This is a genomic window from Salinimicrobium sp. TH3 (assembly GCF_026676115.1).
Classification (GTDB): Bacteria; Bacteroidota; Bacteroidia; order Flavobacteriales; family Flavobacteriaceae; genus Salinimicrobium.
The window spans coordinates 1-57,671 of sequence record NZ_JAPONB010000007.1; the positions used below are offsets into that span (position 1 = coordinate 1).

Annotated in this window: 51 protein-coding genes (1 of these 51 running past the window's edge); 14 read left to right on the top strand and 37 right to left on the bottom strand. The window is 39.9% G+C overall.

The window, feature by feature from the left end; translation table 11 throughout:
* Positions 1 to 1,145 precede the first annotated feature (1,145 nt).
* Positions 1,146 to 1,922, top strand: a complete 777-nt coding sequence (locus OU683_RS11445; protein ID WP_268138364.1) for a hypothetical protein — start codon at positions 1,146 to 1,148, stop codon at positions 1,920 to 1,922.
* 76 nt (positions 1,923 to 1,998) lie between these two features.
* Here the strand turns inward: OU683_RS11445 and OU683_RS11450 are convergent, their stop codons facing one another.
* Positions 1,999 to 2,202, bottom strand: coding sequence for a hypothetical protein (locus tag OU683_RS11450; RefSeq protein ID WP_268138367.1), 204 nt, complete (start codon positions 2,200 to 2,202; stop codon positions 1,999 to 2,001).
* A gap of 1,118 nt (positions 2,203 to 3,320) precedes the next feature.
* Here OU683_RS11450 and OU683_RS11455 point away from each other — a divergent pair.
* The 12 genes from OU683_RS11455 (at position 3,321) to OU683_RS11510 (ending at position 17,078) form a co-directional block, all read left to right on the top strand.
* Positions 3,321 to 5,909, top strand: a complete 2,589-nt coding sequence (locus OU683_RS11455; protein ID WP_268138370.1) for an SLBB domain-containing protein — start codon at positions 3,321 to 3,323, stop codon at positions 5,907 to 5,909.
* 11 nt (positions 5,910 to 5,920) lie between these two features.
* Positions 5,921 to 7,039: a hypothetical protein gene (locus OU683_RS11460; protein ID WP_268138373.1), complete on the top strand. Its 1,119-nt coding sequence runs from the start codon at positions 5,921 to 5,923 to the stop codon at positions 7,037 to 7,039.
* Positions 7,018 to 7,521 carry an FAD synthase family protein gene (locus OU683_RS11465; RefSeq protein WP_268138376.1) on the top strand — a complete coding sequence of 168 codons (504 nt, stop codon included), beginning with the start codon at positions 7,018 to 7,020 and terminating at the stop codon, positions 7,519 to 7,521. The genes OU683_RS11460 and OU683_RS11465 overlap by 22 nt, the downstream gene beginning before the upstream one ends.
* Before the next feature lie 3 nt (positions 7,522 to 7,524).
* A complete protein-coding gene (locus tag OU683_RS11470; protein WP_268138379.1) occupies positions 7,525 to 8,613 on the top strand; it encodes an iron-containing alcohol dehydrogenase in 1,089 nt (362 codons plus the stop codon).
* Between the two features lie 34 nt (positions 8,614 to 8,647).
* The gene (locus OU683_RS11475; RefSeq protein ID WP_268138381.1) at positions 8,648 to 9,910 is read left to right on the top strand and encodes an oligosaccharide flippase family protein; all 1,263 of its coding nucleotides are present in this window, start codon (positions 8,648 to 8,650) and stop codon (positions 9,908 to 9,910) included.
* Between the two features lie 19 nt (positions 9,911 to 9,929).
* The gene (locus OU683_RS11480) at positions 9,930 to 10,565 is read left to right on the top strand and encodes a LicD family protein (protein ID WP_268138383.1); all 636 of its coding nucleotides are present in this window, start codon (positions 9,930 to 9,932) and stop codon (positions 10,563 to 10,565) included.
* A 44-nt stretch (positions 10,566 to 10,609) separates the two neighbouring features.
* Complete coding sequence (locus tag OU683_RS11485) at positions 10,610 to 11,845, top strand: hypothetical protein (protein ID WP_268138385.1); 1,236 nt, start codon at positions 10,610 to 10,612, stop codon at positions 11,843 to 11,845.
* On the top strand, positions 11,845 to 12,612 hold the full coding sequence (locus OU683_RS11490) for a glycosyltransferase family 2 protein (RefSeq protein ID WP_268138388.1): 768 nt from the start codon (positions 11,845 to 11,847) through the stop codon (positions 12,610 to 12,612). Before OU683_RS11485 ends, OU683_RS11490 begins: the two co-directional genes overlap by 1 nt.
* A complete protein-coding gene (locus OU683_RS11495; protein ID WP_268138390.1) occupies positions 12,602 to 13,744 on the top strand; it encodes a CDP-glycerol glycerophosphotransferase family protein in 1,143 nt (380 codons plus the stop codon). The genes OU683_RS11490 and OU683_RS11495 overlap by 11 nt, the downstream gene beginning before the upstream one ends.
* Before the next feature lie 15 nt (positions 13,745 to 13,759).
* Positions 13,760 to 14,881, top strand: coding sequence for a glycosyltransferase family 4 protein (locus OU683_RS11500; protein WP_268138393.1), 1,122 nt, complete (start codon positions 13,760 to 13,762; stop codon positions 14,879 to 14,881).
* Positions 14,882 to 14,889: 8 nt separating this feature from the next.
* The gene (locus tag OU683_RS11505; RefSeq protein ID WP_268138395.1) at positions 14,890 to 15,666 is read left to right on the top strand and encodes a WecB/TagA/CpsF family glycosyltransferase; all 777 of its coding nucleotides are present in this window, start codon (positions 14,890 to 14,892) and stop codon (positions 15,664 to 15,666) included.
* 68 nt (positions 15,667 to 15,734) lie between these two features.
* Complete coding sequence (locus OU683_RS11510; protein ID WP_268138397.1) at positions 15,735 to 17,078, top strand: exopolysaccharide biosynthesis polyprenyl glycosylphosphotransferase; 1,344 nt, start codon at positions 15,735 to 15,737, stop codon at positions 17,076 to 17,078.
* 28 nt (positions 17,079 to 17,106) lie between these two features.
* Here OU683_RS11510 and OU683_RS11515 read toward each other — a convergent pair whose 3' ends face one another.
* Positions 17,107 to 18,765 (bottom strand): putative phage tail protein, encoded by a 1,659-nt coding sequence (locus OU683_RS11515; RefSeq protein ID WP_268138400.1) that lies wholly within the window; start codon positions 18,763 to 18,765, stop codon positions 17,107 to 17,109.
* A gap of 249 nt (positions 18,766 to 19,014) precedes the next feature.
* Between OU683_RS11515 and OU683_RS11520 the strand changes: the two genes are divergently transcribed.
* On the top strand, positions 19,015 to 20,430 hold the full coding sequence (locus OU683_RS11520) for a capsule assembly Wzi family protein (RefSeq protein WP_268138403.1): 1,416 nt from the start codon (positions 19,015 to 19,017) through the stop codon (positions 20,428 to 20,430).
* Between the two features lie 40 nt (positions 20,431 to 20,470).
* Here OU683_RS11520 and OU683_RS11525 read toward each other — a convergent pair whose 3' ends face one another.
* The 35 genes from OU683_RS11525 to OU683_RS11695 form a co-directional block, all read right to left on the bottom strand.
* Entirely contained in the window at positions 20,471 to 21,877 is a 1,407-nt protein-coding gene (locus OU683_RS11525; protein ID WP_268138405.1) for a capsule assembly Wzi family protein, read from the bottom strand.
* 122 nt (positions 21,878 to 21,999) lie between these two features.
* A complete protein-coding gene (locus tag OU683_RS11530) occupies positions 22,000 to 23,340 on the bottom strand; it encodes a hypothetical protein (protein ID WP_268138407.1) in 1,341 nt (446 codons plus the stop codon).
* Positions 23,341 to 23,919: 579 nt separating this feature from the next.
* Positions 23,920 to 25,050 (bottom strand): YjbH domain-containing protein, encoded by a 1,131-nt coding sequence (locus tag OU683_RS11535; protein WP_268138409.1) that lies wholly within the window; start codon positions 25,048 to 25,050, stop codon positions 23,920 to 23,922.
* The gene (locus OU683_RS11540) at positions 25,031 to 25,771 is read right to left on the bottom strand and encodes a YjbH domain-containing protein (RefSeq protein WP_268138411.1); all 741 of its coding nucleotides are present in this window, start codon (positions 25,769 to 25,771) and stop codon (positions 25,031 to 25,033) included. Before OU683_RS11540 ends, OU683_RS11535 begins: the two co-directional genes overlap by 20 nt.
* A gap of 58 nt (positions 25,772 to 25,829) precedes the next feature.
* On the bottom strand, positions 25,830 to 26,540 hold the full coding sequence (locus tag OU683_RS11545) for an outer membrane beta-barrel protein (RefSeq protein WP_268138413.1): 711 nt from the start codon (positions 26,538 to 26,540) through the stop codon (positions 25,830 to 25,832).
* A gap of 25 nt (positions 26,541 to 26,565) precedes the next feature.
* Entirely contained in the window at positions 26,566 to 27,651 is a 1,086-nt protein-coding gene (locus OU683_RS11550) for a hypothetical protein (RefSeq protein ID WP_268138415.1), read from the bottom strand.
* A 675-nt stretch (positions 27,652 to 28,326) separates the two neighbouring features.
* Positions 28,327 to 30,717, bottom strand: coding sequence for a GumC family protein (locus tag OU683_RS11555; protein WP_268138417.1), 2,391 nt, complete (start codon positions 30,715 to 30,717; stop codon positions 28,327 to 28,329).
* Positions 30,718 to 30,720: 3 nt separating this feature from the next.
* The gene (locus tag OU683_RS11560) at positions 30,721 to 31,497 is read right to left on the bottom strand and encodes a polysaccharide biosynthesis/export family protein (RefSeq protein WP_268138420.1); all 777 of its coding nucleotides are present in this window, start codon (positions 31,495 to 31,497) and stop codon (positions 30,721 to 30,723) included.
* A gap of 125 nt (positions 31,498 to 31,622) precedes the next feature.
* Positions 31,623 to 31,928 (bottom strand): hypothetical protein, encoded by a 306-nt coding sequence (locus tag OU683_RS11565; RefSeq protein WP_268138422.1) that lies wholly within the window; start codon positions 31,926 to 31,928, stop codon positions 31,623 to 31,625.
* Between the two features lie 51 nt (positions 31,929 to 31,979).
* A complete protein-coding gene (locus OU683_RS11570) occupies positions 31,980 to 33,119 on the bottom strand; it encodes a glycosyltransferase family 4 protein (RefSeq protein WP_268138424.1) in 1,140 nt (379 codons plus the stop codon).
* A gap of 76 nt (positions 33,120 to 33,195) precedes the next feature.
* A complete protein-coding gene (locus OU683_RS11575) occupies positions 33,196 to 34,278 on the bottom strand; it encodes a DUF1972 domain-containing protein (RefSeq protein WP_268138426.1) in 1,083 nt (360 codons plus the stop codon).
* A complete protein-coding gene (locus tag OU683_RS11580) occupies positions 34,271 to 35,359 on the bottom strand; it encodes a glycosyltransferase family 4 protein (RefSeq protein WP_268138428.1) in 1,089 nt (362 codons plus the stop codon). The genes OU683_RS11575 and OU683_RS11580 overlap by 8 nt, the downstream gene beginning before the upstream one ends.
* 3 nt (positions 35,360 to 35,362) lie before the next feature.
* Positions 35,363 to 36,331 (bottom strand): glycosyltransferase family 8 protein, encoded by a 969-nt coding sequence (locus tag OU683_RS11585; protein WP_268138430.1) that lies wholly within the window; start codon positions 36,329 to 36,331, stop codon positions 35,363 to 35,365.
* A complete protein-coding gene (locus OU683_RS11590) occupies positions 36,332 to 37,435 on the bottom strand; it encodes a phosphotransferase (RefSeq protein WP_268138432.1) in 1,104 nt (367 codons plus the stop codon).
* A 17-nt stretch (positions 37,436 to 37,452) separates the two neighbouring features.
* Entirely contained in the window at positions 37,453 to 38,706 is a 1,254-nt protein-coding gene (locus tag OU683_RS11595; protein WP_268138433.1) for a glycosyltransferase, read from the bottom strand.
* Between the two features lie 29 nt (positions 38,707 to 38,735).
* Entirely contained in the window at positions 38,736 to 40,031 is a 1,296-nt protein-coding gene (locus tag OU683_RS11600; protein ID WP_268138435.1) for a hypothetical protein, read from the bottom strand.
* A gap of 3 nt (positions 40,032 to 40,034) precedes the next feature.
* A complete protein-coding gene (locus tag OU683_RS11605) occupies positions 40,035 to 41,009 on the bottom strand; it encodes a glycosyltransferase family 2 protein (protein WP_268138438.1) in 975 nt (324 codons plus the stop codon).
* On the bottom strand, positions 40,969 to 42,168 hold the full coding sequence (locus OU683_RS11610; RefSeq protein WP_268138441.1) for a hypothetical protein: 1,200 nt from the start codon (positions 42,166 to 42,168) through the stop codon (positions 40,969 to 40,971). The genes OU683_RS11605 and OU683_RS11610 overlap by 41 nt, the downstream gene beginning before the upstream one ends.
* A 2-nt stretch (positions 42,169 to 42,170) precedes the next feature.
* Complete coding sequence (locus OU683_RS11615; RefSeq protein ID WP_268138444.1) at positions 42,171 to 43,058, bottom strand: glycosyltransferase; 888 nt, start codon at positions 43,056 to 43,058, stop codon at positions 42,171 to 42,173.
* A gap of 95 nt (positions 43,059 to 43,153) precedes the next feature.
* Positions 43,154 to 44,074, bottom strand: a complete 921-nt coding sequence (locus OU683_RS11620) for a sulfotransferase family protein (protein ID WP_268138447.1) — start codon at positions 44,072 to 44,074, stop codon at positions 43,154 to 43,156.
* Positions 44,074 to 44,622, bottom strand: coding sequence for an acyltransferase (locus OU683_RS11625; protein WP_268138449.1), 549 nt, complete (start codon positions 44,620 to 44,622; stop codon positions 44,074 to 44,076). The genes OU683_RS11620 and OU683_RS11625 overlap by 1 nt, the downstream gene beginning before the upstream one ends.
* On the bottom strand, positions 44,613 to 45,932 hold the full coding sequence (locus OU683_RS11630; protein WP_268138452.1) for a flippase: 1,320 nt from the start codon (positions 45,930 to 45,932) through the stop codon (positions 44,613 to 44,615). Before OU683_RS11630 ends, OU683_RS11625 begins: the two co-directional genes overlap by 10 nt.
* 21 nt (positions 45,933 to 45,953) lie before the next feature.
* The gene (rfbB, locus tag OU683_RS11635) at positions 45,954 to 46,967 is read right to left on the bottom strand and encodes a dTDP-glucose 4,6-dehydratase (RefSeq protein WP_268138714.1); all 1,014 of its coding nucleotides are present in this window, start codon (positions 46,965 to 46,967) and stop codon (positions 45,954 to 45,956) included.
* Between the two features lie 55 nt (positions 46,968 to 47,022).
* On the bottom strand, positions 47,023 to 47,904 hold the full coding sequence (gene rfbD, locus OU683_RS11640; RefSeq protein WP_268138455.1) for a dTDP-4-dehydrorhamnose reductase: 882 nt from the start codon (positions 47,902 to 47,904) through the stop codon (positions 47,023 to 47,025).
* On the bottom strand, positions 47,879 to 48,475 hold the full coding sequence (rfbC, locus tag OU683_RS11645) for a dTDP-4-dehydrorhamnose 3,5-epimerase (protein WP_268138458.1): 597 nt from the start codon (positions 48,473 to 48,475) through the stop codon (positions 47,879 to 47,881). The genes rfbD and rfbC overlap by 26 nt, the downstream gene beginning before the upstream one ends.
* The gene (gene rfbA, locus OU683_RS11650; RefSeq protein WP_268138461.1) at positions 48,462 to 49,358 is read right to left on the bottom strand and encodes a glucose-1-phosphate thymidylyltransferase RfbA; all 897 of its coding nucleotides are present in this window, start codon (positions 49,356 to 49,358) and stop codon (positions 48,462 to 48,464) included. Before rfbA ends, rfbC begins: the two co-directional genes overlap by 14 nt.
* A gap of 57 nt (positions 49,359 to 49,415) precedes the next feature.
* Entirely contained in the window at positions 49,416 to 50,204 is a 789-nt protein-coding gene (cysQ, locus tag OU683_RS11655) for a 3'(2'),5'-bisphosphate nucleotidase CysQ (RefSeq protein WP_268138464.1), read from the bottom strand.
* 75 nt (positions 50,205 to 50,279) lie between these two features.
* Entirely contained in the window at positions 50,280 to 51,536 is a 1,257-nt protein-coding gene (locus OU683_RS11660; protein WP_268138466.1) for a sulfate adenylyltransferase subunit 1, read from the bottom strand.
* A 137-nt stretch (positions 51,537 to 51,673) separates the two neighbouring features.
* Entirely contained in the window at positions 51,674 to 52,579 is a 906-nt protein-coding gene (gene cysD / locus OU683_RS11665; RefSeq protein ID WP_268138469.1) for a sulfate adenylyltransferase subunit CysD, read from the bottom strand.
* On the bottom strand, positions 52,572 to 53,174 hold the full coding sequence (gene cysC / locus OU683_RS11670) for an adenylyl-sulfate kinase (RefSeq protein WP_326493549.1): 603 nt from the start codon (positions 53,172 to 53,174) through the stop codon (positions 52,572 to 52,574). The genes cysD and cysC overlap by 8 nt, the downstream gene beginning before the upstream one ends.
* Entirely contained in the window at positions 53,167 to 53,604 is a 438-nt protein-coding gene (locus tag OU683_RS11675; RefSeq protein WP_268138472.1) for a DUF2061 domain-containing protein, read from the bottom strand. Before OU683_RS11675 ends, cysC begins: the two co-directional genes overlap by 8 nt.
* A 1,147-nt stretch (positions 53,605 to 54,751) precedes the next feature.
* Complete coding sequence (locus OU683_RS11680; protein ID WP_268138475.1) at positions 54,752 to 55,702, bottom strand: GDP-L-fucose synthase family protein; 951 nt, start codon at positions 55,700 to 55,702, stop codon at positions 54,752 to 54,754.
* Between the two features lie 72 nt (positions 55,703 to 55,774).
* Complete coding sequence (locus OU683_RS11685) at positions 55,775 to 56,164, bottom strand: GxxExxY protein (protein ID WP_268138478.1); 390 nt, start codon at positions 56,162 to 56,164, stop codon at positions 55,775 to 55,777.
* A 72-nt stretch (positions 56,165 to 56,236) separates the two neighbouring features.
* A complete protein-coding gene (gene gmd / locus OU683_RS11690) occupies positions 56,237 to 57,355 on the bottom strand; it encodes a GDP-mannose 4,6-dehydratase (RefSeq protein WP_268138481.1) in 1,119 nt (372 codons plus the stop codon).
* A 68-nt stretch (positions 57,356 to 57,423) separates the two neighbouring features.
* Positions 57,424 to 57,671, bottom strand: the end of a protein-coding gene (locus OU683_RS11695) for a mannose-1-phosphate guanylyltransferase (protein ID WP_268138484.1). The gene runs 754 nt beyond the window's last position; only the last 248 of its 1,002 coding nucleotides appear in the window; the start codon falls outside the window, past its right edge; it ends in the stop codon at positions 57,424 to 57,426.

Here is a 57,671-nt window from a genome sequence, read left to right on the forward strand (position 1 = left end):
AGCTAATGGCCAAAAGCCAACAGCAAAAGCTTTTCCATGTCACTCCATTACTCGGTCACTCCGTCACAACATCACAGAAAGGAACGGACAACTCACAACCGACAACTGATCCTTTGTCATTCCGAGCGCAGCTTTTGCGGAGCGAAGAATCTCTTTTATTTCCTGCTTACCAGTGGATTAAAACGAGAAGACCCTGAAACAAGTTCAGGGTGACGTTAGCTTGTCCTTTGTCCACTGACCTTCGTGCATTAATTAAGCTATTAGCTAATGGCCAAAAGCCAACAGCAAAAGCTTTTCCATGTCACTCCATTACTCGGTCACTCCGTCACAACATCACAGGAAGGAACGGACAACTCACAACCGACAACTGATTCTTTGTCATTCCGAGCGCAGCTTTTGCGGAGCGTAGAATCTCTTTATCTCCTTTTTTTACAAGTGGATTGCAACGTGAAGACCCTGAAACAAGTTCAGGGTGACGTTAGCACAAAAGTTTTAAATCATGGTTTTTTCTCTGTTTTTTGTCCACCTATCTCTATTCACTAATTAGAAGCTAACCAAAAGGCTTTTCTACCGACAGTCAGAACCGATTGATTATTTCTTGCAGATCCCGAAGATTTTCCCAAATGCTTTTCCCGGCTCCCTTTAGGGAGGGGCAAAATGGGAAAAGAGAATGCTAATGGATTGCAACGAGAAGACCCTGAAACAAGTTCAGGGTGACGTTAGCAGAAAAGTCTTACATCCCCGATTTTTTTACGGATATTCAGAAACATTAACTGATTATTTCTCGCAGATCCTGAAGATTTCGCCAATCCTTTTCCCGGCTCCTTATAGGGAGGGGCAAAATGGGAAAAGAGAATGCTAATGGATTAAAGAAGAAGACCCTGAAACAAGTTCAAGGTGACGTTCGCTATTTTTTCCGTCCTCTGCACCCCGACCACCGTCCACTAAATAACAGCCAACAGTTTCACAATATCCAGCATCACTTCTTCACAGCGTTAAAACGTCATCCCATCACTCTGCCTAAATATCAAATAAATTTTAACTAACTGGTTGTAATTCAATAATTTATTTATAAATTTAACATCCTTCCCCCTTTTTTTACTATTCCCTCATCATTTGGATTATTAACCCTATAAATATGAATTATGAAAAAGTTGGTGTATTGGTTATTCCTGATCCCATTGATGGTAATAGCCCAAAATTCGGAGCAAAGCAGTCAGCCTTACGCTGTATTTGAAAATGCCATTCTAACCCCGCAACCTGACAAAGTTCAGCAGTTCGAGCAGGGATTGGCTGCGCACAACAAAAACTTTCACGCTTCCGAACCTTATGGAGCGCGGGTTTACCATATCTCTAATGGACCCAATGTGGGTAAATATATGTGGACCATGGGACCACTGCCGTGGGGTGCTATGGATGAAAGACCTGATGATAAGGCACATGATGATGACTGGATCAATAACGTTGTAAAGTACATGACAGCAGATTCTGATCAGTCTTACTGGAAGTTTAACAATCAGCTTTCCAATTTCCCAAAAGATTTTAAAGTGAATAAGTTACTGGTAGATATGTACGATGTTAAGCGTTTTAAGGATGAAGGAGTGATGACAGCGGTGGAAAAAGTGGCTAAGGTGATGAAGGAGAAATTTCCAGACATGACCTATGGAATATACACCAATGAAATGCCTTCCACTAAAGATGGCCGGGATCTCTCCATGGTCTTCTTTTTTGACGATATGGCCTGGCTGGGAGAAGATCCCAAATTCGTTCAAGCCTATGAAGAGATGTATGGACAGGACAGCTGGAAGGATTTTATGAAAGAGTGGGGCGAGACAACAGATGGAAAACAATCTGAACTCTGGATCTTTGATCCCGAACTCAGCGGGCTGGGAGCTGATGTCAAGGCTATGGAAAGGCAGTAAAATGATGTAGATCAATAAAAAACCCACTTTTTTAAAAGTGGGTTTTTCTTTTGCAATTATGTCTAATTGATAACTGTCATATCGAAGGAACTGCTTCGGCGACTGAGAAATCTGCCACAATGATATCAGTGAGGGGATTTTCTCTGTTAAGAATGCTGTTTGCTACTATTGGTGAGATCTCTCGTCGTGTGTTTTTTTTGCCGTAAAAAAACACTCTGTCGAGATGACAAAGGTTTTTGACCTGCAACTTATTATCTCCCGCAGCCAAAATCTTAGTCATTCGGATCGGAGCTTTTGCTGAGTGGAGAATCTCCATCTAGAAGAGATTCCTCCTTCGTCGGAATGAGACAGAAATAAAATTCTGGATCTTAAACATTCGAAATGTTTTGTAATTCAGAGCGCAGCTGTAGCGGAGCGGGGAATCTCTTTTAAACGAACCTCCATGCCTTTCTCTCGAAACATTTCCCCTACGCTCAGCTCAGGAAAATAGTAATGAAGGCAATAGATGCTAACCAGTGAACAGTGAACTTCACTGATTAGTGTTGACCGGTTTTAGATATTAATTTTTCATTATCAAAAATAGTAATTATTGGTCGTTCTGCTGGTTTGAGAATTGGCCAGTAACGAATAAACTCTTAATGATTCCTCTTCTCTAAATGATCATGTGATCTTCTGTTATTGTAATTAGAGACGGCTTTTTTTCCTTTGCATCTTTAGTTGATCAAAATTTTGTGGCCTCTGGAGATCCAGATATTCTTCTTTTATTGTTCTGTTAATACTTTCTCCCTAAGCATTATCGTGTACAGTTAAAACCATACTTATAGTAGTTGTATTAGCTTTTAAAAGATTAACACAGACTTATAAGAGCACTGGCTTCCTCGATCTGAGTGATGGATCTTCGGTCTTTACATCATCTTGTGTCGAATGAAAGTGCTTTTGCGGGATGACAAGTAATTTTTTGCTAACAGCAAATGGATAAATCCGAACATCCTTTTCTATCACTGTACTTCTAAAATCCTATTTATTTTGTTAAAAACAACCATATGGGGTCATGCATAAATCTTGATCTCATTTAACTGTCTAAAAGTCACAATTCTCTGAGGGTCAACTTTAACCTCTTATGTGACTATTTTTACCGGTGTTAATCTTCTCTTAACGTTCACCAAACAAATTCTTAAAGAATTTAACATTTATAAGTTGTCTTAAAGGAATCTTAAAAAGATATTTGTGCCCTCTTTCCTACAGAGGATGGTATAAGAAATTTCGCTTATTCTTTTGTCAACTGATTTCTTAATTAAATGGGAGTCAGAATGGCGGAGCAATGAAAAAAATCGCTTGCCAGGTTTACTGGAAGTTCAATAGGTTTTACATAAGCTCCGGGATATATTACAGGTAGTTATGAAGAAAATTATTGTTGTCCTATTAATGGTCGTCGGTATTTCGGCAACAGGACAAAGTCTGCAGGATATTCAAAATGTCAAAGTTGATAATCTTTCTGATGCACAAATAGAACAGTTGATTCAGAGAGCAGAATCTTCCGGTTTGAGTGAAGATCAACTCGAAGTGATGGCAAGAGAACGAGGTATGCCTGCAATTGAGGTGGCAAAGCTTCGGCAGAGGATCATGAAACTTAAATCGGGAAGAAAAGAAACTTCTATAAGGGAGGAAATCAAATCTGGAGCAGGTAGAGTTGTTGTGGGGGCTGAAGATGTTCAGTTAATGTTTGATTCGATCCGGAAATCTGATCCTTATTATGATCTTAGCCCAATTCAGAAAAAAATATTTGGATTCACTCTTTTCCATAACAAAGAACTCGATTTTAATCCCAGTCTAAATTTACCTACGCCAAAAAGTTACATTATTGGAGCCGGGGATGAACTTCTAATCGATATTTATGGGGCTTCACAACAGAACTACGAATTAAAGGTGAGTCCTGACGGAAGCATCTTTATTCCAAATATTGGCCCTGTTCGTGTTGGAGGAATGAGCATTGAATCTGCGAGCTCTAAATTAAGAGCTTCCTTGACCAATATCTATTCGGGTATGGCTGGCAGCAATCCTAACACTTTTCTGGATATACGGCTGGGCGACATAAGGACAATTAACGTTTCCCTCGTGGGAGAGTTACGGAAGCCTGGAACATACACCTTGCCCTCATTTGCTTCTGTATTTAATGCAATGTTTGCCGCAGGGGGACCTAATGAAAATGGAACATTTCGAAATATTCAGGTTTACAGAGATAACAAGCTTTTAGGTAAGGTTGATATATATGACTTTCTTCTCAATGGAGGACAGGATTCGAACCTCATGCTTAGGGATAATGATGTGGTTATTGTGCAACCAATTAATAGCCGGGTGGAAATTACTGGACCAGTACGACGGCCGGGATTGTTCGAAATGGAAAATGGGGAAACCATTGACGATCTTATAAGATTTGCCGGTGGTTTTTCGGATAAAGCCTATAAGCAGCGTATCACTGTGCGGAGGTCTACAGCGACCGGGATGCGTGTTGACGACATTGGACAGGATTTCTATGATACCTTCAGTCCGCAGGACGGGGATGAATTCAAAGTAGGTGAAATTCTGGAAAGGTTTGAAAACAGAGTGCAAATCTCGGGTGCAGTAATGCGGCCGGGGGAATTTGCTTTATCTGATGAACTTACAGTATTGGATCTTATTGCGAAGGCAGGTGGTTTACGGGGCGACTCCTTTACTAATCGTGCCACATTACACAGAACAGGCCCTAATCTAAGACAGGAAATCAAAACTATTGATCTTGAGGGTATCATGAATAATACGTCACCCAACGTGGTCTTACAGCGTGAGGATATCCTGAACATCTCAAGTATTTTTGACCTTAATGAGGAATATTATATAAAGATTTCGGGAGAAGTTAACCGCACCGGTGTTTTTCCCTTTTCAGAAGGAATGACTGTTGGAGATCTTGTAGTTGAAGCAAGGGGGCTTAAGAATTCTGCTACCAATTCTTTTATTGAAGTCGCACGACGAAAAAAAGGAGATAATGATGGTGAAATGGCCGAAATCTTTATGATCGAAATAGACCCTGAGCTAAATATTCGAACAGAAGATGAGGAGCTGATCTTAAAGCCTTTTGATCATGTTTTCGTAAGAAAGAGTCCGGGTTTTCTTGAAGAAAAACTTGTGCAGGTAGAAGGAGAAGTACTTTATCCGGGAGATTTTGTACTGGAAAAACGTGATGAGCGAATATCCGATCTGTTAAAGAGAGCAGGAGGCTTTAACCAGTTTGCCTATCCCCAGGGAGCGACCCTTGTTAGAAGAACCGAAAGCTTCAAGGAATTAAATGAAGAACAAAAAAAGATCAAAAGGCTCCAATCTTTATTAAATAACATGGATCGGGGTGAAGAGGTGGTGAACTCAGATACCGAAAAGCAGTTTATTGAGAGGATTGAGCAAAGAATTGAACTTTTGCAGGAAGAGATCACCAAAAAAGGTCAAAGAGTGGTCAGAACAGAAGATATTATTCTTGAGAGGACCCAAAACCTTGACTCGGCCATCGCACAGACCCCTTTAAAAGAAACCGAATTGATTGGCATTGAGCTTAAGGAAATTTTGGCGCATCCAGGTTCAAAGTATGACTTGATTCTTCAGGAGGGAGACGTGCTGAGAATTCCAAAAGAACTTCAAACAGTACGTATGAGGGGAGAGGTTTTATTTCCAACAACAGCAAGATTTGAAGAAGGAAGAGGCTTCAGGAATTATATTTCAAGGGCAGGTGGATTTTCGGAAGATTCAAGAAAAGGAAAATCTTATGTCATTTATGCCAACGGAGAAGTGAAGCAGACACAAACTTTCCTTGGCTTCAAATTTTATCCGCGCATTGCGCCCGGGGCCGAGATCGTTGTGCCTAAGAAACCTGAGAAGAACGGGTTGTCCCCACAGGCATGGATCTCCATTAGTTCAGGTTTGGCGACCATAGCTTTACTTATTAGTCAGATCATTCAGTAGCATTCAATCAAATGAAAAATATTCCGGTATCCAACCAGCCTGAAGCCGAGGAAGAAATTGATTTTCTTATTCTAACAAAACTTGCCTGGGTAAACCGACTGCTAATTCTGAAGATCACAGGGTTATTTGTAATTATTGGTTTATTAATAGCTATTTTCTCTTCAGAAAAATACACCGCATCTTCAAGTTTTATTCCGCAAACAGAAGCGGCGGCCGGGGTGGGTAAGTTTGGCGGATTAGCTTCTTTGGCTGGCATTAACCTTTCGGCAATGGGAGCTTCTTCAGAAATTCCTCCCACGTTGTATCCCAAGATCGTAAAGGGAGTGAATTTTAAGCTTGCCCTTCTTGATACACCGGTTACTATAGGGAGAGACGGCACAAAAACCACCTATAGAGAATACTATGAGAAGTATCATTCCCAAAACCTGTTTAGCAGCCTTCTAACAAAAATTATTAATGCACCCCGTGCTGTTTTTTGCACCTTAAAGGGCACATCGGGAAAAGAAGTGGCGCAGTCATCGGGTGAACCTGGTATGGTGAGTTTATCGGAAGATGACGTTAAGCTATTTCAGTTAATTGAAGAACAATTATGGATCGAGCCCGATCAAAAAGAAGGGGTTGTGGAATTGCGTTACACGATGCCTGAAGCATTAATGGCTGCCGAAATGGCAAAGGCTTCAGAGGAGTTGCTCCAAAAAGAGGTTATTGCCTATAAAATTCAAAATGCCAGGGAGCAGTTGATCTTTACCCAAAACCAGTTTGAAGAAAAAAGATCTGAATATAAAAAGGCGCAGCAGTCTTTAGGGAGATTCAGGGATAGGAATCAACATGTTTCTAGTGCTGTTGCTCTTAACCAGATGCAGAACTTAGAAGCCGAATACAACTTTGCCTTTGACGTTTATACCGAGCTTGCAAAGCAACTGGAGCAATCAAAATTACAGGTTTCCCGGGACACACCGGTATTTTCAATTATCAATCCTGTAAGTATACCTTTTGAAAAATCTGCTCCTAAAAGAGGAATAATAGTAGTGGCTTTTGGAATTCTTGGAGTAGCAGTGGCCTTCCTGTACGTTTTTTCCAAAAGCTATCGCAATAAAATTAAAAATGAATGGAGACAAGCCGAACTATAGATCATGTTGAGAAAAGGCAACGTGATGTTGATGCCAAAATGACCCATTCCGGGAAAGAAAAAGAGGATAAGATCGTTTATGTGATTGGGGTTTTTGATCTTTTCCACAGGGGACATCTCGAGCTTTTGAAGCGGGCAAAGGAGCTGGGGAGCAAGTTAATAGTTGCTGTGAATAGTGATTCTATGGTAGCATCTTATAAGCGAAAACCTTTTTTCTCTGAAGAAGACAGGCTGGAACTGGTCAAAGCCTTAAAGTATGTGGATGAAGCCTTTGTTATTGATCAATACGACAACAGAGACTACATCAAAAATTATGGGATCGACCTCATTGTACATGGAGATGACTGGGAAGAGCAAAGTTATATGGAGCAAATAAGGGTTGATAAAGAATTTCTCGCAGCTCATAAAGCCCAGCTGGTCCTGCTGCCTTATACAAAAGGGATAAGTACTTCAGAATTGATCGGGAACATTAGAAACACCTAAGATATGGTATACAAGCAGCTGTCTTACCTGCCTATAATTTTCCAGGTGGATGAAGGTATAATTTTGAACATCGAAAAATACCTTCACAGGAATAAATTGCAGTTTCACAAGGTGCTTGTCGTATCGGGAAGTACCTACTCCTATTCACATGCCGTTGAGGTTGCCCAAATAGGAGGTTGGGATCTGTACATACTAGAAAGTAATACCCACACAGATGTTGAGCATTTAAGACGCATGGCAGAGACAGGAAGATTTGATCTTATCCTGGCTATTGGAGGTGGAAAAGTTCTGGATACCGTAAAACGTGTTTCTTACCTATCAAACATTAACCACATCTCTATTCCCACAATAATTTCCAATGATGGATTGATCTCTCCCATTGCTGTTATACAGAATTCTTCGGGTAAGACAGAGAGTTTGCCTGGGATGATGCCTATGGGGGTTGTTATTGACCTGGATATAATAAGAAATTCGCCGGTTGATTACATAAGAGCAGCTTCCGGGGATATACTTTCAAATCTTTCTGCGACCAATGACTGGGTCATTGCACAGAAGGAAAATAAAGAAAATATAAATGATATAGCTTTTCACCTGTCAAAAGGTGCCGCTAATTCTCTCGTTCATTTTTCCGGCATCGATTTGCATAAGAAATCTTTTTTAAGGATGGTCGTTCAGGGGCAGGTGAATTCGGGTATTGCCATGTCTTTGGCCGGAACCAGCAGACCCTGTAGTGGGAGTGAACATTTGATAAGCCATGCCCTTAATTATCTCGAGCTAACAGAAAATGTACTCCACGGGGTACAGGTAGCTTCTATTAGTCTTTTCACTCTGTTCCTGCAGAATAAACTTCATAGTATTCATGTGGAATATGCTGTTGCAACTCATGTGCCGCTGATTTTTACTGACCTTATAAAAAGAGAATACTGTTTAAAAGAGATCTTTTTCAAGGCCCTGGAAATGCGCCCCGGTCGCTTTACTGTGCTTGATCATCTCACAGCAGAAGAATTCGTTGAAAAGGTTGATGATTACACGGAGTATATCGGCAGTCACAAAAAGAGTAATTATAAACACCTACTAATGCAGTCGGAGTAAAGACTTCTTTTTTCCTAAAACAATTTTTTCCTTTTTGAAGATTTCAGCAGACTATAAGAGCCTCATTAGCAACTTTTTTTCCCTTTCTGCCCTCCAGGTGGTGAATATGATCTTGCCGCTGTTGACCCTGCCTTACCTCGTGAGGATACTAGGGGTGGAAACTTTCGGCCTGCTCAACTTTTCTCTTGCTGTGGTCATGTTTCTGAACATTCTCGTAAGCTTTGGGTTTGAATTATCCGCGACCAGAGACATATCTGTTAACAGGGACCAAAAGGAGAAAGTGACAAGGATCTTTTCAGCAGTGATGCTTATAAAGCTTATCTTGTTGATCATTTCTTTTGTATTGCTTTGTGCCCTGCTCTTTACTTTTGAAAAGTTTGGGGAGCACTATTTGCTTTACCTGGTGACCTATGGTGTCGTAGTGGGTAATTTCCTTTTTCCTGCTTGGTTCTTCCAGGGCATGGAGGATATGAAATATATAACCTTCATCAATGTGGGCTCAAAAGTGATCTTTACAGGGTTCATTTTTCTTTTCGTGCAAGAGAGAAATGATTTTTTGCTGGTTCCTTTGTTTAACTCATTGGGGGCCATACTTGGCGGAGTTTATGCAGTTTACCTTATTCTGAAGAAATATTCTATAAGCTTTGCTATGCCTACCAGGCAGGAACTATCTTCCCAATTCCGGGGCAGTACCCATTTTTTCTTTTCCCGTATTGCCAATGATGGCAGCAAGCATTACGCCGTAAGCATGATTGGGATCTTCTTTGGGAACACCATGGTGGGGTATTTCTCTATCGTGGCAAAGTTGTTCTATGCCTTTATGAGTCTGGGAGGGACTGTTTCCCAGACACTATACCCTTACATGAGCAGAACCAGAAATCTTAACTTTTACAAAAAGATCTTTTTCGGCATTCTTTCTGTTGCTTTGGTACTGTTAATACCTTTAATGGTGTTTAACGAACTTTTTCTGGATCTCCTCTTTGATGTTCAGAATGAAACTCTGTCGAAGATATTTATTATAATCTTTAGTGCGGCCTTGTTCGGTATTGCCAGTGCTCTGCTCGGTTATCCACTCCTCGCAGCTTTTGGATTTATTAAGGAGGCAAATAACAGTTTAATAGTTGCTTCGTTCGTTTTCGTAGGATTTATAACACTGGCCTGTATCTTCCAAAACATCTATTTTGTCTCTGCTTCTTTGTTGATCTTCAACCTTACAGCTTTTCTTCTTAGAACCAAGAGTATATATAAACAGGGACTTTGGAAAATTTCTTCCAAAGCAACTAAAGCCCTGACCTAATCCCATTTCTAAACCAGTTATGACTAAAGAAAAAATAGAAACGAGAAACGGAGTCTACGAGTTCGAACCCCAGCAATTTGCACATGGAATGAAAAAGATAGATCGTCCCGTTGCCGAAAAGAATCTTCTGGATTTCAACAGGATTCTGAAGGAGCAGGGGCTTGTTGGCGGATTACTTTATGGAACTTTACTGGGAGCTATTAGGGAAGGCCGGTTAATTGAACATGACGAAGATGTAGATATTTTCTTTACCGAGGAAAGCAGGGAAGATTTCCTGGCCACTCTGTTTCTCCTGAAGCAAGAAGGATTTATTGTTGAAAGATACCTGGGAGACCTTATCTCCCTTAGAAGGGACGGGGAATATATAGATGTCTACTTTTTTAGACGCGTGAAGTTTGGGATGAGGCAATGTGATCAAAATATCCTGAAGGCCAGGTATCTCGAAAATTTAATTGAATATGAATTCCTTGGGGATACATTTATGATCCCGGGGGCGTACGAGGAGGTTCTGGTAAAGCTATATGGGAAGGACTGGAGAATTCCAAGAGTTGATGCCCCGGCCGAAAATTATACGGTTTATGAAAAGATCAGGAGGTTTCTGATGAAAAAGTATCCCCGCGTCCACCAAATATTAGCAAAATTAAAATCTGCCTAAAATAGAAGGAAATGCAGTTCGTGTAGAACGGCCTCCCGTTAACTATGTTTAAAATTGATACTCCAGCAGCTCTCAAGTTTATTATTTTATTTTCCATAATAAACAGCTCTTTATTTCTGGCTTTCCATCCTTCGGGGGTTTTTAGACTGCTACTCGTATTTCTAATGATCTTCTCCGGGATCCTGCTTGTAGTTTTTTCCTACAAGTTGTCCAGGCGTGATTTTCCGGTAAACAAATATTTCAAGATACTTTTACTTCTCACTCTTGGCTGGAGTGGTTTTACAATTTTCAGAAGCATAGACCCTTCCCTAAATCCCGATAATCTAAAGACTCTTTTTGGGCATTATCTTATGGGCTGGGCATGGGTTGTACCTCTTGCACTTTTCTTTGGGCTTAAAGTATGTTACTGGAAAAAACTTTTTGATTTCTTTGCGGGCTTACTGCTGCTAGGATCCGTTTTGGCCATAGCCGGAGCCTTTATGTCCATAGATGTTGCTGTGGGCTTACTAAAGTGGATGGTATTTATTCCGTTTCTGTTGCTTACCTATTTTTACCAGAACAGAAAAAAGAAAATTATTCTCATCCTGGGTATTTTATCTTATTTGCTGCTCACGGTGGTTGTTTCGCAAAGAGCAAATTTCTTGTTTCTGGGGATCCTTTTCCTGTTCTTGCTCAGGGAATTCTTCCGTACCAACCAGGTTAAAAAATTCACTAAGAAGATCACCCTAATAATGATCGTGATCGTTGGGACCATCACGGTTTTCCAGATCAATTCTATTATTCAGCAGGCATCCCAAAAGGATGGTCTTACAACAGATACACGGTCTTTCCTTTTTACGGAGCTTTTTCTGGATATGTCGCCCAGGGAACTATTGATTGGAAGGGGTTCTATGGGAACTTATTACAGTCCTTATTTTGCTTATACCGAGAAGCACGGGCTGCCGGGAGATTCCTCAACCCGGAGTGTAAATGAAGTAGGTTACCTTCATATGATCTTTAAAGGCGGCTTCGTAATGATGTTGCTTTACTTGCTCATATTAGCTCCTGCCGCTTATCTTGGCATCTTCAGATCAAATAATATACTGGCAAGAATGTCGGGATATTACATTACTTCCTATCTGCTGCTATGGACGCTCACCTACTATCCGGTTTATTCGGCTGAACATATTCTGCTGTGGGTTTCAGCGGGCACGGCAATGTCAAGAAGCGCCAGATCGGTCTCTGATGAGGAGCTTTTTAATAACTTCAGAAGTTTACCTTCCAAAAAAGAGTTTTCCTGATGCAGCCTTTGATAAGTATAATAACAGTGGTCTATAATGGCGAAAGATATCTTGAACAAACGATTGCAAGTGTTCTAGGTCAAACCTATGACAATATAGAATACCTGATCATTGACGGCGGCTCCACTGATGGTACGATTGATATTATAAAAAAGTATGAGCAACATTTATCCGGGTGGGTAAGTGAAAAAGACCAGGGGCTTTATGATGCCATGAATAAAGGAATAGCACGGGCAAAGGGTGAGCTCATAGGAATGATCAACAGCGATGACTGGTTTGAAGCAACTGCGGTAGAGACAGTAGTAAAGGAGTACAGGGCTTTTCCAGATAAAAAGATCTTTCATGGGGACAGGAATGACATCCTTAACAATGGCAAGGCAAGATTAAAGAGATTCCACCCTTCCAATATAAAATTCAAATACCTCGGGATGACCTATAATCACCCTTCGATGTTTGTTCACAGGGAACTCTATGCCCGCGGCACTTACAATATTCACCTTCAGGCCCTATCAGATTATGAATTTGTGCTTGCCCATTACCTTAGAAACCCCGAGTTATTCCGGTACATTCCGGTAGCCTATGTGAACTATAGGTTAGACGGGATAAGTGCTAATATGAAACTCTTCAGAAGAATAAAGGAAGGTTACAGAGCCCGAAAAAATGCAGGATTAAACATTTTAGAAAACAGTTTTTCGGCCTTGTTCAGAATGACAGTTTTTTCTGCCCAGGGGCTTATGAGGAGAAAAGAGAGTAAGCATGAAGAGTAGGATCATAGGTCTGTTAGCGAACCTTATTTATCTCCTGGCCCGTATTCTTCCTAAAAATAACTGGGCTATAATCCAGACCTTCCCTATTTGGGAGGAGAACGGGGTTGTTCTTTACCGGCATCTGGTTCAAACCGGAATTGATAAAATTATTTGGCTGGTGCCGGAACTTCCGGAAAGGGAAGAAATTCCGTTTTCCATAAAAAAGGAGAAGACAATACTTGTAAAGAGAAGGAGCTTTAAAGGAATAGGTTATTACCTGCTGTCAAAGTATGTATTTATCACCCATGGCCTGTATGCGAGAAAGTTTCCTGCAAATCAAATTTCCGTTAATTTATGGCATGGATTGCCTATAAAAAAGATCGCTTTAGACAATAAAGGGGAGGCTTTGGTGACTACTTTTAATCTCTCCACATCCAGTTTTTTTAGTCCCATCCTGGCCAGGTCATTCGGGGTGCCTCGGGAGTCGGTGCTTAAGCTTGGGCTACCGCGTAATGAGAATCTTTTAAAACCAGAGCCAGATGTACTTAAAAATTTAAATATTCCTGAAGGGGCAAAAATTATTTTGTGGTTACCCACCTACAGGCAAAGTGCAGTTGGCGAAATAAGACTGGACGGCACAGATTACAACAACCCATACAATCTTCCCTCTTTTGATGAAGAGGAATTTGATGAGTTTCTAAAGAAAAACAACATGGTGTGTTTTCTTAAGCCACATCCCATGGCGCCACGCACCCCGGCCAGATCATTTTCGAACTTCCGGTTTATAGATGATGATTTTCTCTACCAAAACGATCTTCTGCTATACCAATTCCTGGGGCAAAGCGATGTTCTTATCAGCGATGTGTCGTCGACGATCGTGGATTTTTTACTGTTGAATAGACCTTTGATACTGTCGTTTTCAGATCATGAAAGCTACGTCAACAGCCGGGGGATCAACTGCCCCGAAATATATTCCCGTCCCCCCGGAGGCATATGTAAAGACCAGAAGAGCATTATGAAAGCCCTTTTTGAGATCCAAAGTGGAAAGGATGATCATGCAGAAAACAGAAGATATCTGCGGCAGCTATACCATGGGGAAACAGACGCTAAAAATTGTACAATAAATCTCCTTAAGGAGATCGACTTGAAATAGATCTTAATTAATATTTTGAATTCGCGCATTTTATTTCTCCTTCATCTTCCTCCCCCTGTACATGGTTCCTCAATGGTGGGAGAATATATAAAGAATAGTGGGAAAATTAAAAAAGAGTTTAGCTGCAGGTTCATAGACATGGGGACCTCGAGGACCACAGGGGAAGTTGGAAAGGGAGGCATAATGAAGCCGTTGAGGTATATGGGAGTCCTGGTCCGGGTGATCTTTACACTCATGAGATTCAGGCCGCAGGTGTGCTATATGGCTATTGCGGCAACAGGTCCTGCTTTTTATAAAGATACTCTGGTGGCCCTGCTGTTGCGAGCCAGCGGAGCAAATATTATCTACCATTTCCATAACAAAGGAGTGAGGACCAAACAAAAAAACAGGATCGATGATCTTCTTTATTCCAAAGTATTTAAAGATGCGAAGGCAATTCTCCTTTCTCCGTATCTGTACCATGACGTCGAGAAATACTTTGCAGAAAATAAAGTTTTCTATTGCCCCAATGGCGTGCCTGAAATAGCATCTAAAGCTTCAGTTGTCAAAAGAGGTAAGAGGGGGATAACCGAGATCCTTTTTCTTTCTAACCTCATAGCGTCGAAAGGAATATTAGATCTTTTAGAGGCGGTAAAAATACTAAAGGCCCGGGGGCTCGATTTTCACCTTACAGTAGTGGGAGGAGAAGGTGATGTTGACAGGAACATGTTGAGGGAAAGTCTTTTGAAGCTTGGAATAGAGGATCTGGTCACCTATGTGGGAAAAAAGTTTGGTGCAGAAAAGAAAGAAATATTCCTAAATGCCGACATTTTTGCCTTTCCCACCTATTACCATTACGAATGTTTTCCCCTCGTTCTACTGGAGGCAATGCAGTATTCCCTACCGGTGGTTTCTACCTTTGAAGGCGGTATTCCCGAAATAGTTGATAATGGAGAGACAGGTCTTTTGGTAAACCAGAGAGACATAGAAGGAATAGCAGATAAATTGGAATACCTTATAAAAAACCCCGAAATAAGAAGAAGTATGGGTGAAAAAGGAAATGAGCGTTACGAAAATAATTTTACCCTCTCAACTTTTGAAAACCGCATTACAGAAATTTTGAGGGAGGTCGCAGCTCCCGTTACACCTTCAGCATAGATGATATCATGATAATTACTACAGCCCCCCAGTTAAAAAAGAAGGACTTTATTGCTTTTGACATTTCTTTGGGAACTTATGCCGAATTTGTTTCAGAAGTGATTGAAATGGCAGAAAGCCGAACTTCAGCTTACACTTGTGTAGCTAATGTGCACATGTTGGTGGAAGCCTACAGAGATCCTTTATTTGCAAATATCGTGAAGCAGGCGCATTTAGTATCCCCAGATGGGATGCCGCTTGCCAAAGGCCTTAAATTACTTTACGGCCTGGACCAGGAGAGGATAGCTGGCATGGATCTGCTGCCAGATCTTCTTGCGGCTTCAGAAGAGAAAAATATCCCGGTCTACTTCTATGGAGGAACAGAGGAGATGCTCCAGGAAACAGAAAAATTTTGCAGGGAAGAGTATCCCGGGCTTTCCATAGCCGGATCTTACAGCCCTCCCTTTAGAGAGCTGGATGAGCGGGAAGATGCAGAAGTGGTTGAAAGAATTAATGGAAGTGGTGCCGCCCTTTTATTTGTTGCGCTTGGGTGTCCAAAACAGGAAAAATGGATGGCGGCCATGAAAGGCAGGATCGATGCGGCGATGATCGGGATAGGAGGAGCACTTCCGGTAATGATTGGCCTGCAGAAGAGAGCTCCTCTATGGATGCAGAGATTTGCCCTCGAATGGTTCTTTAGGTTATGCCAGGAACCACGCAGGCTTTTTAAGAGATATGCTGTAACAAATAATTATTTTCTATACTTATTACTAAAGACCTGGCTTAAACGCAAAGAATTAAATTAAATTAACTAACCCCCGGTATTCCCTACTTTACCTATTCTGGTTTATTACCTGATAGCTATGAAAGAAACGTGAAAAACTCCTATCTTATCATTCCCATTTCGGTTGTAATACATCTGTTTATTATCAACCTCACGCTTTTTGTTTTCTTCAGGGAGCTGTTTTCTTTTCCTTATATCATTGCTTTAATAGACCTGGCGTGGCTGGTCGTAGCCTTTGCGCTGGATTTCTACCCCACGGGCCGGAATGAGAAATTCATGGACCGGCTGGATCAATTGTTATACCAGTACCTTATCTTTTCGCTGTCCTATTTTACGATCTTCTTTTTTGCAGGATTTAATTTTTCCCCTAAAGGACAGTTGTATATTTTGACCCTGCTTTTTTTCAACCTCACGCTGTATCGCTGGTTCTTCTATATCCTGCGTAGTGTCTACAGGATGGAAGGTGGTAACTCTGTTAATGTTGTGGTGATAGGCAGGGACAGAACCCTGGAAAAGCTACAGAGCTTTTTTGAACAACCCGAGCTGGGGTACAGGTATAAAGGCTTCTTCTCAAACAAGAAATACAAAAGCAGCAAGTTCCTGGGAAGCCATAAAAATTGTTTCCAGTACATCCTCGACCACAGTATAGATGAAATATATTGTATGGCTTCGCAGTTGACAAACCTTGAACTTCAGGAACTAATTCGTTTTGCTGACAATAACTTTAAAAAGCTAAAGATCGTTCCCGATAATAAGGACATTTTCACAAGGGCCATGGATGTGGATCTTTTTGGGACCATCCCGGTACTTAATTTGAGAAAGTCTCCCCTCGAATCGGAGTATGCCCAGGTCATGAAAAGACTATTCGACATTGTTTTTTCCAGTCTTGTAATATTGTTGATCCTGTCATGGCTTACTCCTTTGCTCTACATTCTTATCAAACTGGAATCAAAGGGGCCGCTCTTTTTTAAACAGTCCAGGCACGGTTATAATAAGAAGACATTCTGGTGTTATAAGTTTCGGTCTATGACCGTTAATGGCGATGCAGATAGGGTCATGAACACTAAAAACGACTTGCGGGTCACGAGAATCGGGAAATTTATGAGGAAGACCAGCCTTGATGAACTACCACAATTCTTTAATGTTTTTCTGGGTAACATGAGCGTAGTGGGCCCCCGCCCGCATATGGAAGTACATACCAGTGAATACGGTGCTTCTGTCGACAAATACCTTGTAAGGCACTTTGCAAAGCCGGGGGTGACAGGCCTGGCCCAGATCAAAGGTTACAGGGGAGAGATCATTCAACCCTCAGATATGATAAATCGGGTAAGGATGGATATTTTTTATCTGGAGAAATGGTCCCCTTTACTTGATTTTAAGATCGTATATGCGACTGTTGTCAATGCAGTTGTGGGAGAAGAGAAGGCATATTAAGCAGCTTATTTTTTTCTATTATGAAGCCTCATTGTTTGCATTCGCCGGGATCAAAAACAAAATTTGTGTTGCCAGAAGGTTTAAGCTCACTATAGACCCTGTCGAAATCGCCGGTTCCTTTGTTCGCATAAAGACAAAAATCTGAATTTTGTCTGTCAAAGCCCACAAGGCTTAGTTCGTGTCCATTCTTCCCGGCCTCTATCTCAAAATTATTGTCGGCAATAATTCCTGAAGTGACGTCAGCAACAAAGAAGAGCTCACTGTTATTGGAAAGAGAAGAGCCTTTAAGGGAGATCGAATTATTTGCGATCCTGATATTTCTTACCGGTTTCGTTCTATTTCCCTGTACAAAAACAGCACGCGGATTATATCCATGAGCTGCTGTTGTCTCAATGCTGTTATTTTGTATTTCCAAATCAGAGAATTCAAAGGAATAGTCATACCCGTAGATAAGGACTCCAAAAGTGGCATTTTCTATTCTATTCTCCTTTATCTGTACGGCAGAATCATCTACTCTAATTCCATAGGTTCTGTGATCTTTCATTCTTCCCATCCATTCAAAACCAATGTCATTGTTGGTGATAATCACAGGATTTTTTTGTGCAGAGGATACAAACTCAGAGTTTGGTTGTAAAAAAATAGCCTCATATCCCATCTTTCTAATCTTGTTGTTTTGGACGATCACTCCGTTTCCCATTCCGTATAAAAATCCGTCAAATGGCTCCTGGGTAACGGTGGACATGATATCACCACCAGAATAACCTTCTGCATAACAATCCCTTATTGTTGTATTGACTGTTTTTCCATTGGTGTTGGAATGTAACCAGATAAAAACTGCGGGATCACGGTTCTCAAGAGCACTGTCTCTACCATTGGGAGCAAAAAATTTATTGTTTGTAATTACAAGATCCTCGGTGCCATTGGGAAGAATGGCTGTGGTAAAACCAGAGAAAGAACAGTTGCTTATGGAAAGATTTCGCAAAGGTTCACCGCCTCCCTGAATAGTTTGAATTGCGGTTGTCCTATGCCGGGGGAAATTTTGAGTATTTTCAAAACTGATATTTTTGATGTTCAGGTTTTCTCCCCCGTATTTTAGATAAAAGATCTTAAATCCTCCTTTTTCGCCGAGGGGGGTACTCAAGGTGGTTCCTGTCTCTCCAGAGATGGAGAAATTTGAAGGTTGGTTCAATTCGAAACCAGTTGTTGAGCTTTGTCCTGAAAGGATCATGTATTTTCCTGCCGGAATAAAGACATCTACAGAATTCCTTTCTCCATAAAGGAAGGCAGAGTTAAGAGCAGGAAAGTCGTCAGATGTACCATTGCCTTTGGCTCCAAACCACTTTACGTTGATCCCGTCCTTAAAGATCCTGATCCATCTTCCCTTTTCTCTAAACCTTGATGCGATGCTGGTGCCTTTGTCCGGCGCCTTGACAGAAGCTTCTTTCCACATAAAAGTACCGCCCCCGCCGTCACCTGGTTGATGGTAACCCAGCACATTGACCAGGTTGTGCTCCTTTGAAGGGATCTTCATGTTTTTTAATTGGGCAATATTATCAACTTCAATAGCTAAGGAAGCTGTTGATTGGGGGTGCTGAGAATTCGAATCGGCAACAGGTGCAGCTATTTCTTCAGGTTGGCAGCTTATCAAAAAAATAAAAACAATGATAAGGGTAGAAAATTTGCGCATGCTCCAATCTTTATTTTTAGGATTAATAGCTTGAAAGTTTATTTTTTATTGAAGTTAGCGGTAATTAATTGTGGTTTTAGTTAAGGAATTATTTAATGTGTTTATTTTTAATTTATTATTAACTTAATTTCTGATTATTTAATAATTGGGGGGCGTTCTTAATCTTTTTATAAACATCTTTAATTGCAGATGTCCTGATTCAGGCTGCTAAATGCTCCTTATATTTGCTGCTGAAATTCTTTGCTTACCATGCACCCCAATAAGATATTTTTCCTTCTCTTTTTTTTCATGTTCTTTGGAAATACTGCTGTCACGGCACAAGTCTATTATTCGGGCGAGATTCAACTGAAGGCTTTAATCGCTCAGGATGGGGAGCTGCCTTTTTGGATGTACCACAACCAGCGGGGAAGGATCTTTCAAGAAACAGATTTGAGCGGCTACCTGGGAGGTTTGGCAGGTTACCGGGCGGGCATGATAGATATAACAGCGGGTGCAGGGGCATTCTTTGTTAATGGAAGCAAGTCAAATTCATATCTTGATGAATTTTATGTAGCTGCCGGTTATTCCTGGTTTGAAGTAGTTTTAGGTCAAAGACAGAGAGAAGAATTTTATAAAGGATTAAGTGCTGCGAATGAAAGTATTTTATGGTCTCTTAATAGCCGACCTTTACCTGGTTTGAAGCTCGGAACACGCAGACCTGTCTATCTGGATGAGGCAAAGCGGTTAGGATTTGAAATGACCTGGGAAGAATACCTGCTGGGAGAAGATCGTTACGTACGCAATGCACACTTGCATCATAAAAGGATCAGCTTTATCTGGAACTTTGAACCGGGCTGGCAACTCAGGGCCGGGATAAGGCATTTCGCTATATGGGGAGGAGAATCGCCAGCTGCGGGCAAACTTCCTGAGAGTATTGAAGATTATCTGCGGGTGATCACGGGACAGGGGGGAGGCGATACGGCTTTAGAAACCGACCAGCTGAATGTATTGGGAAGTCACTTGGGGAGTTACGAACTTAGCCTCACAAAACAATTTAACAGCGGGAGTCTGACCTTTCTGTTTAACAGTATTTTTGAAGACGGCTCAGGGAGTAGGGGAGCAAACTTTCCCGACGGGCGGTACGGTGTTTTCTTTTCTGGCAGTGAAGAGAATAAATTGATCAACGGGATGATCTATGAGTTCTATTATCTAAAAGATCAGAGTCAAACCCTGCCGCACCTTTATGATAATTACTTTAACAATGGAGTTTATGCCTCGGGCTGGACGAATAACGGCAGAGTCATGGGGCTCCCATTTGTCACTCCCAACTATTATGAAGATTATCCCCCGGGACCGTCGGTGGTGAGAATTGGAAATAATAATTTACTGGCTCACCACATAGGTGTCTCCGGAGTAATAATAAACAACCTCCCATATAAGCTGCTGCTTTCCTACAGGAGAAACTATGGGCACTACAAGAACATTACCGGGGTAGGGAAATTTATTTATTATGCACCTGATGATCCCCGGGGACTATATGTTATACCTTCGGAAGTGTTTTCGGCTTATACCAACTTTACTGTGCTGCAGTCTCCTGTGAATATTAATTTGGAGTTGGGTACAGATCTTTCTGCGGAAGAAAATAAATTAGGAGCAGGAGTTTCTGTGAGGTATACGATCCCGTAGGGAATTTGAGGATTTGAAAAATGTGAAAATAGAGTCGCATTTAGTTTCCCGAAAACTTGTACTTCAGGGAAACACCTGCTCCATAAACCGGTGCGGATTGAGAATTGAATTCTACACCCGTTTGCAGATGTATGTCAAAAAGATTCTGAAATAATTGCAGCTCGAGTAACCCATAAAAAACATCCTGTTTCTCTTGAAATGGTTTGTTGTATCGTCCATGGTTCTCTGCATAGCTCAACAAAAGCTTATAGGGGAATGTTTGATAGTAGTCACCCAGGATTCCTTCAATACCCAGATGATGAGCGATAAATCTATTGCTGATAATTCCTGCAGAATTATCATCTAGAGTGAAGAAAGGAGTCCCTAAAACTTTATTCCGGTAGGTCCAGCCAGATTGATAGGTGCCGTTGTTAAGATAGTTATCATGTTTGTGAAAACCCTGTGAGTTCTTACTCTGGTGCATGGTATAGTAAAATTCATAGAGTACTGAGTTTACAATATTGTCATTATCCCTGGCTGTAAAATAGAGGCCATAACGACCGTCGGGAAAATTTTCCATTCGCCTGCCTGAAAGATCATCAAATATGCTGTTATAGAAGAATTGGAGACTGAAATCGAAAAAGGATCGGGTGAAAATTAATTCATAGCTTCCTAAATGATTGGCAATGATCTTCGGGCCGTTTTCGGTATCGGTTAATCCTTCCTTCCCGGCCAGGACTTTTAGGTAATTACCTAGATCATTGGGTTGTTGTCCTGTTTTAGGGGATTTCCCTCCCCACTGTGCAAAATGGCGAACCCCGGCGCTTAACTCCCAATTTTCCTTATTTAAGATTACCCTAAAGAATTTGTGGTGCAGGCGGGTTTCCTGTACATAGCCGTCATTGCCAAACCAGTATTCCTCCCAGGCTCCCTGGAAGCCGAGAGAAAACCTTTCTACGGGGAAGAGCAGCTTTTTTGTGCCCAGCTGTAATCCCGGAAGGGGTGGTGCGTTGGAAGACCACAGTATATTTTCATTGGAAGCGCTGAGACCATTGTAATAAAGCAGCCGATTCTTTTTTCCGAGGGTGAGGTATATCCAGGGATTATTGAAGTGCATGTATAATTCGGCAATATGAACTCCGGAACCGGTGCCGTCGTGGTAATTAATTCCGCCACCAAAAAATAGTTGACTATCGTATGTTAAAAAGGTCGAAGTCCTTCCCGAGATATTGGTGCTTATCTGGGAATCCCCGGCTAATAATCCATAGGTATTGTGATGCATCCAGAATGGCAGCTTGGTCTGTGTAGATGACATGGCCCGCAGATCCCATTCCAGGGAATAGTTGAAATCATCAACATAACCCAGGGAAGGGGCAATAAGTTTTAATTCAGATGCAGAAAGCTGGCAGAAAACGACTTCTGCATTAAAAACTAAAAGAAGTAAAATTAAACTTGATCTCTGAATCATTTATGGATATCCTGCAGTATTTTCAGGATGAATGGCACAAAGATAATAATTTTAACAAAGTTATTGTAGGAAGAAGTTCATGCTTTGGCGGGGAAGAGAAGCAAGAAGTGGGGAGAAAAAAACTAAAAGTTTGAAAAGTGCCAGCTCAAAGAAACACCTGCAGCATAGTTGGGAGATTGGAGACTGCTTAATTCAGCTCCTAATTGGAGATCCAGGGTAAAATCCTCATCGTAGAGACGGCTGGTATAGTAGGCGAAGAACTGTTGCTCCTTTTGGGGGAGATCAAAGCTTCCTTCCGAATTTAACCAGGTGAAGAGAACCCGGTAAGGATATGAGTTGTAATAATTTGAAACCTCACCACCTATTCCCAGATGATGGGCAGAAAAACGATTCCTGTCAATGATCCACTCTTTGGTATGAAAATTAAAAAAGGGAGTTGACAGCACCTCTTGTTTATGGATCCAGCCGGTATATGCATGGTGGGTAAGATAATCTTCAAAGGGTGCCTGGGCCATAGTGCTATAAAACTCATACATGACCGCTTGAAAAAGACCTTCCGGTTCTTCCCGCTGCCAATGGATTCCATAACGGCCATCGGGTAAATTTCCCAACTTTGCACCATGTCCACTCTCGAATGGCAGGTCCATGATCAATTCTATGGAAGAATTCCTATATTTCCTGGTGATCCTGCCTTCCCAGGAGCCAATGTGGTTGTTGGGCCCCGAGGGACTTTGTCTTCCGGTGATCACCCTTAGGTATTCTGAAAAGATACTGCCCTGTTTGTTACCGGGAGTAGTTGCTCCCCATTGTGCAAAATGCCGCAGGCCACCTTTTAAAAGCCATTTATCCTGCAGGTTCAGGAGGAAATGCAGGCTTTTGTGATGTACTTTAACATTTTTAACTTCTTGAATGGAACCGCTGTAATAATCTCCCCAGGAGGCTTCCATCCCGAATATGTTGTTCCTGGAAAAATAGAAGGGACTCGTAGTTCCTACTTTAATTCCGGGAAGAGGACGGGCGTTAAGGGACCACAACATGTTCATGTTTGTAGCACTAAGGCCGTAATATAATTCTTTCTGCTGTTTCATACCCGCTGTAGCCTGTATCCGGGAATTCTCGAAGTGGAGATAAGCTTCATCGGCAATGAACTTTTTGGAAGAGCCATTGCGGAAAACTCCACCAGCCCCTACTTCAAACAGGCCTCCATAGTACAAATCATAGACGGCCGTACCAGATGCCCTGCCGGAAAAATGAGTATCTTCTGTAAAGCGACCCCGGGAGTTGGCGTGCATCCAAAAAGGCAGTTGCTCTTCTGTGCCGCCCATGGCCTGTACACTTAGTTCTCCAGAATAAGTAGTTTGTTGTGCCAGGGAGTCGAAGTTGCCGCAAAAAAGAACTGCAAGCAGGACCAGGAATTTATATGGAGTGGGGGAGATAATAAAAAATTTTAAAAATAAGGCCATTTAAAGCAGGCTCAGTATGAAACGGAGGAGAAGAGGGAATATTATATTCTTTGTCACGCAAATTTCATGTTTTCTAATAGTCAAAAAAATGTTGAAGATTTCTCTTCAATTATTTCTCCCTCCGGTCGGGCTTATTGTGACAAACGCAATGTCAGACTGAGCCGCCGAAGGCGATTAGTCGAAGTCCTTTTTCAAACGAATGTTTATTATTGGTTAAGAACAGAAGAAGGTAATTCGACTAATCCCCCGGCTATCGCCTTGGGGCTCACACTTCGACTAATCCTCCCTCCGGTCGGGCTCAGTGTGACAAACGCAATGTCAGACTGAGCCGCTGCAACGAGAGTTGCTGCGAAAAGTCGAAGTCCTTCTGGGAACGAATATTTACTGGTAACAATATATTCAATACTAACAAGCGCTTCGACTAATGCCTAGGCTACACACTTCGACTAATCCTCCCTCCGGTCGGGCTCAGTGTGACATTGATGTGAGTACGTCATTGGGCTTACAATTCTACTATTCCTCCTGCCTGTCCTGAGCATGGTGAAACCGGGATAGATGAAGGACAGTTGCGCTCCAAATCTACCGTCCCCCGTCCAACCCCTTAACAAACTCTGCATTATACTGCCGTAATACATGGTCGAGGCGGGGGATGCCGAGGCGGTAACGACGGGCCACGGGCTCTTCGTTGTTATAACTGTATTCCCAACGGAATTCTTCAGATGTTCTTACCTCCAGTTTTTTAGTGCGTATTATCGTTCCCGGCCAGAGCGAAAACGCAAACTGGAATCCGCCGGTGACGCCGGCATCGGTGGCTGAGATGTGGAGTCCCAGGTCTACAGTTCCAAATTGCCTTATCAAATCTACCCTGCCTCCCAGGTCTTCAAATAAGAATTTTCCGGCACTCAGTTTCACACTTAGATTCTCGAATGGCAGCCGGTATTCCACGTCGGCTATGGCGTGAAGGTTGTTGACATCTTCAGAGTAGATACTGCCCGAGGTCATCCAGTAGAAACCGGTTAAGCCAGACTCCAATCCGAAACTCCACGGAGAGCTGAGATCATCATACCGGTATTGCAAGTCAATTCCATAGCGGTCATAGTAGAAGCTGCCAAGGCTGAGAGCGACGAAGTGGGAATTTGCCGGTTGCGCAAAATAGTGCAGCATACTGGGAGCCAGTCTTGGCTTTGTATCCTGGGCATCCAGATTATTCTGGATGGGAATTGCAATCCCTGTTTGTAAACTAAGCCCTGGAGCCAGGTAGATCCTGCTGTCCAGGATGAGGTTGAATTTGATCTGGAAAGGATCGCTGTAGTAACCGAATCTTGCAGAAAAATCGGGGTGTATCCTTAAATGAAAACGGTAAGCTTCCTGGAACGAGTTATACTGCCGGTAGAAACGCCGGTCCTCTTCTGACAGACTGCTGAACCGGTAGCTGTTGGCATGGTATTCACCAATAGGCGTATTGTGGTAGAGTGGGATCCACACAAGCGGTTTTTTTTCCATCTCCTGTAAAAGAAGATCGGCATAACGCATGGAATGGTATGGGCTACGGAATTCCCGGTGCTCAAAAAAGACTTTTAAGCTATCCTCTCCCTCCTTTACCTGAATATTTTCAAAACCGGCCTTGTAAAGCTTGTTTTGGATCTCCTGGGCCTGTATTCCTGCGACAAAAAACAGGAACAAAAAAAGATTATTCCAGTTCTTTCTCATAACGACGTAAGGTACGGGGAGCAAAGTTTAAAGGAAATTGAGCGCTTGCTGTGAAGCCTACTTCTTTGCCTTCAAAGGTATGAGCTTGCAGCAGTAGCCACGGCAAAGGCTGCAGGTAGGCTCCTGCATTAATTGTTTGAGAGTCATATTCCAGCATTATCCCTCCAAAGGAAAATGGATGGTAAGACATGCCGCCAAAGAATCCGGTGAGATATTTACTTCCTTTAAAATCTATTTTTTTTACAATTTCCAGATCAAGGGCAGAGTCTCCTTTGTTCTTCCTTTTTATAATGTAGGGAGAACCATACCCTCCGGAGAGAGTAAACCTTCCGAAGCTGGTATTGAAATTCTTGGTGGCCACAAGGTAATCATGAGCCAAAACAGGGGCGACTGAACCGGGCGGAGTCCATCCCAGCACAATGGCAGGAAGATATTTCTGCTCCTTTAAAAGCCGAAACCTTAGATCCAGTTGCCTGTCACCTACTCCTATATTTTCAGACATTAAAGGCCTGTGGGCGATACTCAGGCTTACTTCCATAAAAGAGGTTAAGCCTGCACGTACATTGTAGAAGTGGACTATGTTCCTGTCTCCGTCAGTATTAAAGATAGAATACTCATCGGGCAGATAAGAAAAAGATAATCCCAAAGGTCTGTCGACATTCCATTCCGCAGAGGGAGTAGCAATATATCCGGGTTTTCCTAAAAAATTAACCTGCCCCATGCAAAGCGAACTATAGAGAACGCAAAGCAGAGGCAGGTTAAGAAATTTAAAATGGCTTTTACTCATTGGCAGTTGCCTCGGCAGAGCTTCCGGAGAAACGGTAACGCAGGCTAAGACCAACTTCCAGACCCCGCACAGAAACTCTTTCCCTTACAGGCTCTTCAGTAGTTACAGCCTGGAAGGTTTGATTGTAATACCCGGCGTTATAACGGGTTTCCAGAGCCAGCCCTAATGCGTCTGTAAAATAGTACTCCAGTCCCGCTTTGGCATTAACCCCATAGCTGTTCCCGCTAAAGGTATCTTCTTCATTTGTACCTGTACCTCCCGTTATTGTACGGCTTACTTTATTCTGAATAAAGTACCTGTTCATTCCCGCACCTACAAAAAGATTTAGATCTTCTCTTACCAGGTTGGGAAAACGATAGACCAATCCTGCAGAAACAGGTATGATGGTTTGCTCGATCTTCTCATCCAGTCTTAGTTCTCCAAATTTTCCCTGGGCTTCATAGTCGGCTGTCCAGTAACCCACTCTTGCATCCAGGGCCAGGTTTTGAAAAAGGTTAAGTTCTGCCCCCAGGTGTGGCATGACCCCACCCTGGGTGAAATCCTCATTGGCATCATAGCTTATGAGGAAGAATTTTTCATTTTGTTCAGAGTAGGTGCGGTGCCAGTAGGATGCGCCTGCGCTTATATTATTCAATTTGACCTGGGCAATAGAAGAAAAGCTAAAGAAGCCTAGACAAATTACTAATAGTATATTTTTATTCATTGGTTTGGTTTTCTTGATTGTATAATTAGTTTCCAGAGCCCTGGTTGTGACAGTCTTCAAGGGATTGCTGTAGTATCGCATCGGCCTGTGTTTTTGCTGCTAAAAATTCGGTGGTAACTTCAGCAGTTTTTGCCTCACGTATTGCCAGGGCCTGTGCTTTTTCCTGGGTCATGCGTACTTCCAATAATTCAAGCACAAGACCGTTCCACTCAGCCAGTGCGGTGCGAGCATCCACGGCGTATAAAAGCGCCAGTTGTCTTAGTTGCGCAGCAGTCTCTGTTTCTCCAAGACTTTCTGCTTCTTCGGCTGCTGCAAGAATGTCTCCTGTGGCATCGATCATTTCGGTCCTTATCGTCTCCAGTCTGTCGGCTTGTGCATTTTGTCGCTCTACAAGACGATCATCGGCTTCGTCAAGACGACGGGCATAGTTACTTTCAATGATAAAGAAGTTAGCATCCCTTTGCTCTGTTAGTAATAATATTTTAGCGTCATAAGCAGCATAAGCAGCATCGGCACATGGCCCACTAACAGTTTGCATAAATGCATCAAAAGGGGTATATGAGGGCTGGGCTTGTGCATTGGCTTGAGCTGCAGTACCAGGCAGATCTTCAAAATCCACCGTTAGCTGGATCTTTGGCAATAATGCTCTAACAGAGGCAGGAGCAGACTTAAGGCTTTCTCTTAATTGTTCAAGATCGGCGTTCAATTCCTGCGCCGGGTCAAGGATATTTGCGATGTCTGCAGTAGTAAGGTTTTGAGCCTGCTCATTCACAGCAGCAGAAAGTTGCTGAGTGTAGGTCTCCACACTTTGCAGTTTCTCCTTTGATTCCTGGCTTATCTCTCCGGTGGCCCCTGCATTAAGAATATCACTGATCAAAGCCTGGGTCTCTGCCGACTTCTCTACAGTTCCTACTTCGGGCTCAACGATCTCAGGATCTTCATCAATAACTTCAGACAGGTCGGGGATCCCGTCGAAATCATCATTTACAAATTCATAAGGATCGATAAATTCCAGGTCCTGTGTATCACAGTTCCAAAGCAGAACCGACATAAACAGCATGCCGGTAAAAATAACAACCCTACGTGAATAGCGGGTAATTTTAGTTTTCATAGATTGGTTTTAAGATTAGCATTTAAAGTTTAAAAATGTAAATGATGGTTATTCCAGTAGGGAGCCAAATGTAAAATAAATCTCCCGACGTAAGAAAAGTCTATTTAAAAAAATCATAAAATAATGGGAAGCACCAAATTCCAAGCACCAAGTAACAAATTCCAAGCACCAAGCACCAAATTCCTAGTGGAGTATAAGAATTAGTTTTTCAAGGATATTTTTAAGCTTGTTTCCCTTTTTCTGCTTTGCCCCTCCCGATAGCTATCGGGACTATCCCGAAGGATCGGGAGGAGGCGGAAACCTTTTTCCGTTTTGCCCCTCCCGATAGCTATCGGGACTAAAGGGAGCCGGAAAAAAGTTTTTTTATTTCTTTGTCCGGTTTGTTCCTCCCAATAGCAGTCGGACTATTGGGAGGCGGAAAAATGTTTCAAGACTTTTAGTTACGGTTTTTGGTTGTTGAAAGAAAAACTAATTCTCAGCCTTTAGAGCGGGGCAAAAGAATTAGTTTTTCTACGAAGTTTTTGAATTAGCCACCTTCTTCCGGTGTGCCCCTCCAGATAGTTATCCGGACTACAGGGAGCCAAAAAACTTACATACTTCGACTAATCCTCCCTACGGTCTGGGTCAGTGCGACAACCTACTTCTAACTTCGTACTTCTAAAATCTAACTTCGTTCTACCAGAACGCAGCCCTGTTCTTTAATTTCTTCCAGAAGCTGTCCTGCTCTTCGCCATAAGCATAGTAATAACCGTATTTATTCCCGTAGCCAAAATGAGCGGCTTCCACATCATTGAGGATATAACCTACATCTCCAAGTTTGCCCTGTTGTTTTGCTTCTACCGCGAAGTTTAAAAGTTTCTTTTCGGTATAGCCTGCTCTTACGAGGTACAGGGTTAGGTCTGCATATTTGTTGATAAGAAAGGTGTCTGTTACCAGCATGGCGGGGGCTGTATCCACTATTATATAGTCGTACATCTCCTCCAGTTTAGAAAATAGTGTAGCTGTTTTCTCCTGACGCCAAAGTTCGGACGGATTGGGAGGGATGCTACCCGAAACCAGCAGGTCAAGATTATTATGCAGCTTTGAAGACTGAATAAGTTCTTTTAGTTCAAGACCCGTATTCACCAGGTAATCGCTCACCCCACGGTGATCCTTTGCGCCAGACTCAAAACGCTGTAACTGTGGGTTGCGCAGGTCACCTCCAACGATCAGGACTTTCTTTTCTGCTTGTGCCAGGGTAATGGCAAGGTTAAAGGCGACAAAGGTCTTTCCTTCTCCCTTTACGGTAGAGGTGATAAAGATGGTGTTCCCACCGGGTTTCGCGCCGGCATTTACTAATAAGTACTGTAGGTTTGTATGCAGGATCCTGAAGGATTCAGCAAGTACCGAGCGGTCCTGGTTTTCAATGATCTCCTTTTGTCCGCGGGACAATTTAGGGATCTCACCCACCAACGGGATCTGTTTTACCTCATTCTCCATATCGGCACGGCTCTGTACCTTATTGTTCATAAGGTTCTTGATGTAGATCACCAGGAAAGGGATCAACACTCCCAAAATAAGGGCAGCCAGTAGAATGATCTTTGACTTTGGAGAGACAGGTTGTTTTGAGCTGTAGGCAGCATCAACGATCTTGGCTTTAGGTGCGGTCGCGGCTAAAGACAGGTTGGTTTCTTCCCTTTTTTGAAGCAGGAACAGGTAAAGGGCTTCTTTAATGTTTTGCTGACGCAGAATGCCCCGGAATTGTTTTTCCTTTGATGGCACTCCCGCGATCTGGGAATTGATACTCGCTTCCCTTGCAGAAAGGTCTTTGCGGGAGATCTGTAAAGAATTGCGCAGGTTGACCAGGCTTTGCATTACATTCGCTTTCATATCGGCGATCTGGTCGTTCAGATTGACCACTACAGGGTTGAGTTCGGTTGAACCTGAAAGTACCCGGTTGCGTTCCAGCACCATCTGGTTGTAGGCCTGAATAGCAGATACCAGGCTGGCTTCACTAAATCCAAGATTTGCAGGCAATAAACCGTCCTTATCATTACGCAGGTAGTCTATCATGGTATTCGCCAGCTCCAGCTGGGTCTCCACTTCCAGCTGTTCTTTCCTGAATTCGCTCGCATTCTCAATGTACAATTGCGATTCGGCTTCTATGTTGGTAAGGCGGTTTTCTGTCTTGAATTCCTGTTTTCCTGTTTCTACCGAATCCAGTTCAGAAGAAATAATGGCAAGGCGTTCTTCAATAAATTCCGCAGTATTTAGCGAAACCTGGTTTTTGTCTTCAATGGCCTCGCGGTTATATTCATAGATCAACCTGTCCAGGATATCCTGTGCCTTTCTACGTACAGCATCCTGCAGCGCAAGCTCAATAAGAGTAGAATTCTTGTCGGTAAGATTTACCTGCAGGCGACTTCGGTAGGAATCCACGGCCCCTTCCAGACTTCCGAAGGAAACAAGGATGGTCTTATCAATTTTTTCTTTCCCTGCTTCAAATTTTGGGGTAAGGATAATGCCCCCAAAAGGTAGCTCCACGGGATTGCCAAAAGCAGCTTTTTTTGTAAAGCCCAGCTCTGGATTGGAAATCTCAAAAGAAGTAGCGTCCAGGATATTTACCTCAAAGAAGCCCAGGTCTTCCAGTTTTTCCTCATTGTACTCCAGTACCTGGATATTGAAGGGGCGATCCTGGTAGAGCTCGTTGGTGCGCACTGTTCCTTTTTCGAAATACCTTACCTGTAGTTGCAGATTTTGCCCCACACTATTTAACAACCGCCGGGATTTAAGGATCCCTATTTCATTTTCTATGGAATTGGTTCCCAATCCATTGAACATTCCAAGATCGGCAAAGGCTTCAAGGCCGGCGCTGCCACCGTTCTTGTCCTCATCCTTAATTATTATTGTAGCGACAGTATTGTAGACCGGAGTGGTATAACGCAGGTACAGGAAAGCTCCCAGTAAACATACTAGTACCCCGGCAACAAACCATGGCCAGTGTCTAAGGTATTTTGTAAGCTCTTCACGCAGGTCGATCTCCTCTTCCTGCGGCGGACGGTAATTGGGAGGGGTGTTTTGGGACATGATTTAATTCGTTAACAGGATCGCGAGCGAGATCAATACCGAAGCGATCGAGATATATACTGTAGCGTTGCGGTTATAGGCCGCGCCTTGTTTTTGAGCATTGTTGGGTTCTACGTACACTACATCATTCTGCTGCAGGTAGTAAAAAGGGGAATTCAGCAGGTTGGCATCTGTAAGATCCACATAGTTATATGTTTTGCCTTCCAGGGTTTCCCTTATGATGAGGACGTTGTCACGTTTACCGTAGATGCTAAGATCCCCGGCAAAACCTAAAGCCTTGTTCAGGGACAGGTATTCGTCGGGAATACTAAAGGTACCCGGATTGTTAACCTCGCCCAGTACGGTCACCTGGAAATTCACGATACGAATATTAATAATGGGTTCCTGCACATAAGCAGAGATCTTTTCTTCCAGCATTTGGGAGAGCTCCTGCCGGGTCATACCAGAAACTTTGAGCGTACCTAAAACAGGAAATTCGATGTGCCCTTCACTATCGACTAAATAAGTTTGTAATTGGGGTTGTCCACTTACTCTTGTTGCATCACCAGTGCTGGGCATTCCAACTACCGGCAAATTAAAAGGTTGTACCGATTCAAGATTTTTGGCAGCCACATTTATCACCAGCAGATCATTGGGCATTATTTCCAGTCCTTTTTTAGCTGCAGCTGCTTCTTTTTCCACCGCTTCCATGTTTTGGTAGTAGGTGATCTTCTTTCTTGAAACGCAGGAGCTTGCCAGCAGCAGAGCCAGTAATCCAAGTAGGGGTAATCTGAATTTCATGTTTTTATTTAGAGGTCGCGAAGATAGTTGAATAGTTAAGATTTTCTTAATGATAATTTGTTAAGTTTTTGTCGGTTGTCAGTTGTCAGTTGTCGGTTGTCTGCCTTTATAACCCTTTCCGCGGCTCAAAGCCCGGAAAGCGGTTGTTCTGTGGTTGCCAGTTGCCTGTTGCCAGTTGCCTGTTGCCAGTTGCCTGTTGCCAGTTGCCTGTTGCCAGTTGCCTGTTGCCTGTTGCCTGTTGCCTGTTGCCTGTTGCCTGTTTGTGGAGCTTTTTTGTTTTGCCCCTCCCGATAGCTATCGGGACTAAAGGGAGCCAAAAAAGCCGTTCCGTAATGAATTTGGAGCTGCGGTAGCAGAAACAAATTAGTATCGAGAACAAGGGGATTTGAGTAATAAGCTTTTTGTTTTACCCCTCCCCTAAAGGGAGTCAAAAAGCTTACCTGTAGAGTAATTTTCGTACCTCGTATTTCGTAGATCTAACTTCATCTACTTCCTACCACAGATCCCTTCGCCATTCTCGCACCCACTATTTTTAGCCATGCAAAAAGAACAAAAGCGGTAGAATAGAGGAGGACTACCAGGAAAAGCAGCCAGGGCTGACTAAGGATATTTGCCAGGGATAAATAGATCGAGATCACGATGAGATTTAAAAAGCCAAGGCTGAGGCTGGCTTTGAAATGGGATAATCCCAGGTCCAGTAAGACGTGATGGGCATGATTACGATCGGGAGAAAAAGGACTTTCTCCATTTATCTTTCTTATAATGATCACCCTTAGCGTATCAAAAGCAGGAATGAACAATACACAGGCCAGGAACAATAAGCGGTTGCCGGGATGATAGCCTTCAGCCAAAATAGGCGCGTAAGGCTCCAAAGCGAGGTGTTTTAAGGTAAGAAAAGCCAGAATAAGACCAACAAGCAGACTGCCGGAATCCCCCATAAAGATCTTGTTCCTGCTCCTTGAAAAGTTGAATCGCAGAAATGCCGCCAAAATTCCGGCGAGACTGATGCTCACCAGTACAAAAAAAGGCTCCCCTGTTAAGTAGAACACCAGGGCATAAACACTAGTGATCACAATGCCTACAATTGCAGCCAGGCCATCTATACCATCAATAAGGTTATATGAGTTAATAATGGCAAGGACCAGGAATCCCTTTAATAGAAAACCAAGAGCTTCCGGGATCTGGTGCAGCCCCAAAAAGCCGTGCAGGTTAGTTAGCTGCAGTTCGGGAGAGAAGACCAGGAAACAGGCGGCGGCGATCTGTCCAATAAATTTTACTTTGGCAGTCGAAATTACCAGATCATCCTTTAGGCCTACCATGAATAAAATGGTCATTGCCGCAATAAGATGGTTCCCTACATAGGTAAGGCGTAAGCTTTGAAGAATGGTAAGCACCATTATCATACTGATAAAAAAAGCTACTCCACCAAAAGTAGGTACCGCTAAAGAGTGGGAACTCCGCTCATTGACTGTTGCCATCAGGTTCTTTTCCTTACTTACCCATAGGACCTTAGGAATAATATAAAAAGTCAAACCAAAGGTCAGCAGGAAAACAAGCAGGATAAACAGCTCGTAATTTGCACGAAAAAGTTCCAGGATCACTTCCTGATCAAGAATGTTCATAATTGGAAGATTTTAATAGTTAGTTCCAATCGGGTAGGGGACGAAAGGGGAATAAAATTTTATTTTTCTAGGTGATTTAGCTACTAAGGATTCTGGCGTAGGATTCTGAAACCTTTTTCCATGTGTAATGTTCAACTGCAATAGCATTCATTTTCTTTCCAATTTTCTTTAACTGTATTTCATTGCTGCTTCTTAACAAACTAATTAATGAATCTTTATCATTGAAGTATTCTGCGCTCGATCCTGTAGTCTCTCTATTATAATTAACGCCAAAGGCAAGAATAGGTAAACCTAGATACATAGCTTCTACCAGAGAAGGATTAGTTCCCCCAGCACTATGGCCATGCACGTATAAATAACAATTGCTTCTAAGTTGGTTTAACTTGCCTTGATCATAAATAGGATCCAGAAGGAACAGATTTGGACGGGATTTAAACCTCAACCTCAATTTGCGAGCATAATCACTAACCTCCCAGTTACCGACAAGCACCAGATTTAGTTTTTTAAATTCTGAAAAAGCTTCGAGAATAAGTTCTATATTGTTTTCAGGCTCTATTCGACAAACTTTAAACCCATAAGCATCATTGAGAAATGGAAAATTCTTCAGAGTTTCAGAAGAAAAATTTTGAGCTTTGGTGTGGTCAGCCCCATAGGCTATTAGTTCCGCATTTTTCCCATAACTGTTCTTAATATGGTCTTGGATGACTTTATTGTCAGCAACCACGACATCCGCAAATTTTACAGCAATTTTTTCGGAAAAACGCAGATATCTTTTTGCTAATTTGCCCCACTTTTCTCTTTTCCATTCAAGACCATCGATATTAACCGTGATCTTCTTTTTGGAAATAAGTTTTACAAATGGGAGAATGATACATCCGGAGACACCCAGAACAAGTAAACTATCACTTTTTCGCAATCCATGTAGAATACCCCAAATATCGTAAGGAATACTTTGAATCCCATTAGCATTCAAAGGCAGGTATTTTAACGTGGCTTTGTTATAGGTCAAGGGTCCATCAGGGTAGGCCGCTTTACTGCAGTAAATTAGAAAATCGAATTCATTTCCTTTTTTATTTACCAGATGTTCAGTTAGAGTTTCAAAACCACCATATTTTGCGGGTAATCCAACAGTACCAACTACAGCTATTTTCTTAGTCATTTATAACTTCTAAAATTTCCTTATGGAAAGTGTCTTCATTAAATCTTAGTGATCTTTGAAGAGCATTTTCTGAGAGCTTTTTATACAACTCATAGTCTTCTGATAACTCAATAATTCGATTGGATATTTTTGAAACATTATAGGAGGATATTAAATATCCCTCTACTCCATCTCTTACAATCTCTGCTGGTCCGCCTACAGGGGGAACTATTACAGGAATACCGTAAGTCATAGCTTCTATGATCGTAAGACCGAACGTTTCAACCCATTCATCCGGTCTGGAAAGGTTTAACACAAGATCTGCCTTTGCATAAAAAGGGTGTACATCCGATTGTTTGCTTTTTAGAATAATATTTGAAGGTAATTCCCGACCCGAAAAATAATTCCTTATCTCATTCATTTCTGCATTCAGGACCAGTGTAAAAGAGATGCTATGACTATCACATTTTTTCGCGACATCGACGAACTCTTCAACTCCTTTATAGACTTTAAGTGAACATAGCATCAAAACATTGAATTGATCCTTTAATCTATCTGCTCGAATAGATTTATTCGATTTTAGTTTAAAATCTTCTTCTAGGGCGTTGTAAACAACTTGTTGTTTGATCCCGGAAAAATTTTCTTCTTTCAGCAGGGATTCTGATACATAGATCAATCTGGAAGCGGAGATCTGAATTACTTTTCTTAAAAATACCTTCAAAGCCTTTGGTTTGATGGATGTTTCGTGGATATGGTATATTACTTCTTTCCCGGTAAGTTTTCCCGCCAGGGCAGCCCCAAATGGTAGCATGGTATTTATGTAAACAACATCAATTGACTTTCTAATTGCTATGATCTTAAAAAAAAGGCTAGCCTGGGAGATCAGAAAACTTATGAGAGTCAAAATTTTATTTTCGTACCTCTTGTAAAAGTAGGTTTGATGGTAATCTGCAACATTATTCAAAAATCCGCTTTCGCTTTTTGCTGTAAAAAGCCCCGTTTCATGTTTTGAATGCACCCCCCGGATAACCTGAGATAAAACCTTAGGACTACCACTAAAATCATTCAACAAGTGAACAAAAACTATCCTTTTTTTGTTCATTCTTTAGTTTGTAATAAAGCGATGTTTGATCTCAATATAGCGTATCATCAACTTATAAATTTTTAAGGGACAGTTATCATAAATCCAATTCTGAATCCTACAATTTTTTGAGAGCTTATTTTTCTCTAGTTTCAGGTTCCAAGGAGAACTTTTCATGTAGCCAAGGAAAATATTCTTAAGTGGATGAGTACAATTGTGAAACCATGGACGATCAAAAAATTCAGTTGTAAAATGAATTACAACAGGATTATTCACAGCCTCTTTTAATTGTATTTGCGAATAATATTCTTGTATTTTAAATAGATCTTTTATTTGTTTGGCATTGAACAATAGCATAGGATTCATTAAATTAAACTTTGGGTGAAGTATTTTAATATAGCCTTTACAGATATTATTTATTGTTCCCTGATCGTTATGAGGTGGATTCCCATTGAATTTTTTTAAAAAGTCCAAACATTTTTGCTCTATTCCCATTTTCCTCCAAAGGGCGAGATTTAATATTAGAACTCCACCAGAGTTAATATATTTCTCACTAGTTTCCAGCCCTATTTCATGTAAATAATAAGGATTAACTGAATCTTGAATCCCTGCTACTAAGGCCTCTCCAAGATCAATATTAATAATTTCATGGATCGAATCGTTAATAATAGTGTCGCTATCGAAATAATAAACTTTATCGATGTCCAGGTAATTTGAGAGGAATAATCTCCCATAAGCACTTATTCCAAAAGAAGGAATCACATCCATTTTTGGAATAATATCAAAAATGTCAATAAATGTAATTTCCCTATTGAATTTAATAGCAACTTCCTTCAATTTTTCGATATTTTCCAGGCTAATGTTTTCACCAATAATGAAAATTTTCAACCGTTCAATTTTCTGGTTGTTAACTAAGAGTGAAAAAAGGGAGATTCCTGCGTATTTTGCATAATTATCATCAAAAGAGTAGGCTATATTAACTGCTTTCACCATTTATAACTTTTTGTTTACTATTAATCGTATTAGTGGTAACCAACGCTTATAGCATTTATCATCTTTGCCTAATGCCTTCTTATTGATTTTAAAATAAAAGGCTACAACAGCTAATAAATAGGATAAGTATTGAATAGAAAAGTTTTGTTTCAAATAAGGTATTCTGTGGGAGAAAATTTCGCAGCTATTATAAATATTAACGTGCGACGATTTTTTTTCAATAATCTCAATTTGAGTTATAAAGTGAAAGAAATCTAAATATGGTGGAAACGTAAATTTTGCATATTCGAAATCAAAAACAAATAACTCATCCTTTTCCACAAACATGTTCCAAGGAGTGAAATCAGCATGAAAGACAGAAAATTCTACAGTACCTTCACCAAAAAAATTTCTTACCGCTAAAAGTGCTTTTTTGATTAAATCCGAATCTACTGTTGGCATAGATGCTAAGAATCCCTCTAATACATTTAAGGAATGAGCGAAATCAGTTTCCTCAAATGGAATCTTAACTTGCGTCTTTTGGTGCAAGTCATTTAAAAAGGTAGTATGCAAATCACTCCATTTATTCGTGATTTTTGAAGAATTCGTTTTGATAGTATTCTGAATAAATACTTCAGTATTTTTATTAAGTGCTCCGGAATATAAGCATTCAGGGATGGAAGAGATTCCCCTTCTATTCAAAAACTCCAATACTTGATTCTCGTGGAAAAAAATCTTTTTTATTTCTTCATTCCTAGTAACTTTGCAGTAGCCCAGAATTTCGTTTCCTAAACTGATTTGAATTGTACTCTTCTGAAAAACAGAAGGAGTGCCGCAGAAAACCGAAAACTCAATATTTTTCTTTTTGAACAAGTTGCATAGTAAATGCTTTATTTCATCTTCTAATTCATAATTGTGCATTTCTGCTCCAATTACATTGCGAACAAAATTAATCTGATTTACATATGGAAATAAAGATTTTGCTAATTTTCCTTTCCAATGACTGGGTTGATAGAGATTCATTGCCGTAGACATCCTTCGTTTTGGCATTATCCATCGTTTACCATCATCATTAGAAAATGAATAAAATAGATTATCACCTCCTTTCTTTAGAACTCCCTTCATTACCCTTTCAAATAAGTCTAACTTAAATTTCTTTGAAACTCAGAATATTTTCTTGTGATTTCTTTGAAGATAAGCTCCCCCTTTTTTTGCCAATCAAAATGTCCACCAATTTCGTTTGCTTTCTCCCCTTTTACCTTCCTCATCATAGGATCTGATAGTTCCAAAATTCCGATTGATAAATTTTGTATTACCTCAGAACGTGTTGTACGAGGAATAACTACTGCGTATTCTTCATTGAAATAACGAGTATAGCCACCTGTATTGACACATATAAGAGGCTTACTAAATGACATTGAGTCAAAAGCTGTCGTAACCGCTCCCTCTTTTAAACTAGGATTAACTACGACGTCACAATAAGCCATTTTCTCATAATAGACTTCTTGGCTTACCTGACCACTCAATGTAACGAATCTTTCTAGTTTAAACTTATTCACAAGCTTATCAAGACGTTGCTTATCAGAGCCCTTTCCTAAAATTTCTAAATGAATGTTTTGATTATTCTTAACAGCTTGGGCAAAGGCTTCTATAAGTAGGTCGAACCCTCTCCAGGCATCCAGCCGTCCAACTGCCAAGTATTGAATTATTTTGCCTGTTCTTATTTTTTGTTCATTTTGTGCTCCTTCAATTCTTTCTACTGCTACATCTGTAAAAACTAAAGCTTTATTACGGTATTGAATAGGAATACTTTTGGATGCCGTTTCGGTTTTGCAAAAAATAAGGTTTGCATTCGCACATCTATTTTTAAAACCAGAGTTTAAGGGTAGGGTTTTAACTGAAAACCTACGTACCGACTCGATAATTTTACTTTTTACTTCATAATGTTTAGAAAATTCTTTTGGAATGGTATCTCCAACTCCGGTAGGTCCCCAAATGAAAAACTTCTTTTTCCCATATGAGCTTACAGGCCACAAGGCATTTCCATAAGTTAATAAATGGTAAATTTCAATATCATTTTCTTCCATTGTTCTTTTTACAAGAGAATTAGTTAGTTTCTGCCATAATAAATAGTACGTGCGAACTCCGCGTAAACCTTTCTTCCAGAAACGGAGATAATATGGCAAATCAAAATATAAAAATTTAATTGAGTTATACTCCGGATTATTTTTTATCCACGACTCAATATTCGCTTGGTTACTTTTCCTGGTTAACACCCAGAGGTCAAAGTATTTTGACATTTCTAATACCCAATGCCATCCCACTCCAATTTCGGAGCCGAGATTGGGTTCACAAGCATAGGCGGAAACAAAAATTTTTAATCGTTTTCTAGTCATTTTATGGAATCAAAAAAAGGGGGCTATTCTTAGCAGGCACGTTTGAGATTCTTTCTATGTTGATTCTCTACAACCACCATTAATATTTTTTGCAAAGCTTCATCAGCAGTTCCTTCATTTTTAATTAAATAATAGCCCTTATGTTGAGCTAAAAAATGAAGTTTTTCATTGATATCTTCAATACCTTTCTTATCTAATTCTTGCTTACGACTAAGTATAATATCTGATCCAGCTGTAACCAAGAAATTATAATCTATTTTGGGAATAAATAACTTACCCCAGGCGTAAAGAATTTTTGAATTGATATAAATACTGCTTCTTCTACTATCTGCTATAATGTCAGAATAGTAACGATCAAATATGATAAAACCTCTTCTATATAATGTCCTTTTTATTCTTAACCAGTAACCAATTATATAATCAAAACTGTAATAACTCAATCGTAAAAAAGAACTAAACAAATTATTTTTTTTACCTCGGTGCGGATCAGTATAATTATCATTTATGCTCTCCGTAACTCCAATATTTTTTGCTACAGCACCAATATTACCAATTACAGTGGGCCTGTGATGAAAAAGCTTTACTTCTGCATGGTTCCCCGAAACCCTTTCGATAAGTTTATCAATAACCGTCGTTTTGCCCACACCATCTGGCCCGGTAAAGGACATTGATATACCTTGTGATCTGAATATATTCGAAAACTCAAAAAATAAATTCCTCACTATAGAAATGAAATTGCTTCTTAAATTTTTAATTACAAATTTATATCTCAATTCCTGAGAAGATAAATTATCTAATTCATGAAAGTTTTTCAATCCAACAACAGATTGAATTGTCTCATCAAGTACTTTAGGGTTCTTTAATACGGAATGAAGAGTATCAGAATATTTTGAAGGGTAACTTTGATTTACAGCCTTGAGATATAGGTACTTGTCTAAAAATTCAAATTCCTTGGAGACGTGAAAAACCTTTCCATTGAATAATCTTTTTTCCAATACATCCTTAGATTTTAGAAAAATAATTCCATGCAATGAAGTATTAAAAAAGAAATCGAATTGTAAAAAAGAAAATTCTTTGTCTGATAAAATAAAAGTATACATTCTCTCACTTTTATAATATGTGACAATCTTATAATCAAAGGATAGGAACAATTCAATAATGCTTTTTTTGATCTTTTTGAAGTCCCTTCTATCAATAATTATATCTATATCCTTACTTAAATTTTTTTCTGGTAGCCCTTCAAAATTTCTTAATAAAGCATATAGAGCATTTTTATTAAGAAATTCAATGACTTGTGTTGTTAATAATTCTTCTTGAGTTTTCATATTCTATTTTAATAGACCTGAATTTGCTTTTAATTTTTGCATGAATTGTTCCGGATTCATAAAAATAGATTTCGATAAATAATATGTCCCTTTTATAAATTTTTTATCCTTTAAAAGGAAAAAGCCATTCCGTAAAAAATAACCAGCTCTAGCATTTTTATGTAACTGATCAATTTCAGCTGCTGTTACAGTTTCAATAAAATCGTTGAAATAAATTTCGTTAAAACCTGCCCTACGTAATTTTAAATTCTTTTTGATAAATTTCATTTTTAAAGACATCGCTACAGCATTTGAGGATACTCCTTCATTTCCTTTTCGATAGTAATAAAGTACTTCAGGAATAGTGATAATATATTTACCATCCTTATAAAGATCGCTCATCCTTGTCCATAAATCCAGGTCCTCACAAAAATCTCTATATCTTGGCTTTCCGATTGGAAAATTATCTAATCTAAAGCCTCCAACCTGCAATGCAATTTCTCTATTAAACAATGTTTGAATTGGTAGAAATATCAATTTTTCCCGGCGAGCCAAAGAATCAAATTCTTCCTTTGTTCTTGAACCGATAAAAAAGCCACCTTTGAGCTTATCACCTTTCTCATCTATATACCTTAACCAACTACTAACTGCTATAATGTTTTTGTCGGAGATTATCATTTCGTATTGCTTCTTAACTAAGGAAGGATGGGGCAAATCATCTGAGTCAATAAAAAGTAAATATTTAGTTTTTGCTTCAATTAAAGCTAACTGGCGGGCATTGGCAATTCCTTTATTTTCCTCAAGATTGATTAATTTGAATTGCCTTTTATTCTTTTTCAAAAAATCTTGAACAACATTGAAAGTATTGTCGGAAGAGCAATCATTAATAATTAATAGATCAAACTCTTGAAAGGTTTGTTTGAGAACACAAGCTAATGTCTCTTCTATAACATTTGCACTATTGTAAGCGCAAATCGCAATTGTTAAATTGTTCTGCATTTTTTAAAAAGTAATTTGATGTTGCAAATAACATTAGAATCCCCCAGACATATGCAATGTTATTTATTCCGGCTCCTAATAACAGAATAAAAATAAGTGCCTCTAAAGACAAAATTTTTCTGATACAACAAGTGAAAACAAAACTGATTGATACTATATAGCTTATTAGACCGTAATCGCTTATGCCTCCAACTTTTTGCTCCTCACTAAGATAATCTGCGGTTGCATTAGTATCTATTCCCTTTCCGAACCATGTGTCTTGCTCTGTGAGCTCAATTTCTGTCAAGGTATTTATTAGTGGCACTATCCTCGATGCAGCACTGTAATCTGTTTTTTTAATTACTTCCTGGTCGAATGTTTGCACTGCTTCAAAACTTGCTCTGGCTCTGTTTAAGGGTTCATAATTAATTGAAGGAATGAGAAAATAAAAAATAATAGAGCCGCTAAGTAATACAAAAACGAATTGTCTTTGCATAAAATATAAAGATAAGATTCCTAATCCCACAAATGCAGTCCCGCTCCCCATACTGATCATTGCCCATAAAAAACCTATGAATAACCATTTATTATTTCTAAACAGTTTGGATAAAAGCATATTTTCTTTTCCCCATACCACTTCGCTCATGCGAAAGAAAATCAGCATTAATACCGTCATTATTCTCGCGGCATGTGACGGTTCAATAGCCAGTGAATTTGCTCCAAGGCCCCTGTCTAAAAAATGAGTAAGATTAATTATAGGGAGTGAACGAATACCCGACAGAATAGCAACTTGTTGTACGAGCAAAACAATAATGTAGGCATAGAGCAATCCCTTGATAACACTTAAAAAGTGTTTTGGTGAAAAAATTTTTTCCTTGAAAATAAAATTGTAATACATGATAAACATGAAAACGAAGAAAAATTTATATAAAATTGTGGTTATGCGAAAACTTTCACTATTATATAGGATCGAAATTGTGATTGTAAATAAATAGATAGCGCCCCATATAACTGCTTTTGATATTTTTGGTGTAAAACTTAACCAAAAAAAAGGAGTAAATAGCAGTGCAATGATTTTAACATCACTAGCCTTATACCCCTCAATTGGTATATATTGAACACACATGAGTACCAAAAAAAAAGTAGCTATACCTTTTAGGGATATTGAAGAATTATTCATTATTAATTAAAAGCACCTTTTATTCGGTGAACAGTTTTAATTTCTAACAGAGATAAAGTCATTAAAATTCTCAATAACCCTGCTTTTAAACGCCCATACTTGCGACAGACAAGCGTATACTCAATAAGGCCGTTATGCCACAATTTATATTTACTATAAGTGTTGTGAAAGCTATTGATAGTTGCTGAATGATCATGAATATAAGATTCTTCAAGCAATACATAATTATTAAAACCCTGTTGCTTCACGGCATGCGCTACGAACCGTTCCTCAACATAGAGAAATGTTTTAGGATAGAAGTATCCTAATTGTTTGAATCGTTTGAAATCAGAAAACATAAAACTTCCTCCTATCACTTCTACTTTCATGGCTTGGTTATTTGTGTTATCTACAATAACCGGTTTCTTTTTATTTAATACTCTATGCAGCATTGATAAAGAAAGTATATCCTCCCAAAAAGATCTTAATGGCCCCAATATGGCCGCATTGCCATTTGGAGATCTTTCCATGGGAGCAATAATAGCAGGATTCTCTAGTGTTGAATATTTATCAATTAATTTTTCGAAACAATTATTAGGAAGAATTATATCATTATTCAGTATGGCTACATAATCCGGATGAATATTCTTTTCCAAATATTTTAAGCCAAAATTATTTCCTTTTGCGTACCCCAAATTTGCTCCCGTTTGTAGAACTTCTACATTGGAATATTTTAGTTTATACTTGAATAGCTCTTCGAAAGAACCATTTGGAGAATTATTATCAACTATAATTATATAGATATTCTGAGCTACAGTCTGGAGTTGTATATTTTCCACTAAACTTATAGTGTCCTGATAAGAATTATAGTTCAAAATTACAACTCCAATTTTACTCATTCTTTCTTTCATTCTGATAGCTTAATATTAAATTCCACATAGCAAGTTCAAGAGAACATTAAAGAGTAAACGTTACAAAGTTTATCTTTACAATTATTTTTGTAGAATTAAGAATATCTCCAGTGACTTAAATCTCTTTTTGTGAGTTTTTCGAGCTTATCAATTTCTTCTTTAAAGAAATTCTCGTAAGCGTATATCGCATCTGTATTAGACAATATTTTTGATTTTGGGTCTAATTCTTTTCTATTTATTTGTCTCAATTTCGACAAGATCGGCCTTGAAATCTTACTTAAAACTTCACTTCTTTTAAGATAATGTTTTACTCTGCCTGGCTTGGACAATATCTCTTCGAGTTTCCTATTTTTTATACCCGTGGCAGAATTACTTAAAGTCCCAAAATCAAGGTTTTCTGTATGAGAAACATTAAGAAATTGAAAAATATTTTCTATTTCAGTTTCTGTATTCTTTATAAGATCTTCAAAAAAAATTAATTTTATATTGTTATTCGGAACTTTATTGTCCAGATGTTTTAAAGTTTTTGAATATATGCTTCGGGATATATAACCAAAATTGTTTTTTTCGAAATGCCCCGGTTCATTACTTTCGTAATCAAAATGCCTTTTAGGATTAGCTATTCTAAACTCCTCAATTTCCAATGCTTCAATAAATGATTTATTCTCTAAGCAACGTCTGTGCGACATTAAATAATGAGAATAAGCTCGTTTAACCGGATCTCTTAGAATAAAAATGAATTTAAGATCCTTTCCAAAAGATTGGATCAGTCTGTCTATAGAGCGCGTTTCTACTTGTAAGTTAGGATTAATGTTCCCCACTATTTTTTCACCCACATAATCCTTATAATAATTTTTAAAAAAAAAGTCTAAACCTTTCTGGAATTTTTCATTTACATCAAAAAAATGAGCTTCCTTAGTTTCTGGAAGATATATATCAGGATGATCTTTTATAATATCATGGAGAGTTGTGGTTCCTGCTTTTTGAGCCCCAATACAAACAAAATCTAACCTCATTAACTTCTAAATTTTATAATTTTTGCTGGAACACCTCCCATAATTGCATTTTCAGGAACATCCTTTGTAACTACCGCATTTGCACCTATTATAGAGCCACTTTTAATAACCACGCCTTTTGTTATTACAGCGCCGTGGCCAATCCATACATTGTCTTGGATTATAACTGGTGCTGTTGTTATTCCCTGACTATTCATTGGTCTATTTAAATCAGCGAAGGCATGATCTGTATCTCTTATTGAAACGGCCTGAGCAATCATGACATCTTCTCCTATTATTACTTTATCATTAGAACCTATTACGGAATATGAACCTATAAAAGATTTAGATCCAATTTCAATGTAGCCAGATCCCTGAAGAATTACACCTTCATTTATTGTTGAATTATCCTTCATTTTTATCATGAGCTTATTCTCCTTACCCCTAAAGGGATAAATTTTCACGCCATGTTTTATAGTTGTTTTCTTTCCGAGAATCAGATAAGATCTGTAATAAATTCTGAAAAATAGCGTACTTAACTTACGTAATATTTTATCAATTAGAACCATTTATAAAGTTTTAGCCCAATTCTTATTCTAACAAAGTAATAGCATAGAATCATATTTAAAATGGTAGTTATGGAAGTCGCATAAGCAGCTCCAGTTGCACCATAACGAGTAATAAAATAAAAATTAAGGAGTAAGTTTAATAGGACAGTTGTTGCAGTTATATTTCTTAAAATTTTTTCATGACTGGTCATTACTAACAGGTTGCCCACAGGTCCTGAGGCAATATTGAAAAATTGACCTATAGCTAATATTACTAATACAGAATAAGCCGGAGTGAAATCTTCTCCCCAAAATCCCAATACTGTTTTTCCAAAAATCACCAAAATTATCAAAGACAAAAAACCTAGGATAAATAGGGCCTTAGAAACTGATTGAAGTAACTTTTCTAGTTCTGGAGTTTTCTTATCGTTATACAGCACAGCAATTTTCGGTCCCAATACGGAAATAGTAATTTGTAGAAGAAAACTGGTAAGTAGGGCAAGTTTCGCTGCGACAGAATAATATCCTACCTCTTTAGTTGTACTTAACCAACCAAGCATTATAGTATCAGCACTTGTGGAAATCAATAGAGAAGCATTGACTATAAGTAATGATCCTCCGGTTTTCAACATTTCCTTACCTTTAAAAGTTGTAGGCCTGAAAAAATTATAAGATCCATAAATATTTTTCCAATAAACAATTCCAAAGACCATTACTACAAGTCGGGATAATCCAAATAATAATGCTATGCCCACAAGATTGAATGGAAAATTACTTAACCAATAAACTATTAAAAAAATACCCCAAATTATACCGCTTGAGGTTTGATCTAACACATTGCTCTGCCAAATCTTATCAAAGCCTATTAGGGAAGAAGATAAAATTCTTGTTATTATTTGAGGAATTAAGAAAGCTGAGAAAATAATTAGTGGAAAAGTTAGTGCGAATGAATCGAACACCTTTGTGGCAATAAATGACGAACAAAGAATCAAAATAATTGTACACACTATTCCAATTACTCCATTTATAATATATGCGGTACCAAGCATGTTTCTGATATGCTCTTTATCTCTGGAACCAAAACCAATTGCCACTTCCTTAATGAGTACCTGGGGTAAGCCCCACATTGAAATTACTAGTATAAATGAGGTGATTTGAATAGCAAGATTCATAACACCAAAATCTGACGGACCTAAGAGTCTTCCAAGAAACATACTCACAAGAAAACTTACTATTAGGCCTACTACTCTTACGATTAGTGAGCTAGAAAATTTAGAAAAAATGTCTTTTAAAGAAGAATTCTCGGAAAAGAACTTGTTAATTGATTCCAATGGGATTTCTCTGTTGGTATTTTAATTTGAATATTTTTCCTGATACCATGCAATAGTCTTTTTAATACCAGATTCGAAATTTTCATCAGCCTTCCAACCTAATTGAGATTCGATCTTAGTGGCATCTATGGCATATCTTCTATCGTGACCTGCACGATCCTCTACATTAGTGATCTGGTCCTTATAGCTTCCTTCAGCTTTTGGGTTCATTTCATCAAGAAGCTCACAAATAGTATGAGCTATATAATTGTTATTACGTTCATTTCTACCGCCAATATTATAGACTTCCCCGGCATTTCCAGTTCTAAATGCCAGGTCTATTCCCTTTGCATGATCCAAAACATATAACCAGTCCCTTACATTTTTCCCATCTCCGTAGATAGGAATATTTTCACCACTAATAGCTTTCCGAATCACTGTTGGGATCAGTTTTTCATCATGCTGTTTAGGTCCGTAGTTATTGGAACAATTTGTAATTACCGTATTCATTCCGTAAGTATGATGATAAGAACGCACGATCATATCAGATCCTGCTTTACTTGCTGAATATGGAGAGTTTGGGGCATAAGGGGTTTCCTCGGTAAACAAACCGGTTTCTCCTAAAGTACCATAAACTTCGTCTGTTGAGATATGCAAAAAACGGCTGTTTTTATATTCTTCTTTATGAGTGAAAGGTTTATCCATCCAGTATTTATAAGCTACATCTACAAGGGTAAAGGTTCCCCTTACATTTGTTTCTACAAAAACTCCCGGATTTTTGATGGAGTTATCTACGTGAGACTCTGCTGCAAAATGGATAACGCCATTAATATTATATTTTTCAAAAAGTTCTTCAACAAGACTCCTATCACAAATATCTCCTTTTACAAAAGTATATCTATCATTATCCTCCACTTCTTTAATGTTTTCCATATCTCCTGCATAGGTAAGCAGATCCAGGTTAATGATAGAGATGTCCGGGTTATTCTCTAAAAAAAATGGTATAAAATTGGAACCTATAAAACCAGCTCCACCGGTTACCAAAATTGTTTTTATTGACATAATTATCTTGAATTTAGTTCTCGATACAAATTCATTCCTGCTACCGCAGTTATGAATTCACTCGAACTGACGTAGGTTTTACTTTTTGAATACAGTCTCTTAAACTATCTTTCCAGTATGGAATTGTATAACTAAATGTATTTTTTAGTTTATTAAGATCCATAAGCGAATAATGAGGGCGTGCTGCCGGAGTTGGATAAGCAGAGGTCGGTATCGGGCTTAACTTACAATTCAGCTTTGCCGATTCAATAATTTCATTCGCAAAATCATACCAGGAACAAACTCCCTCATTTGAAAAATGATAAACCTCTAAATTTTCATTTTCCGCTTTAACTGCTTTCTTTAGAATAAACTCTGCCAGGTCACGGGCATAAGTAGGAGCTCCAACCTGGTCACTAATCACATTTAGCTCTTCCCTTTGTTCCCCCAATCGCAGCATGGTCTTCACAAAGTTATTTCCGAAAGAGGAATACACCCAGGAAGTACGTATGATCATTGAGTTTACTGGATCTATTTCCAGCATTGCTTTCTCCCCTTCCAGTTTTGTCTTCCCATACATGTTCAGCGGTGAGGTAGGATTATCAACAAGGTATGGCTTATAGCCTTTCCCGTTGAAAACATAATCGGTAGAGATATGTATCATTTTCAACCGGTTTTCTCTGGCTATTTCAGCAAGATTTCTAACCGAAAGATGATTTGTTTTGTTTGCCAGTTCAGGTTCAGATTCCGCTTTATCTACGGCTGTGTAAGCTGCGCAATTGATAATGACATCTATACTGTTTTTTTCGATAAAAACCTTTGCAGATTCTTTGTCAGAAATATCCAGATCCTCCCTCGAAGTAAAAATGAAATCATATTTAGGAAAATCAACTGAAAGATCCCTTATTTCTGAACCCAGTTGTCCTTTAGACCCTGTTATGAGCAGCTTCATTCTCGTATAGGTTTTCGAAAAAATCAAATTTGTCAGCTTCATTAAAAAGAGGCTGATTTTTATCCTTATCAGATAACATCAATTTATCTGCAGGTAATTCCCAATCGATATTAATAGCAGGATCATTGAAGAGGAAACCACGGTCGAATTCAGGAGCGTAGAAGTTATCACACTTATAAGCAAAGACGGCTTCATCTGAAGTAACAACAAAACCATGAGCAAATCCTCTTGGCACAAAAAGTTGCCTTTTATTCTCAGCACTTAACTCAACTATCACAGATTTACCAAAATATGGAGATCCTTTTCTAATATCCACTGCTACATCTAATACCGTACCCTGAAGAACCCGAACAAGTTTAGATTGGGTAAATGGAGGTAATTGGTAATGCATCCCTCTTAAAACACCATAAGAAGATTTTGATTCATTATCCTGACAGAAATTCACTTCATAACCAAGAAATTCCTCAAGTGTATCCTTTCTAAAGGTTTCGCTAAAGTATCCCCTGTGATCACCGAATATTTTAGGCTCACAAATAACAACGTCCGGGATTTCCGTTCTAATAAACTTCATAAGCTATCTTTTTTTCAGCTCTTTTTAACAAATATTGACCATAACCATTCTTTTTTAAAGGATCTGCCAATGCTATTAATTGCTCTCGGCTGATATAACCTTTTTCAAAAGCTATTTCCTCCAGACAGGCTACCTTTAGGCCCTGCCTTTTCTCGATGGTATGGATAAAATTAGAGGCTTCCAGCATAGACTCATGAGTTCCGGTATCCAACCAGGCGTATCCTCTTCCCATAAGCTCGACCTTAAGTCCTCCTTTTTCTAAATAAGCTTCATTTACAGAAGTAATTTCCAATTCACCTCTGTGACTTGGCATTACATTTTTGGCCACCTCAACGACAGTGTTGGGATAAAAGTAAAGCCCAACGACCGCATAGTTGCTTTTAGGTTGCTTTGGTTTTTCCTCGATGCTGGTGACGTTTCCTTCATTATCGAATTCAGCTACACCATAACGTTCCGGATCATTTACATAATATCCAAAAACTGTAGCCTTACCTTCTTCTTCTACATTTTTCACTGATTGCCTAAGGAGTTCAGAAAACCCGTGACCATAAAAAATATTATCCCCTAATACCAGGCAAACATCATCATCTCCAATAAACTCTTCTCCAATGAGAAATGCCTGGGCTAAGCCATCAGGGCTCGGCTGCACTTTATATTCGAATCTCATCCCCAATTCTGCACCATCCCCAAGCAATTTCTCAAAATTTGGAAGATCTTCAGGAGTAGAAATTATAAGTACTTCCCTAATACCTGCGAGCATCAGCACCGATAAAGGATAATAAATCATTGGCTTATCATAGATACAAAGCAGTTGTTTTGAGACTCCTTTTGTAATGGGGTAAAGTCTGGTGCCGGATCCACCGGCTAAAATTATTCCTTTCATTTAAATGCGAATTTGCGCGAATTAAGATCGAATTTCACGGGTCGTTTTATGTTACTTTTAGTTTACAAGGAACCAGTTATTCAAAAGGTTTTCCCGGTTGTAAAGCATTGGCTCTTTTGTGGTGTGGTCTGTTACTGTTTTGCCGGCATACATGCAGATCGCCTGGCCTGCAGCCGTGTCCCATTCCATAGTAGGGGCGAAGCGGGGATAGCAATCGGCCTGTCCTTCGGCTACCATACAAAGTTTTAAGGAACTACCTTTGGAAATGCTGGTTACTTTCCCGTGTTCTTTTTCCAGAGTGAGGATATATTCTTCAGTCTCCGGGGAGAGATGAGATTTGCTTGCTACTACACAGTAGCTGTCATCTTTTCTGGGAAGTGGAAGCCGCTGTGCTAATTGATCCAGGCGATCCAGCTTAGAATCAGCAGTTATTCCGGCAGCTTTAAAGGAGCCTGTTTCTTTTTCAGCATAGTACAGTTCTTCAAGAGCGGGAACATAAATAACACCCAATACCGGTATCTGATCTTCAACCAAGGCTATATTCACGGTGAATTCACCATTCTTTTTAATGAATTCCTTGGTGCCATCAATAGGATCAACGATCCATAATTGGTCCCAGCCTTTCCTTTCCTTATACGGAAGATCCTTTCCTTCTTCCGAAAGTATTGGAATGTTCGTCTCCTTTAGGTACTCTATGATGATCTCATGGGAAGCCAGGTCTGCTTTTGTCAGCGGGGAATCATCACCTTTAGCTTCCACTTCAAAATCCTCATTGTCGTAGATCTCCATGATTCGCTTTCCGGCGGCCAGGGAGGCTTTTATTGCAGTTTCGAGTAGGTTATTCATTTGTAATCTTTGCTAGTTAGAGACCCCTCGCTTCTCGACTCCGCTCGAAGTGACAGCTCGAGGCGACATTGGTAATTAGACAATCATTCCGGCAGCCACAGTTTCATTTGTAGCCTGGTCTATTAAGATTATGCTTCCGGTATTTCGATTGTCCCTGTAAGAATCGATCATCAGCGGTCTTGTACTGCGAATTTTGACGCGGGAAATGTCATTCATGTTCAAATCCTTGTCTTCTGTATTACGCTCAAAGGAATTGATGTCCATTTTGTAGACGACTTCTTTAATCATTGCCTGCTCCTCATTGGAAGTGTGGCGAACAATGTATTTAGCTCTTGGTTTGGCAGACTCATTGGCCAACCAACAAAGCATTACATCAAATTCCTGTGATGGCTCCGGTTGATTGTTTTTCTTTACGATCATATCGCCTCTGCTGATATCAATGTCATCCTCTAGTGTAATTGAAATTGACATAGGAGCATAAGCTTCTTCAAGCTCCTGCTCTCCTGCATTAATGGACTTTATTTTTGAGGTAAATCCCGAAGGTAAAACGGCCACCTCATCTCCAACCCTGTAGATCCCACTGGCCACTCTGCCCGCGTAACCGCGATAATCAATAAAACCTTCCCGCTGCGGGCGAAGAACTGTTTGAACTGCAAACCGGGAATCAATCTTATTAATATCACTGCTAATGTGAAGAGTTTCCAAAGTATTAAGAAGCGTGCCACCCTGATACCATTTCATATTTTCTGATGAATTCACCACGTTATCTCCTAGTAAAGCACTTATTGGAATAAACCGTACATCTTTAACAATCAGTTTGGATGAAAACTCTTCAAACTGGGTTACAATTTCATTGAACCGATCTTCAGAAAAATCGACCAGGTCCATTTTGTTTACACAAACGATAAGATGCGGTATATTCAGTAGAGAAGCAATAAACGAATGTCTCTTTGTCTGTTCAATTACTCCGTGACGGGCATCAATAAGAATTATTGCTGCATTTGCGGTAGAGGCTCCCGTTACCATATTTCGGGTGTATTGGATATGCCCTGGAGTATCTGCGATAATAAACTTTCGTTTTGGAGTGGTAAAGTAGCGGTAAGCCACATCTATAGTAATTCCCTGTTCTCTTTCATCCCTCAGCCCATCTGTAAAGAGAGCCATATCCACTCCGTCATGTCCTTTCTTTGCACTCGTAGCAGTTATCGACGCCAATTGATCCTCAAAAATTGATTTGGAATCGTATAGTAGTCTCCCAATCAAAGTGCTTTTTCCATCGTCCACACTTCCGGCGGTAGTGAATCTTAGTAGTTGGTTGTTATCTATTTGCATAATATTGTTCTTCTCGATTTTCCGTTTTGCCCTTCCCGATAGCTATCGGGACTAAGGGAACCGGAAAATTTTATAGTATATAAGTGATTGTAAATTAATTTCCCTCCCTTTAGGGCCGGGGTAAAGGAAATTAATTTCTAAAAGTAACCCTGTTTTTTTCTGTCCTCCATTGCCGTTTCAGATCTTTTATCATCTGATCTGTCTCCACGTTCTGTCTTTCTCATGGCAGAAACTTCCAGAGCTATTTTCTCTAAAGTATCGGCGTCAGATTCTATGCCACCGGTGATAGTAATATCTCCCAAAGTCCTGAAACGGATCTTCTTTTTTACCACCTGCTCATTTTCTTCCAACTTCAGGAATTCTGACATAGGGATCCAGGAATTGCTTCTGAAAACAACATCTCTTTCATGAGCATAGTATAAGGATGGAATGCTGATGTTTTCTCTTTTGATATAGTTCCAAACGTCCATTTCTGTCCAGTTGCTTATAGGAAAGGCGCGGAAATGTTCTCCTTCGAAATGTTTTCCATTCAGATGATTCCATAGTTCAGGCCGTTGATTTTTTGGATCCCATTCCCCGAAGTCATTTCGGTGAGAGAAGAAGCGTTCTTTTGCACGGGCTTTTTCCTCATCCCGTCTTCCTCCGCCAATTGCACAATCTACTTTGTTATTATCAATAGCATCAAGTAGGGTTGTAATTTGCAAAGCATTTCTGGTGGCATTTTTTCCCTTCTCTTCGGCTACTCTTCCCTGGTCAATAGAATCCTGGACAGAGCCAACTATAAGCTTTACGCCCAACTCCTTTATGAGATCATCGCGAAACTGGATGGTCTCCGGGAAATTGTGTCCGGTATCTACATGCATTAGGGCAAATGGAATTTTGGCCGGGTAAAATGCTTTTTTAGCCAGATGAGTTACCAGGATTGAATCCTTACCCCCGGAGAACAAAATAACCGGATTCTCAAATTGCGCCCATACCTCCCGCAAGATGTATATAGCTTCCGATTCCAGTTCGTCTAAATAATTCAGGTAATATTTATTCATTGTGCTTAAACTGTATTATAGGTAAAATATGAGCAAGTACTCTTTGAGCTGATCTTTCTATTGTTTCTTCTTCTGTTCTTATTTCCACAGCGGGATTATTGGGTTTTTCAAAAGGGGCGGATATTCCGGTGAAATTTTCAATTTCTCCCGCTCTTGCCTTCTTGTATAGGCCCTTTACATCTCTTCGCTCACATTCCTCAACCGAAGTGTTTACAAATACCTCTACGAAATTGTCCTCTCCAACGATTGTTTTGATTATTTCTCTGTCAGATTCCATAGGGGTGATAAATGCCGAAAGAATAACCTCGCCGGCATCCATAAACAATTTCGCTACTTCGGCAATACGTCTTAGATTTTCAGTTCTGTCCTCCTCAGAAAATCCGAGGTTTTGATTCAATCCGCCGCGAATATTATCCCCGTCTAATGAATAAGTATGTATTCCTTGTTCAAATAGTTTTTTTTCTACCACATTCGCGATAGTAGATTTTCCCGAGCCGGAAAGACCGGTAAACCAAACGACGAGAGGCTGATGTCCTTTTAAATCACTTCGGTGATTTTGGGTAACATTGTAATCCTGAGGAATTATATTATTCATCAGCTACTGAATTAGAAGGGGTTTTTCTGTGACTAAGTCCGTAATTAGATCTGTACCAGACTTTTTCGTGTAAATAGTATAGCAGCATTTTAGTTATAATCTCTACCATTCCCACTTTTAGTCCTATTAAAGGATCTCCTGAAATCCACCAGGCAAGGATCATAGTGTCGACAGTTCCCACAACACGCCAGCTGATAGTTTTCGCAATATGCCGCCAATTGGTTGTTTCTTTATCCAAATTGAGCCTAAACCATAAGCGCTCGTGAAGGTAGTAAAGCACCATTTTAGTGACTACTTCGGCTAAACCAATTTGAACTCCAATTAAAGCATCCCCCGTGATGATCCAGGAAATTAACATGGTATCCAAAGTGCCGATGCATCTCCAGGTAATGGCTTTTGCTATATGGCGTTTGTGGGATGAGTCTTTCATTAAGTTATAAATTCCTGAGGTTATATCTTAGATCTCACTCCCCTAAGCGGCTTCCAACTCCGCCGGTTAGTAAGACGTATTTAATGAAGAGCAATTATTTCAGTTATGAGTTAGGAGTGATGAGTTATGTCTTTACAGTTGCCTGTAGCCAGTTACGAATTACCTGTTGCGGGTTGCGCGTCATTTCGTTTTCTGTTTACCTTTTTTACTGAATAACCGCATTCTGAATCTTGAATTTTAAATCTTGAATTCGAAATGCCGCCTGCGGCGGCACGGCTTCGCCGCTCTGAGTCCCACAATGAGTGCGGTCAGATCGATGAAAGGTTCAGAAAATCAGATAAATGACATCCGAACCCGCGAGCCGGCAAATATATTCGTTAACTTTACTTTAAGACAAACAATGAATGTTAAATAATAGAAGTTTTTTATTAACAATAGGCAAAAGCTTCAATCTTTACGGAAAACCGTAATGGCATTGGGGTTTATAGTGGGAAAGAAAGTGGAAAATGAGAAAAAGGAGGAGAAGGGAATGTTAAATTTTTTGTAAGAATACAGAAAGAATTTCTGATAGAATTTAAGAAAACGTTTGCGGTGTCGGTTGTCAGTTGTCTGTTTTGAGTGGTGGGTTAATTCGGTAAATGTTTAAGTGGTTAAATGGGGATTGGTTAATTGGGGAATGGTGAATTGGGGAATGGTTATTAGTTAATCGGGGAATGGTTTAATGGGGATTGGTTGTTCTCGATACTAATTTCCCCCTTCTCTCGCAGGTTTAAATTCACTCGAACTGATGGGGAATGGATAAATGGGGATTGGTGTTCTCGATACTAATTTCCCCCTGCTCTCGCAGGTTTAAATTCACTCGAACTGACGGGGATTGGTTAACTGGGGAATAGTTGTTCTCGATACTAATTTCTCCCTGCTCTCGCAGGTTTAAATTCACTCGAACTGATGGGAAATGGATAAATGGGGAATGGTTAATTGGGGGAATGGTTGTTCTCGATACTAATTTCTCCCTGCTCTCGCAGGTTTAAATTCACTCGAACTGACGGGGAATGGATAAATGGGGAATGGTTAATTGAATTTTTTTTACTGGTTACTGATTACTGATCACTGAATACTAGCCCCTAATCTCTAATCCGCAGATTTTTTATAGCTTGACTTCTTTAAAACTGTATTTGTTCTTCAGGAACCACTGGTAAGTCTTTTTTATCCCATCTTCCAATGAAGTTGAAGCTTGCCAACCTTCTTTTTTGATTTTTGATACCTCCATTAATTTACGTGGGGTGCCGTCAGGTTTTGAGCTGTCCCAGATAATATCGCCTTTGTGACCGGTGATCTCCTGGATAAGTTCTGCCAATGCTTTAATGGTAAGATCTTCTCCTGTACCTATGTTGTATAGATTTTCTTCCAGCTTATTGTCCAGGGCAAAGAATACAGCAGCGGCAAGGTCGTCCACGTGTAAAAATTCACGCATGGGTTTCCCCGAGCCCCATAAAGTTACCGGCACATGCCCGTTCTCCTTTGCGTCATGGAATTTCCTGATCATAGCAGGAAGTACGTGGGAGGTTTCCAGGTCAAAATTGTCATGGCTCCCATAGAGGTTAGTAGGCATTAGAGACACAAAGTCTTTCCCATATTGTTTTCTAATAGCTTCACAAGCTTTTACTCCGGCTATCTTTGCGATGGCATACCACTGGTTAGTGGGCTCGAGGCTATCCGTCAACAGGTATTCCTCCTTTAATGGCTGTGGCGCATTTTTAGGATAAATACAGGAGCTACCCAAAAAGATGAATTTTTCTACATCATTTTTATGGGCTGCATCGATCAGGTTGTTTTGGATCTGTAGATTTTCCATCAGGAACTGGTATGGGTAATCATTGTTCGCAAGTATGCCTCCAACTCTTGCAGCTGCATCAATAACCACTTCGGGGTTTTCTGTTTCAAAGAAGTCGGTTACTTCCTGCTGATTGCGAAGGTCCAGTTCTTTGGAGGTTTTACCTATCAGGTTGGAGTAGCCTTCAGCTTTAAGTTTTCTCCAAATTGCGGAGCCAACCATGCCTTTATGACCCGCTATGTAAATTTTAGTGTTCTTGTCCATTTGATATTTTAGTCTTCCGGGGTGTTCTTACCGCTGATCTAATTTTGTTTTGATTCCGCGGATTATTGCGGATTACACCGAAGGTTTTGAGTTGATAAAGCGTTTCCACTTTAAACTTTTCTCTCCAAAGTTGATGAGGAGTCCGATTTCTTTATTGGTGGCTTTTAAGTAATTGATTACCTGGCTCTCCAGATTCTTATTTAAAAAGGAAACAGATTTTATTTCCAGGATTATCTTATCGTAACAAACAAAGTCAGCAATGAAATATTTATTCAGCTTTTCGCCTTCATAATGTAAATTCAGCTTTTTCTGATCTTCAAAAGGTATTTCTTCCTTCCTGAATTCTTTGGCCAATACTTCCTGATACACTGACTCTAAAAATCCACTACCCATTTTTTTGTGCACCTCCATACAAGCTCCGATGATCTTATAGGTTTCTTGTTCAAATAGGAGAGGAGACATAATCCGTGCAATCAGTTTAAATCAATGGAATGTGTTTTCCGTGTAATCAGCTAAAATCCGTGTAATCCTATTCTATTCGTAATAATTCAAAGTGGGATATCCACCCTCCTTTAAATGGCAATCCTTCTTCATGAGCTCCACATCAGAACGCATCATGTCTTTCACAAGATCCTTCAGATCATACTCAGGTACCCAGCCAAGTTTGTTCTTTGCTTTACTTGCATCTCCAATTAGAAGATCGACTTCGGTAGGACGGAAATATTTTGGATCTACGGCAAGTACTTCTTTTCCTTCTTCTAATTGAAAGTCGGGATTGCTGCAGGATCTTACGTATGCTTTTTCATCTACACCGTTCCCAATGAACTTAAGTTCGATTCCAACTTCAGCGAAAGCCATACGCACAAAATCTCTAACAGGGGTGGTTTTACCGGTTGCGATTACCCAGTCTTCAGCTTCTTCAGCCTGCAGGATCATCCACATCATGCGCACATAATCTTTTGCATGCCCCCAGTCTCTTTGTGCATCCAGGTTTCCTAAGTAGAACTTGTCCTGTAGACCAAGAGCAATACGAGCTGCGGCACGAGTGATCTTTCGGGTTACAAAGGTTTCCCCTCTTAAAGGTGATTCGTGATTGAAAAGGATACCATTACAAGCGTACATTCCATAAGCTTCACGATAATTTACCGTGATCCAGTAGGCATACATTTTGGCTACTGCATAAGGAGAACGAGGGTAGAAAGGAGTGGTTTCTGTTTGGGGTACCTCCTGTACTTTTCCGTACAATTCTGAAGTTGAAGCCTGATAGATCCGGGTCTTTTTTTCGAGTCCGAGAAGGCGAACAGCATCAAGAATTCGAAGTGTTCCCAGTCCATCTGCATTACCTGTGTATTCGGGTAGTTCGAAAGAAACATGTACGTGAGACATTGCTGCCAGGTTGTAGATCTCATCGGGCTGTATTTCCTGGATAAGACGAATTAAATTGGTGCTGTCGGTAAGATCCCCATAGTGCAGAATGAAATTCCTGTTATCCTGGTGCGGGTCCTGGTACAAATGATCTATCCTGTCTGTATTGAACTGAGAAGATCTTCTTTTGATCCCATGGACAATATAATCTTTCTTTAAAAGGAATTCACTCAGGTAAGCTCCATCCTGCCCGGTCACTCCGGTAATTAATGCTATTTTCTTACTCATGCTGTTAATGGATTTCACGGATTTTTAAAAGATTCTGCTGATTAGTGCGGGTACCGCGGATTGTATACTTAATTAAGTAGAAGAGAATTTTGCTCCTCCAATTGTTGATATATTTTCTTTACGTCCTGGGAGACTTCTTTTTGTAGTACAAGGTTGGCATCTTCGGTACAAACTAAAATGCTGTTTTTCATGCCAACAAAGGCAGTGAATTTGTCGCAACCAATCACCATGTTGCCTTCCAGGTCTACAGGATGTCCTTTTTGGTGTAGATAATCATATATCGCCTCGAAACTTCCCATATCGCTCCAGTCAAAAG

Bases quoted from the DNA above. Each gene is read 5' to 3' on its own strand.
- OU683_RS11600 (WP_268138435.1), bottom strand. From the start codon at position 40,031: ATGAAAACTCAAGAAGAATTATTAACAACACAAGTCATTGAATTTCTT.
- OU683_RS11570 (WP_268138424.1), bottom strand. From the start codon at position 33,119: ATGAACATTCTTGATCAGGAAGTGATCCTGGAACTTTTTCGTGCAAAT.
- OU683_RS11445 (WP_268138364.1), top strand. From the start codon at position 1,146: ATGAAAAAGTTGGTGTATTGGTTATTCCTGATCCCATTGATGGTAATA.
- cysQ (WP_268138464.1), bottom strand. From the start codon at position 50,204: ATGAATAACCTACTCGAAACTGCAATAAAAGCCTCCCTGGCCGCCGGA.
- OU683_RS11455 (WP_268138370.1), top strand. From the start codon at position 3,321: ATGAAGAAAATTATTGTTGTCCTATTAATGGTCGTCGGTATTTCGGCA.
- OU683_RS11515 (WP_268138400.1), bottom strand. From the start codon at position 18,765: ATGCGCAAATTTTCTACCCTTATCATTGTTTTTATTTTTTTGATAAGC.
- cysD (WP_268138469.1), bottom strand. From the start codon at position 52,579: ATGAATAAATATTACCTGAATTATTTAGACGAACTGGAATCGGAAGCT.
- OU683_RS11605 (WP_268138438.1), bottom strand. From the start codon at position 41,009: ATGCAGAACAATTTAACAATTGCGATTTGCGCTTACAATAGTGCAAAT.
- OU683_RS11470 (WP_268138379.1), top strand. From the start codon at position 7,525: ATGGTATACAAGCAGCTGTCTTACCTGCCTATAATTTTCCAGGTGGAT.
- rfbD (WP_268138455.1), bottom strand. From the start codon at position 47,904: ATGAAGCTGCTCATAACAGGGTCTAAAGGACAACTGGGTTCAGAAATA.
- OU683_RS11545 (WP_268138413.1), bottom strand. From the start codon at position 26,540: ATGAATAAAAATATACTATTAGTAATTTGTCTAGGCTTCTTTAGCTTT.
- OU683_RS11465 (WP_268138376.1), top strand. From the start codon at position 7,018: ATGGAGACAAGCCGAACTATAGATCATGTTGAGAAAAGGCAACGTGAT.
- OU683_RS11460 (WP_268138373.1), top strand. From the start codon at position 5,921: ATGAAAAATATTCCGGTATCCAACCAGCCTGAAGCCGAGGAAGAAATT.
- OU683_RS11480 (WP_268138383.1), top strand. From the start codon at position 9,930: ATGACTAAAGAAAAAATAGAAACGAGAAACGGAGTCTACGAGTTCGAA.
- OU683_RS11485 (WP_268138385.1), top strand. From the start codon at position 10,610: ATGTTTAAAATTGATACTCCAGCAGCTCTCAAGTTTATTATTTTATTT.
- OU683_RS11530 (WP_268138407.1), bottom strand. From the start codon at position 23,340: ATGGCCTTATTTTTAAAATTTTTTATTATCTCCCCCACTCCATATAAA.
- OU683_RS11680 (WP_268138475.1), bottom strand. From the start codon at position 55,702: ATGGACAAGAACACTAAAATTTACATAGCGGGTCATAAAGGCATGGTT.
- OU683_RS11560 (WP_268138420.1), bottom strand. From the start codon at position 31,497: ATGAAATTCAGATTACCCCTACTTGGATTACTGGCTCTGCTGCTGGCA.
- OU683_RS11590 (WP_268138432.1), bottom strand. From the start codon at position 37,435: ATGAAGGGAGTTCTAAAGAAAGGAGGTGATAATCTATTTTATTCATTT.
- OU683_RS11490 (WP_268138388.1), top strand. From the start codon at position 11,845: ATGCAGCCTTTGATAAGTATAATAACAGTGGTCTATAATGGCGAAAGA.
- OU683_RS11615 (WP_268138444.1), bottom strand. From the start codon at position 43,058: ATGAAAGAAAGAATGAGTAAAATTGGAGTTGTAATTTTGAACTATAAT.
- OU683_RS11495 (WP_268138390.1), top strand. From the start codon at position 12,602: ATGAAGAGTAGGATCATAGGTCTGTTAGCGAACCTTATTTATCTCCTG.
- OU683_RS11555 (WP_268138417.1), bottom strand. From the start codon at position 30,717: ATGTCCCAAAACACCCCTCCCAATTACCGTCCGCCGCAGGAAGAGGAG.
- OU683_RS11620 (WP_268138447.1), bottom strand. From the start codon at position 44,074: ATGAGGTTAGATTTTGTTTGTATTGGGGCTCAAAAAGCAGGAACCACA.
- OU683_RS11575 (WP_268138426.1), bottom strand. From the start codon at position 34,278: ATGACTAAGAAAATAGCTGTAGTTGGTACTGTTGGATTACCCGCAAAA.
- OU683_RS11625 (WP_268138449.1), bottom strand. From the start codon at position 44,622: ATGGTTCTAATTGATAAAATATTACGTAAGTTAAGTACGCTATTTTTC.
- rfbC (WP_268138458.1), bottom strand. From the start codon at position 48,475: ATGAAGTTTATTAGAACGGAAATCCCGGACGTTGTTATTTGTGAGCCT.
- gmd (WP_268138481.1), bottom strand. From the start codon at position 57,355: ATGAGTAAGAAAATAGCATTAATTACCGGAGTGACCGGGCAGGATGGA.
- OU683_RS11580 (WP_268138428.1), bottom strand. From the start codon at position 35,359: ATGAACAAAAAAAGGATAGTTTTTGTTCACTTGTTGAATGATTTTAGT.
- OU683_RS11675 (WP_268138472.1), bottom strand. From the start codon at position 53,604: ATGAAAGACTCATCCCACAAACGCCATATAGCAAAAGCCATTACCTGG.
- OU683_RS11450 (WP_268138367.1), bottom strand. From the start codon at position 2,202: ATGACTAAGATTTTGGCTGCGGGAGATAATAAGTTGCAGGTCAAAAAC.
- OU683_RS11585 (WP_268138430.1), bottom strand. From the start codon at position 36,331: ATGGTGAAAGCAGTTAATATAGCCTACTCTTTTGATGATAATTATGCA.
- OU683_RS11505 (WP_268138395.1), top strand. From the start codon at position 14,890: ATGATAATTACTACAGCCCCCCAGTTAAAAAAGAAGGACTTTATTGCT.
- OU683_RS11685 (WP_268138478.1), bottom strand. From the start codon at position 56,164: ATGTCTCCTCTCCTATTTGAACAAGAAACCTATAAGATCATCGGAGCT.
- cysC (WP_326493549.1), bottom strand. From the start codon at position 53,174: ATGAATAATATAATTCCTCAGGATTACAATGTTACCCAAAATCACCGA.
- OU683_RS11525 (WP_268138405.1), bottom strand. From the start codon at position 21,877: ATGATTCAGAGATCAAGTTTAATTTTACTTCTTTTAGTTTTTAATGCA.
- OU683_RS11660 (WP_268138466.1), bottom strand. From the start codon at position 51,536: ATGCAAATAGATAACAACCAACTACTAAGATTCACTACCGCCGGAAGT.
- OU683_RS11595 (WP_268138433.1), bottom strand. From the start codon at position 38,706: ATGACTAGAAAACGATTAAAAATTTTTGTTTCCGCCTATGCTTGTGAA.
- OU683_RS11535 (WP_268138409.1), bottom strand. From the start codon at position 25,050: ATGAGAAAGAACTGGAATAATCTTTTTTTGTTCCTGTTTTTTGTCGCA.
- OU683_RS11550 (WP_268138415.1), bottom strand. From the start codon at position 27,651: ATGAAAACTAAAATTACCCGCTATTCACGTAGGGTTGTTATTTTTACC.
- OU683_RS11520 (WP_268138403.1), top strand. From the start codon at position 19,015: ATGCACCCCAATAAGATATTTTTCCTTCTCTTTTTTTTCATGTTCTTT.
- rfbA (WP_268138461.1), bottom strand. From the start codon at position 49,358: ATGAAAGGAATAATTTTAGCCGGTGGATCCGGCACCAGACTTTACCCC.
- OU683_RS11540 (WP_268138411.1), bottom strand. From the start codon at position 25,771: ATGGGGCAGGTTAATTTTTTAGGAAAACCCGGATATATTGCTACTCCC.
- OU683_RS11610 (WP_268138441.1), bottom strand. From the start codon at position 42,168: ATGAATAATTCTTCAATATCCCTAAAAGGTATAGCTACTTTTTTTTTG.